The sequence below is a fragment of the Pseudomonas sp. NPDC088885 genome (genome assembly GCF_044750025.1).
In the GTDB taxonomy this organism is placed as follows: Bacteria; Pseudomonadota; Gammaproteobacteria; order Pseudomonadales; family Pseudomonadaceae; genus Aquipseudomonas; species Aquipseudomonas rustica.
The window spans coordinates 1-55,543 of record NZ_JBIVJB010000022.1; the positions used below are offsets into that span (position 1 = coordinate 1).

Genomic DNA, 55,543 nt, shown 5'->3' on the forward strand with positions numbered 1-55,543 from the left:
AGGAGTGGGCGTATTTCCCAGGGCCGTCCCGAGTGGGCGCGGCGTTGAAACGGGTTATGGAGGTCTGAATGGGCACGCACGTTATCAAGATGCCGGACATCGGCGAAGGCATCGCAGAAGTAGAACTGTCGCAGTGGCATGTCAAGGTCGGCGATCTGGTCGTTGAAGATCAGGTGCTGGCGGACGTGATGACTGACAAGGCGATGGTCGATATTCCGTCGCCGGTGCATGGCAAGGTGATTGCCCTCGGTGGTCAGCCGGGTGAAGTGATGGCGGTTGGCAGTGTGCTGATCAGCATCGAGGTTGAGGGTGCCGGCAATCTGAAAGAATCCGCCGCGCCTGCGCCTGTTAAAGAAGCACCCGTTGCGCCGAAAGTTGAGGCCGTTGTTGAGAGCAAACCTGCTCCAGCCGCCCCGCGTCCGGCTGCCGTTTGCCAAGGCCCGATGGTGGCTCGCGAAGCAGACGAACGTCCTCTCGCCTCCCCGGCCGTGCGCAAACATGCGCTGGATCTGGGCATTCAATTGCGTCTGGTGCGCGGTTCCGGCCCGGCCGGTCGGGTGTTGCACGAAGACCTTGAAGCCTACTTGGCGCAAGGTCAGTCGAACGCCTCGGCGCCGGTGGCCGCTGCTTACGCCCAGCGTAATGACGAAGAACAGATTCAAGTGATCGGCATGCGCCGCAAGATCGCCCAGCGCATGCAGGACGCCACTCAACGTGCCGCACACTTCAGTTATGTCGAAGAAATCGACGTCACCGCAATCGAAGAACTGCGTGCGCACCTGAATGAAAAACACGGTGCCAGCCGTGGCAAGTTGACCTTGCTGCCGTTCCTCGTCCGCGCCTTGGTCGTCGCCCTGCGCGACTTCCCGCAGATGAATGCCCGTTACGACGACGAAGCTCAGGTCATCACCCGCCTGGGCGCCGTGCATGTTGGCGTCGCCACGCAAAGCGATGTCGGCCTGATGGTGCCGGTGGTGCGTCACGCCGAAACGCGCAGCCTGTGGGACAGCGCCACGGAAATCTCGCGTTTGGCCAACGCCGCGCGCAATGGCAAGGCCAGTCGCGATGAGCTATCCGGTTCAACCATCACCCTCACCAGCCTCGGTGCGCTGGGCGGTATCGTCAGCACCCCGGTGTTAAACCTGCCGGAAGTGGCCATCGTCGGCGTCAACAAAATCGTCGAACGGCCAATGGTCGTCAAAGGCCAGGTGGTGATCCGCAAGATGATGAACCTCTCCAGCTCCTTCGATCACCGCGTGGTCGACGGCATGGACGCGGCACTCTTCATCCAGGCCATTCGCGGCTTGATCGAACAACCTGCCACTTTGTTTGTGGAGTAAGGCTCGCATGCAATCTCTGAACACTACGCTGCTGATCATCGGCGGCGGCCCTGGCGGCTATGTAACGGCGATTCGCGCCGGGCAACTGGGCATTGCGACGATTCTGGTCGAAGGCCAATCGCTGGGCGGCACTTGCCTGAACATCGGCTGCATACCGTCGAAAGCGCTGATCCATGTCGCTGAGCAGTTTCACCAGACCCGGCATCACAGTCAGCATTCGGCACTGGGCATCAGCGTTGCCGCGCCGACGCTCGACATCAGCAAAAGTGTCGAGTGGAAGGACGGCATCGTTGATCGCCTGACCACTGGCGTTGCGGCTCTGCTGAAGAAGAACAAGGTTCAAGTGATCAATGGCTGGGCCAAGGTCATCGACGGCAAGACTGTTGAAGTCGGCGACACGCGCATTCAATGCGAGCATCTGGTGCTGGCCACCGGTTCGACCAGCGTCAATCTGCCGATCCTGCCGATTGGCGGGCCGATCATCTCCTCCACCGAAGCGCTGGCGCCGACATCCGTGCCGAAACGTCTGGTGGTGGTGGGTGGGGGTTACATCGGTCTGGAATTGGGCATCGCTTATCGCAAGCTCGGCGCCGACGTCAGTGTGGTTGAGGCTCAGGATCGCATCCTGCCGGCCTACGACGCCGAACTGACGCAACCGGTGCATGACGCGCTGAAGCAACTCGGCGTGAAGCTGTTCTTGAAACACAGCGTGCTGGGTTTCGACGGCACGTTGCAGGTGCGCGACCCAGAGGGCGAGACGCTGAACCTGGAAACCGATCAGGTGCTGGTCGCCGTCGGTCGCAAACCGAATACCCAGGGCTGGAATCTGGAAGCGCTGAATCTCGACATGAACGGCTCGGCGATCAAGATCGACAGCCGCTGCCAGACCAGCATGCGCAATGTCTACGCGATTGGCGATTTGAGCGGCGAGCCGATGCTGGCCCACCGCGCGATGGCGCAGGGCGAAATGGTTGCCGAGTTAATCAGCGGCAAAACCCGCGAATTCAGCCCGACGGCGATTGCTGCGGTGTGCTTTACCGATCCGGAACTGGTGGTGGTCGGCAAGACGCCGGACGAGGCTAAAGCTGCGGGGCTGGACTGCATTGTGTCGAGTTTCCCGTTCGCAGCGAATGGCCGGGCGATGACGCTGGAGTCGAAAAGCGGCTTCGTGCGCGTGGTCGCTCGTCGGGACAATCATCTGATTGTCGGCTGGCAGGCGGTGGGCGTTGGCGTGTCCGAGTTGTCGACAGCGTTTGCGCAAAGCCTGGAAATGGGCGCACGGCTCGAGGACATCGGCGGCACCATCCATGCGCATCCGACCTTGGGAGAAGCGGTGCAGGAAGCGGCGTTGCGTGCCCTCGGGCATGCGTTGCACCTGTAGCTGCGTTGATCGTTCCCACGCTCTGCGTGGGAATGCAGCCGGGGACGCTCTGCGTCCCAAAAGCCGAACGCGGAGCGTCCGATGAGGCATTCCCACGCAGAGCGTAGGAACGATCAAGCGTGGGAACGATCAGTGGAGCGAATTCCGGGCTGCGAAACCGCTCAAGAATGAAGTATTGTTGTGCCCATCCAAAAAACGTCAGAAGCCTTGAACCGTTTCGACGGTTGTTCAGTGATAGAGGGTGTCATGGGTAACGAAAGCATCAATTGGGACAAGCTGGGTTTTGACTACATCAAGACCGACAAGCGCTATCTATCGTACTTTCGCGATGGCGAGTGGGACAAAGGCACCCTGACCGAAGACAACGTGCTGCACATCAGCGAAGGCTCGACGGCCCTTCACTATGGCCAGCAGTGCTTCGAAGGCATGAAGGCCTATCGTTGCAAGGACGGCTCGATCAACCTGTTCCGCCCGGATCAGAACGCCCTGCGTATGCAACGCAGCTGCGCGCGTCTGCTGATGCCGACCGTTGATACCGAGCAGTTCATCGAAGCCTGTAAGGAAGTGGTTCGTGCCAACGAGCGCTTCATTCCGCCTTATGGCACCGGCGGCGCGCTGTACCTGCGCCCGTTCGTGATCGGCGTGGGTGACAACATCGGCGTGCGCACTGCCCCCGAGTTCATCTTCTCAATCTTCTGCATCCCGGTCGGCGCCTACTTCAAGGGCGGCCTGACCCCGCATAACTTCCAGATTTCCAGCTACGACCGCGCCGCCCCACAAGGCACCGGCGCAGCCAAAGTCGGCGGCAACTACGCGGCCAGCCTGATGCCGGGCTCGAAAGCCAAGAAAGCCAACTTCGCTGACGCGATCTACCTGGATCCGATGACCCACACCAAGATCGAAGAAGTCGGTTCGGCCAACTTCTTCGGGATCACCCACGACAACAAGTTCATCACCCCGAACTCGCCGTCGGTTCTGCCAGGCATCACCCGCCTGTCGCTGATTGAACTGGCGAAATCGCGTCTGGGCCTGGAAGTGGTTGAAGGCGATGTGCTGATCGACAAACTGTCGGACTTCAAAGAAGCCGGCGCTTGCGGTACTGCGGCAGTGATCACGCCGATCGGTGGCATCAGCTACAACGATCATCTGCATGTGTTCCACAGCGAGACAGAAGTCGGCCCTGTGACCCAGAAGCTTTATAAAGAGCTGACCGGTGTACAGACCGGCGACATCGAAGCGCCAGCGGGTTGGATCGTTAAGGTTTGATTTGACGGCTCTGGATGTATAAAAGCCCCCCCACCGAGTGATTGGTGGGGGGCTTTTTTTGTGGTGATAAAGATCAAAAGATCGCAGCCTTCGGCAGCTCCTACATAGATCTCCTGTAGGAGCTGCCGAAGGCTCGGGCCGCGATCGGACGATCTTTTGATCTTCTATTTCAAGGCAATCCTTTTCCCGGCACGACTGGCGATCCCACTCGCCTGCCCGTTCTGCTGTTTCCCCATCCGCGCCTGCGTAATCAGTCCAGGAATCAACTCGCCCTCCGGCAGATTCTTCCAGAACCGCACCGGCAAATGTCCCTGCATGACCTTCGGATTCAACCGCGCCGGATTGAAGATGTGGCTGTAATACGTCAACCACAGATCACCATGCGGATCATCGACGTTCTGCGCCAGTTGCTGCCATTCCACGGGGCATTGACGCTGGTGAATCAGTTGCTCGCCATCGTAATAAACCCCGTCACGCGGCGTCGCGATCAGCCAGCGATGACGGCCCATGCGCCCGATGAAATGTTCGCTGGCACTGTGCAGGATGTCGTGGGCCGGTTCGTGCCACGCCACGTATTGCGGGCCAGCGCTGGCTGACGGGCGTTCGATGAAACGTACAAACGCGTGCAGGTGATGGGCTTCACGGCGCACCTGTTTGATACGTCGCTGCAACTCGCTGCCAAGCTTGTCTCCGGCGAGCATGGCCGTGCGATCGCCATGGCTGACCCGCCACAGCACTTCATACAAAAGGCTCCAGCGTTGATCGCCGCGGTATTGCGCCGCTTGTTCCAGCGTATCGAGCAATGCACGCGGGATCCTCGCCATAAACGGCCCCTGACCTTCTGGAACTGGAGCATCACTGGCGAACAGATCTCCCACCCCTTCCGACGCCCAACTCACCAGACTTGGATCGATTTCATGGCTCAGCAGCCAACGTGCTTGCTGACGCCACGTCTCGAACAGATCGTCGCAATCAAGATTGATCATCCCCACAACCCCATCTGTTGCGGCATCGGCCGGTCGCGCAATTGCTGATAGAGCAAATGGCTGGTGACTTCGGCCTGCTGTGGGTGGTAATCGCTGGTGATGATGAACGGCTTGGCCTTGGCCAGCACGCAGCGCATGCGCGCGACGTCTTCGTAGCGGATTCGGCGCTGACGACGCAGCTCGACCAAGCGTTCGGTGGTGCGCAGGCCGATGCCGGGGATGCGTGAGATCAGAGACGCTTCGGCACGGTTCAGATCCAGCGGGAACACTTCACGATTCTGCAGTGCCCACGCCAGTTTCGGGTCGATGTCCAAAGCCAGATTGCCCGGGCCCTTGAGCAGTTCGTCAGCGCTGTAACCGTAGCTGCGCAGGAGGAAATCGGCTTGGTACAAACGGTGTTCACGCATCAGTGGCGGCGCGGCGAGGGGCACGCTTTTCGGGCTGTCGGGGATCGGGCTGAATGCCGAATAATAAACCCGCCGCAAACGGAAGTTGCCGTACAGCGACTGCGCACTTTGCAAAATTGTGCTGTCGTCGGTGTCATCGGCGCCGACGATCATTTGCGTGCTCTGCCCAGCGGGCGCGAACTTCGCTGATCGGGGTTCATTGAGAACGGTTTGCACACCGGTGTAGATGGTGTTCATGGCCAGCTTGATCGAGCCGATATCCTTCTCCGGCGCCAACGTCTGCAGGCTGGCGTCGGTGGGCAGTTCGATATTGACGCTCAAACGATCGGCGTAACGCCCCGCTTCTTCGATCAGCGCAGGATCAGCTTCGGGGATGGTTTTAAGGTGGATGTAACCGCGAAATTCATGTTCTTCGCGCAGCAGCTTCGCGACGCGCACCAGTTGCTCCATGGTGTAGTCCGCCGAGCGGATGATTCCGGAGCTGAGGAACAAGCCGCTGACACAGTTGCGCCGGTAGAAATCCATGGTCAGCGCCACCACTTCTTCGGGCGTGAAACGTGCGCGGGGGACGTCACTGGAACGGCGATTGACGCAGTATTGGCAATCGTAGAGACAGAAATTGGTCAGCAAAATCTTCAACAACGACACGCAGCGCCCGTCCGGCGTGTAGCTGTGGCAAATGCCCATGCCATCGGTCGAGCCCAGACCACTCTTGCCCTCGGAGCTGCGTTTGGGCGCACCACTGCTCGCACAAGACGCGTCGTATTTGGCGGCGTCGGCGAGAATGCTCAGCTTGTCGATGATTTGCATGGCGCGGGCTCTTCACTGTTTGGATATACAGTATAGCGTCGCGAGCTTGCGCACAAGGTTGGGCACGACCCCTCGTCGGCTTGGAGCGAAGATGAAAAGATCGCAGCGTTCCGCAGCTCCTACATAGATTCGGGATCGGGATTCATCGGGTGTACACACGCTCTGTAGGAGCTGCCGAAGGCTGCGATCTTTTGATCTGGCCTTTATCAATCGCCACCTCAACACCAAATCGCACACTGATTTCCTTGCGCCCTACGGCCGTCAACGCCAACGCCCGACTGTCCAGATCCTGCGTCACCCACTTACGCCTCAACGCCGCTTGCAACAACGCAGCCCCTAACGATCCACCCAGATGCGGCCGACGCATGCTCCAGTCCAGACAAGGACAAGCAAACTTGCGGCGCAACGTGCTCAAATCCTGCACCTCGATACCCAGACCTTCAAACAGCGCCGCGCCACTGTCACTCAAGCGATACGCCTGCTCGCCAGTCTCCACCAGCCATCCGGCCTCGATAAAACGGTCATGCAGCCACACCGCCAGTGTCCCCGCCATATGGTCATAGCACGTTCGCGCGAATTGCAGACGATCCGGCGTGTGCGGTTTGAACGTCGGCGCGGCGCTTTGGCCAATCACCATCAAGGCTTCCAACGCCTGGGCGACGCGCTGATCGGCGAGGCTGTAATAACGATGACGGCCCTGCACATGCAGACGCACCAGCGCGAGATCCTTGAGTTTGGCCAAGTGCGCACTGGCCGTGGAGGCGCTGACCTCGGCGATGGCTGCCAGCTCCGTAGGGGTGCGGGCGTGTCCATCCATCAGCGAGCAGAGCATTTTCGTACGCGCAGGTTCCGCGATGGCGGCGGCCACTTGCGAAACGCCGATGTCTTGATGTTCTGCGTGCATATTTCGCTCCCGGACGAATCGTCGCCGCTGAGGACTGACGATACTCGCAACACTTTCCTGACGACAAGGCTGCGAACCATGGATCCGATCAACGCTGCGACTCATACCGATCCCTATCCTTATTACGCATCGCTGCGTGCTCAAGGAGGCTTGGTGTTTCATCAGGAACTGAAATTGTGGCTCGCCAGCAGCGCCCGTGCAGTGTGCGCGGTGTTGGCGCATGCCGATTGCCGCGTGCGTCCTGCACAGGAACCCGTGCCGAAAGCGATTGCCGGCGGCATGGCCGGCAAGGTGTTCGGCCAGTTGATGCGGATGAATGATGGCGAGCGTCAGCGTTGCCCGCGTTCGGCAATCGAGCCTGCGCTTGAGCTGATCAATAAAGCCGAGGTTCGCGCCTTGGTGGCTGCCCGGTTGATAAACGTGGACGCCGACGGCTTATATAAAGCCATGTTTCGCGGGCCTGTTTGCGTGGTCGCGGCGCTGCTTGGTTTTACCCCGGCGCAGGGCCGGGCGATCTGTGAGCTGACGGCGGATTTCATCGCCTGTCTCTCACCGTTGAGCAATGACCTTCAGTTGGCGGCGGCGCATGCGGCGGCTGAGCAGTTGCGCGGGTATTTCATCGAGTTGCTGGCTGAGGCGGACAGCGCTTTGCTGACGGAAATTCAGCGGCGGTTTGAAGGCGATGAAGATGCGCTGTTCGCCAATTTGATCGGGCTGTGTTCACAGACTTATGAAGCCACTGCCGGGTTGATTGGCAATGCTTTGGTGGCGCTAAAGAGTCGGCCCGATTTGCGTGAGGCGTCGATGGAAGCGGTGTTGGCGGAAGTGCAGCGTTTGGATCCGTCAGTGCAGAACACGCGACGGTTTGTAGCGCAGTCCTGCGAGATTGATGGGGTGCGCGTTGAGGCTGGGGATGTGATTCTGCTGTTGTTGGCCTCGGCCAATCGGGATCCGGCGTTGAACGAGCATCCTGAGCAGTTTTTGCCGGATCGCCCGAACCGGCGCAGTTTCAGTTTTGGCAGCGGTCGGCATCAGTGTCCCGGGCAAATACTGGCGATGGAAATTGCCAGTGCGACTGTCAGAGAAATCCTCGATCACGGTGTGAATCTGGAGCGACTGGCCTGGCATTACCGGCCTTCACTGAATGGGCGGATTCCAATGTTCAGTTTCTTCGGTGACTGATAGGCCGCCTTCGCGAGCAAGCTCGGCTCCTACAAGGATTTGCGCGTCGCCGATCAACTGTAGGAGCAAAGCTTGCTCGCGAAAGCCCCGGAAAAACGCAGCATCATTTCGGCATCATCCACAAGGCTACAGCGCCTTGCGCCTTTGCCTACAACTACGCCAGAATCCGCCGGCTTGTGCGGTTTTGGGGCTGCCGGTAACTTGGTTCGCGTCACTGAATGTTCAGTGATCGGGTTTAGTCGCTCGGTAATCCACTCAATCTGTACAACGTTCCAGACAGTAGATATTTCGATACCTCACTCAATGGTAGCTGTGCGCAGGGCGCCTTCGGGTGCGCCGGTTTGGGTGGGTTTTCCGGTCGACTAACCTGCGTATAGCTGCCACCTCTCGTTTAGTCGCGAGGTGGTGTCAGCATCACTTTGGAAACCTCCGCAATGTTCAAAGTAACGCCGAATCCACCAGAAACAGATGCCATACCCGAATCGGATCCAACCTCCCCCTACTCCGCCCCCAATTCCAGAAAACTCCACGAGGCCGCCGAACGCGCCCTCGACCATTACCTCAAACCGCACATCCCGTCCGAACGAAAACCCAGCACCATGTTCATCGTCGCGCCGGACATGGAAACCGAATCCCTGTTAGCCCACGCCTGCGAATCCATGGCCTCGGCCAGCATCATGCTCAGCGACTTCGCCGGCCTGCTCGAAACGCCCTACCGCAACACCCTGCTCGGCATCCAGCAAGTGGTCATGCTCGGCGAACTCGCCGTCAACCGCGCCCTCGACAACCTCGAACCGCCCACCCGAAACTAAGACTGAAAACTGTGGCGAGGGAGCTTGTCGAATCGTCGCACCGTCCCGCTCGGCTGCGAAACAGTCGCAAAACCGGTATCTGCGGTGTATCTGAAATACCCGGATTGAATGGTTTTAGGGTTGCTACGCAACCCAGCGGGAACAAGCTCCCTCGCCACAAAAAAGCAGGCCGTCTGAAACCAAGGAAACAGGCTATGAACCCATGAAGGATCATCCAGACCACAATCAATGCTTTTCAAGTATTTGGGATGCACTGGAAGACACCCCGCAGTACGCAGCCGATATGCGTCGGCGAGCCAAACTGATGCGTACGCTTTGCGAGACCATTGGCGCCTGGGAGCTTCCTCAGAAGGACGCAGCGAAACGGTTGGGCATCACTCAGCCACGCCTCAATGATGTACTCAACGGTAAAATCGACAAGTTCTCGCTGGATGCATTGGTCAATCTGTCCGCCGCTGCGAAATTAGAAGTAGATATCTGCTTTCCCTTGGCTCCGCCACTGCAATGGGCCTGATATCAGCTATCGCCTAAAGGCACTTCAACCCAACCACCGCTAGAAGTCCGCAAAGTTAGAATGCGCAGGCTTTTTGGATAACCTCAACATCATCCAGTGAGGGCAACGCTTCGCTGGATGATAGAGGCGCATTCCTTGTGTTCACGGCTCAAATAAAAACACCTAAGCCACCCACCTCAATCCTCCCGAGTTAAAACCTCCAGCAACTCAATCTCAAACACCAGATTCGAATTCGGCGGAATCTTGCCCATCGTCCGCTCGCCATAACCCAAATGCGCCGGCACCAGCAATTTACGCTTGCCGCCCACCTGCATCCCCATCAGCCCTTGATCCCAGCCCTTAATCACACGACCGGTGCCAATCACGCACTGAAAAGGTTTGCCACGGCTGTAGGAAGAATCGAACTCGCTGCCGTCTTCCAGCCAGCCTGTGTATTGGGTGGTGATCAGCGCGCCTTTGACTGCGGCTTTGCCCTCGCCTACCTGAAGATCGATTACCTGCAGTTCATCATTCATAACATTCGCTCTATTGTTCAGCAGGCCGCCGTTTTCCCAGAATTGCTGGCTGTTGGCAACCCGAACACGCAGATCAACGCTGTATCCGAATCGAGTGATGACGAATTAAGATAGCCAACCGCCACTACTTCACGGATCGATTCGCCATGCCGGCAGCGCCCCAATGACCCAGCTCTGGATCGGCCTCGCCGTTGGCGTGATTTTGCTGGCCGTGATTGCCGTGCTGTTCTGGCGCGAACGTGAATTGCGTCGGCAACTCGCCGATTACCGAGAGCTGCTGACCCGCGCAGCCGATGGCCAGAACATTCATCAAGACGGCGATGCCGAGCGCTTTAAACGTAGCCAATATTTCGCGCGCATTGGCACTTGGGATTGGGAGGTCGATACCGATCGGTTGTACTGGTCGGACGCCATCTACGGCATGTTCGGTTTCAAGATCGGTGACATCACCCCGTCCTACGCCCTCTTCTGCTCCTGCGTACACCCGGATGACCGCGTGCGGGTGCGCGACGGTGAGTTGCGTTGCCTGGAAACCGGGGAAAACCATGACGAGGAATACCGCGTGGTCTGGCCCGACGGCACGATTCGCTGGCTGCGCGAGACCGGCAACGTAGTGCGCAACGACCACGATGCGGTGATCAAAATGATGGGCGTGGTGCGCGACATCACTGAAGAAAAGGCCTCGGCCAGTTACCTCCAGCACCTCGCCCATTTCGATCCGCTGACCGGTTTGCCCAATCGTTTTGTGCTGGAGCAACGGCTGTCCGAAGCACTGGATCAGGCGCGACAAACCGAAACCCGCGTCGCGCTGGTGTTCGTCGACCTCAACGGTTTCAAAAACATCAACGACCACTACGGCCACGCTGCCGGCGACCGCGTTTTGATCACCACCGCCACCCGCCTGAAACGCATCCTGCGCAGCACCGACACCGTCGCGCGGATTGGCGGTGACGAATTTGTGGTCATCCTGCAGGGCCTGTCACCAAGCCTCAACCTGCAGGACGAAGCCCGCAGCATCTGTCAGAAAATTTTCATCGAACTGTCGCCACCGATCAGCATCGGCAACGACCAGCGCCACATCGGCACCAGCCTTGGGGTGGCAGTGTTTCCGGATCATGCGACGGCGATGGATCGGCTGCTGCACATTGCCGATCTGGCGATGTATGAGGCTAAGCGCAGTGGGAATAATCAGTATCGATTGGGCGGGGAAAGCCCTGCGCGAGTGCATGCGCAGGGCTTTTGAATCTCAACTTAACGCGGAACCGGTTTCATCTCGACAATCGTCCCGTTGGTAATCATCACCATGACGTACTGATCATTGATCTGCACCCATTGCGCCTGTTCAACCGGTTTTTTCAGGCCTTTGGCTTTCCAGTCGATGGCTTTTTCGCTGCGTTGATAGATATCCGGGGCGCGGTCGTTGACCTTCAATTCGCGGTCGCTGACCGGGGATTGAACGGAAGGATCGCTTGAGGTTTGCGCCGCTTGAACAAGTGGACTGATCCCGGCAATGCCGGCGACGAGGGCCAGGCTGGCGATTAGGGTTTTGCTGTTCATCGGTGAACCTCTATTGATGTGTGATACCTGAACTCCGACTGCGGGGCGCGGGAATCATTCCGTGTTTTTGCTATGGCTGGCCGGGAAATTATAGTCACCGGTCATGCCGCCTTCGCGAGCAAGCCAGGCTCCCACAGGATTTTCATGTGTCCGTAAATTTCGTGAACACAGCAAAACCTGTGGGAGCGGGCTTGCTCGCGAATGCGTTAGCCCAGGCAATATATCTAGCGACTGACACACCGCTTTCGCGAGCAAGCCCGCTCCCACAGGAGTGATGTTTTTGCGCTACCATGCCGCGCAATTTCCCGCCGAGTGAAAAGGACATCACCGTGAACACCTATCTCGTCGTCAATCTGGTTTTGCTGGCGCTGTGCGCCCTCTACGCCATGCGCGTGTTCAACTCGCTGGTGGCGCGGCGCAACGAAATCAAGAACGCCTTCGCGCAAGTCGAAGTGCAGCTCAAACGTCGTTATGACCTGATCCCCAATCTGGTGGCCATCGCCAAAGGTGCGATGGCCAACGAACGCGAAACCCTCGAAGCCGTGATCGTCGCGCGCAATGCCGCAGTGGCGGTGCTTGCAGCCGCACAGTCGCAACCGGGCAAGGCGCAAAACATCGAACAATTGGGTCAGGCCGACAGCGCGCTCAACGGCGCCGTGGATCGTTTGACTGTGACGCTCGAGGCTTATCCGGATCTGAAAGCCTCGCAGAACATGCTGCAACTGAGTGAAGAGTTGAGCAGCACCGAGAACAGAGTGAGTTTCGCGCGCCAGGCTTACAACGATGCGGTGATGGCTTACAACACGCTCAAACAGAGTTTTCCGGCGGTGCTGCTGGCGACCAGTTTTGGCCACGGCACCGATGCCGCTCCCCTTAAATTCGCTGACACATTGGCCATCAAGGTCGCTCCAAAAGTGTCGTTCTGATCCTCTTTGCCAACGGATGGCTTCATGAATTTTTTTGAACAACAGCGTCAGGCTCGACATCAGACTGCGCGGCTGATCTTGCTGATGGTCATGGCAGTTGCCTGCCTGATTCTGCTCACCAGCCTGCCCTTCGTCATCGGCGCCTTTGATCGCCGACACAACAGCGACATGGGCGCCGCCTGGCGTGCGTTGGCGTTCACCGCAACGTGGGTGTCGGGCATTGTGCTGGCGGGCAGTCTGTACAAATTCTTTCAACTGCGCGGTGGCGGCAAAGTCGTTGCGCAGACGCTTGGCGGGCGCTCTGTTAACGAAGACGTGCGCACGCTGGAAGAGCGCCAGTTAATGAACGTAGTCGAGGAAATGGCGCTGGCCTCTGGTGTCCCTGTACCGGCGGTTTACCTGCTGCCGGATGAGAGCATCAACGCTTTCGCCGCCGGATTCACGACCGAAGATGCAGCGATCGGTGTGACTCAGGGTGCAATAACACTGCTGACTCGCGACGAGTTGCAAGGCGTCATCGCCCATGAATTCAGCCATATCTACAACGGCGACATGCGCCTCAACACGCGGTTGGTGGCAGTGGTTCACGGAATACTGGTGCTGGGTTTGGCAGGCGCTTCCTTACTCGCAGGGCTAGCCAATACCGGCAAGGGTGAAAAGCGTGATGGCCGGTTGGTTTTCGTACTGGCTTGTCTCGGACTGATACTGTGCGCGGCCGGTTTTGCCGGTAGTTACTTTGGCAATCTGATCAAGGCAGCGGTCAGTCGCCAACGCGAGTTTTTGGCGGATGCCAGTGCCGTGCAATTTACGCGCAACCCCCAGGGCCTTGCCGGTGCGCTGAAAAAGATTGCCAGTCAGGGTTCGTCCTTGAGTTCACCACGAGCCCAGCAGTTCAGTCATCTGTACTTCAGCGACGGCTCAGCAAAGCCGTTGAAAAACCAGCTAGCCACTCACCCTGATATTGGCGAGCGTATTCGGCGGATTGATCCTCTTTGGGATGGCAGTTTTACCAATATCCCGGGATCAATCCAAGCGCGAACCGAGCCTCGAACCTTTCCGCATCTGTCTGACGTCTTCAGCATGGTTCCTGATTCAGCCATGGCTGTGCTTTACGAGATGAATGCGGATCAGGCTCCCATTTCTACCATCGGCGTCATCCCCCAAACTCTTAAAGATGCCGCTCACAGCACCGGTGGCGCACAGGCCATCGTCTATGGATTGCTAATTTCCCGCTCGCCTTCACTCTCGGCAATTCAACTCGATGCACTGCGAGATGATATCGACACCACAATATTCGACACCCTCAACCATCTACATGAACCGTTATTGACGCTCAATCCCGGACTGCGCGTACCGCTTCTGGATCTCGCTATCCCCAGCCTCAAGCACCTGGACAAGAAGCCCTTCGCGGCGATGAAGCAAACCATGAACCGGCTGATAAATGCCGACAACGAAACCGAGCTACTGGAGTGGACACTGCTGCGCATCGTCGAACGCAATGTCGAGGGCGCGCCTGCGGTTCAGTTCAAGTTCGGTTTGTTCCAATGCGCGGAACAATTGCTGGTTTTGCTCAACGCCATGGCCCGCGCCGGGCAGCAGAATCAACAGGCAGCCTTGCAGGCGCTGCATTTTGCCTGGGAAGGACTGACGTTCGAACCGCCGGAAGAACTGCCGATTGAACTGGAAGAACTGGCAGGACTGGAAGCGGCGATCAAGCGTCTGCGCCATCTTATGCCGGAAGAGCGGCCCGCCCTGCTCAACGCGATGACTCGTTGTGTGATGCATGACGGCGTAATCACCGTGGCTGAGGCGGAAATTTTCCGCGCGGTGGCTGATTTGCTCGATTGTCCGTTGCCACCGTTTCTGGTCGCAACTGCTGACGCGTAGACCGCCATCGCTGGCAAGCCAGACTCCCACAGGATTGCGGGGTGCTCGCAAAATCTGTGGTCACCCCGATCAACTGTGGGAGCGGGCTTGCTCGCGAATGCGGTAGCCCAGGCAATATATCTAGCAACTGACACATCGCTTTCGCGAGCAAGCCCGCTCCCACAGGGTTGTGCGATGTCGTTAAGGGTATTGATCCGCTTTACACATCAATGCATGCCAACAATGCAATTAACATATTGTTACACCTGCGCCACCATCCGCCCCAATAACATCCGTGCGCAGACTCTCCGTGGCGCACGTCATAAAAGCGGTGGAGTACTTTGCTATGACAGCCACAATCCCTCACGGCGGCTCGCGGGCCGGCGCCATTTTCCGGGTGACCTCGGGCAACTTCCTCGAACAGTTCGACTTCTTTCTGTTCGGCTTCTATGCCACACAAATCGCGTCGGTGTTCTTCCCGGCGAGCAGTGAATTCGCGTCCCTGATGATGACCTTCGCGGTGTTCGGCGCAGGCTTTTTGATGCGTCCGCTGGGGGCAATCGTGCTCGGTGCGTACATCGATGACGTCGGTCGCCGTAAGGGTTTGATCGTCACGTTGTCGATCATGGCCAGCGGCACGATATTGATTGTGTTGGTGCCCGGATACGAAACCATCGGCCTGTTTGCGCCGGCGCTGGTGCTGATCGGGCGTCTGTTACAAGGCTTCTCCGCCGGTGCGGAATTGGGCGGGGTTTCGGTGTATTTGTCCGAAATCGCTACGCCGGGCCGCAAGGGCTTTTTCACCGCGTGGCAGTCGGCCAGTCAGCAAGTAGCGATCATCGTTGCCGCTGCGTTGGGCTTCGCGCTGAACGCGTGGATGGCGCCGGACGTGATTGCCGATTGGGGCTGGCGGATTCCGTTTTTCGTCGGTTGCATGATCGTGCCGTTCATCTTTCTGTTGCGTCGTAATCTGGCGGAAACCGAAGAGTTTGCCGCGCGCAAACACCGTCCAAAGATGGGCGAAGTGTTCCGCACCCTTGGCCAGAACTGGGTGGTGGTGCTCGGCGGGATGTTGATGGTCGCCCTGACCACCACCGCGTTTTACCTGATCACCGTGTACGCGCCGACGTTCGGCAAAACCGTGCTGCACCTGAGCACCTCCGACGCGCTGCTGGTGACTTTGCTGGTCGGGGTGTCGAACTTCTTCTGGCTGCCGATCGGCGGCATGTTGTCGGATCGCATCGGCCGTCGTCCGGTGCTGATCGCGATGTCGCTGCTGGCACTGGCCACGACTTATCCGGCACTGTCCTATCTGGTGCAGGCGCCAAGCTTCAGCCACATGTTGCTGTCCCTGCTGTGGCTGTCGTTTATCTACGGCATGTACAACGGCGCGATGATTCCGGCGCTGACCGAGATCATGCCGGTCGAAGTGCGTGTGGCCGGTTTCTCTCTGGCGTATAGCCTGGCGACCGCGATTTTCGGCGGTTTCACCCCGGCCATGTCGACCTTCCTGATTCAGTACACCGGCGACAAAGCTGCGCCGGGTTACTGGATGAGCATCGGCGCGCTGTGCGCATTGTGCGCGACGCTGTACCTCTATCGCCGCGCGGGCGGCCGTCTGCAACCGGTTGCCGCATAAGGAATAATGACCATGAAAAAACTCTTCAACCTCACCGCCCTCGCCCTCTTCGCGCTCAGCGCTCTGGCACACGCCGAACAACTGAACGTGATGACGTCGGGGGGCTTCACCGCCGCCTACAAAATCCTCGGCCCGAAATTCGCTGCCGCCACCGGCAACACTCTCGACACCCAACTCGGCCCGTCGATGGGCAAGGCACCGGAAGCGATCCCCAATCGCCTCGCGCGCGGTGAACACGCCGACGTGGTGATCATGGTCGGCTATGCCCTCGATGACTTGATCAAACAAGGCAAGGTCGACCCGGCTTCCCGCGTTGAACTGGCAGACTCGCGGATCGGCCTGGTGGTGCGCAAAGGCGCGGCGAAACCGGACATCAGCAACGTCGACAACCTGAAGAAAACCCTGCTCGACGCACAGTCGGTGGCTTACTCCGACAGCGCCAGCGGCGTGTACATCGAGCAGCAGTTGTTCAAAAAACTCGGCATCGAAGATCAACTGAAACCGAAAGCGAAGATGATCCCGAAAGTCCCGGTGGGCTCGGTGGTTGCCACTGGCGACTATCAACTGGGCTTCCAGCAAGTCAGCGAATTGCTGCCGGTGCCGGGGGTGAGTTTTGTCGCGAAGATTCCAGAATCGGTGCAGTCGGTGACGCGTTTTGCTGCCGGTATTCCGGTGAACGCAGAACATCCGGCCGAGGCGAAAGCCTTGCTCGCTTATCTCGCCGCGCCCGCCGCCCAGGCTGACGTGCAAGCGACCGGGCTGGATTCGGTCAAGCGCTGACGGTCGGCGACACGACTTTCATTTCCACCACCAGCCGCTCCAGTTCCAATGCTGCCGGGGTCAACGTACGATCCCGGCGCTTGATGATGCCGACGCTGCGCATCACCTGCGGATCGGTCAGCGGCACTCGCGTCAGAATCGGATGATCCGGCCCCGGCATCGCCATCAACGGCACCGCCGCCACGCCCAACCCCGCCTCCACCAAACCAATCATCGTCGTCACATGCAGGGTTTCGCAGATACTTTGACGTTGCGGCACCACCCGGCTCAACGCTTGATCGAGCAAAAAGCGATTGCCCGAGGTCTTGTCCAGCGAGATGTAATCCTGCTGATAAAACTCGTCCCACGTCACGCTGCTGCGCCCGGCCAACGGGTGATCGCGGCGACAAGCGACCACGTAGCACTCCTGCACAAGCGGTTCGAAATCGACTTTGGCATCCTGCGTGCCCATAAAACTCAAACCGAAATCCGCCTCGCCGTTGACCACGGCGGTAAGGACATCGTGGGCGCTGGAGTCGAGGACTTTGACCTTGATTCGCGGAAATTGCTGGTGATAGCGGGCGACCACGCGCGGCATGAAGAAGTACGCGGCAGACGGCACGCAGGCGACGGTGACGTGGCCCAATCGGGTCGAGGCGACTTCGCTGATGCCGAGCAGCGCAACATCCAGATCATCCAGCAAACGCTCGACGCTGGGCAGAAACCCGCGTCCGGCCTGAGTCAGGCTGACTTTGCGCGTGGTGCGTTCGAACAGTTTTACGCCGAGCGCGTCTTCGAGCTTTTCGATGCGCCGGCTCAGGGCTGGTTGCGACAGACGCACGGTGTCGGCGGCCTTGCGGAAACTGCCCTGCTCGACCACCGCGCGAAAGGCTTGCAGGTCGTTGAGGTCGAAGTTGATGGCCATGGCGAACTCGCAGGGATTGATACGCAGGGGTTATAAATGTAACCAATTGATGCAAATTATTACAGACTCACCGCATAACCCTGTGGGAGCGGGCTTGCTCGCGAATGCGGTTGCAGCAGAGAAATATCCATCAACTGACACACCGCTTTCGCGAGCAAGCCCGCTCCCACATTGGATCTGTGGTGGATATGCAATCGTTTCAACCCTTATCCTTGCCGCATTCGCCGTACCGTTGTCAGGAGTAAACCCATGCCCCATGAAGGCAATTTGTTACAAGCCATCGTCGTCTTTCTATTGGCGGCGGTGCTTATCGTGCCTTTGGCCAAGCGTCTGCAATTGGGCGCTGTGCTCGGTTATCTGTTTGCCGGGGTGATCATCGGCCCGTCCGTACTGGGGCTGATCGGCAACCCGCAAAGCGTCAGCCATATTTCTGAATTGGGCGTGGTGTTGCTGCTGTTCATCATTGGCCTTGAGCTGTCGCCGCGACGGTTGTGGGTGATGCGTAAATCGGTGTTCGGCGTTGGCCTGGCGCAGGTGCTGCTGACGGCCTCGGTGATTGGTGTATTGGCGTTGTTCGCCTTCGGCCAACCGCTCAACAGCGCAATTGTGCTCGGCCTCGGTCTGGCCTTGTCGTCCACCGCTTTTGGCCTGCAAAGCCTGGCCGAGCGCAAAGAGCTGACCAGCCCTCACGGTCGGCTGGCGTTTGCGATTTTGCTGTTTCAGGACATTGCGGCGATCCCGTTGATTGCGCTGGTGCCAATGCTGGCCGGCGGCGATCACACCACCAGCGCCGCTCAAGACCTCAACCACGGTTTACAGGTGCTGGGCAGTATTGCCGTGGTCGTAGTCGGCGGCCGTTATCTGTTGCGCCCGGTGTTTCGTATTGTCGCGAAAACCGGACTGCCGGAAGTCTCGACCGCCACCGCGTTGCTGGTGGTGATCGGCACGGCGTGGCTGATGGATCTGGTCGGCGTGTCGATGGCACTGGGCGCGTTTCTCGCCGGCCTGCTGTTGGCGGATTCGGAATATCGCCATGAGCTGGAAGCGCAGATCGAACCGTTCAAAGGTTTGCTGCTCGGCCTGTTTTTCATCAGCGTCGGCATGGGCGCCAACCTCAGTTTGCTGCTCAGTGCGCCGATTACGGTGCTCGGGCTGACCTTGCTGTTGATTGGCCTGAAACTGCCGCTGCTGTTTGTCGTGGGACGCCTGGCTGGCGGGCTGAACAAGGTCAGTGCGATTCGTCTCGGTATCGTGTTGGCGGCCGGCGGTGAGTTTGCCTTTGTGGTGTTCAAGATCGGTCGCGACCAGAACCTGTTCGATCCGCGCCTGTACGATTTGCTGGTGCTGACCATCACCCTGTCGATGGCGGTGACGCCGCTGCTGTTGTTGATCTGCGCCAAAATGGTCAGCCCGAAAGTGCAGCCGGTGGAAGTCCCGGAGAAATTTCGCGAAATCGATACCGACAGCCCGCGCGTGGTGATCGCTGGCATGGGACGGATGGGTCAGATCGTCGCGCGGATTTTGCGTGCGCAGAACATCAAGTTTGTCGCCCTCGACACGTCGGTGGAAACCATCGAACTGTCGCGCAGCTTCGGCGGTGTGCCGGTGTTCTACGGCGACCCGATGCGCCCGGAGATTCTCAACGCGGCGAAGGTTGGCGAGGCGGAATATTTCGTGATTGCCACGGACGATCCGGAGACCAACATCAAGACCGCCGAAGTGGTGCGCAAGCTGTATCCGCACATGAAAATCATCGCTCGCGCGCGCAACCGTCAGCATGTTCACCGTTTGGTGGACGTCGGGGCTGAGGCGATTCGTGAAACGTACTACTCAAGTCTGGAAATGAGCCGGCGCACGTTGGTGGGGCTTGGGTTGACGCAAGCGCAGGCTGATGCGCGGATCAAACGCTTCAAGCACCACGATGAACAGGTGCTGGAAGCGCAACATGCGGTTTATGACGACATGGCCAAGGTGCTGCAAACCGCCCAGGAAGCCAGGGCCGAGCTGGCGCGGCTGTTTGAGTCGGATCAGCTGGAAGAGGAATCGCGCAAGGTTTAAACCTCTGCACAGATCCAAATGTGGGAGCGGGCTTGCTCGCGAATGCGGTGTGCCAGATGCAGATAGGTGCACTGACACTCCCTTTTCGCGAGCAAGCCCGCTCCCACATTTTGGATTGGTGTTGGCTTAAGCCAACTCCAGCTCCTGTACTTGCTTGACCGGCGCGGCTTCAAAGCGATCCGCCAGAAACGGCGTGATGTCCAGCGGCAACGGCTCATCGTTGACCAGTTTGTCCAGCAATACGCCGGTAATCGCCGAGGTCAGAATCCCGGTGCGGAAGTGTCCGCAGGCATTCAAATACCCTTGCACGCCGCGCATCGGCCCCAGAATCGGCAACTCATCCGGCGAACCCGGGCGCAATCCCGCCCATGTGCGTTTCAGGTTCACATCCTTGAGCTCTGGCAAACAGCGCACCGCGCCCTGCACCAGCCCGGCAATTTCCGGATAGGTGGTGGTGACGTCGAAGCCTTTGTCTTCGGTGGTGCTGCCGATCAGGATTTCGCCGTTGTCCTTTTGCGCCACGTAGCAATCACTGGTGGTCAGGCAGCCGTTGAGGATTTTCGGCATGCGTTCGGTCAGCAGAATCTGGCCCTTCACCGGTTTTACCGGAATACGGATGCCGGTCGCCCACTCGCTCAAATCTGCCGCCCAGGCACCGCCCGCGTTGATCAGGGTTTTGCAGTGGAACACGCCTTCTTCCGCGGTTTGCACGCCGGTCACCCGCGAACCGTGATGCAACACACCGGTCACGTTAGTGTTGACGTAGATATCGACGCCGTTCTGCCGCGCACCTTCGGTGTAGGCATCGGCGAGACGGAACGGGCTGACCTGATGGTCGCAAAGGAATTCCAGCGCCCCGCGTGCTTCGTGGCTGACACTCGGTTCAGCCGCGCGCAACTCGGCTTGATCAAGCCAGCGCACTTGATCGGCCAGATGCGGAATGCAGCCGACGATATGCTCGGCGTACAACCGATCCTCATCGTCATAGATAACGAATTTCAACCCGGTTTTTTCGAACTTGAAATCCATCCCGTGGTTGTCCTTCAACTCACGGTGCAGCGCCGGGTACAGCGCGTTGGATTGCAAGGCGAAGTCGAAGAATGACGGCGGCAAAATGTGCGGCGTGCTCGAGTCGACTGCAACAGCGGCGCCTTGGGTTTCGCGCTTGCGGTTGGCCGACATCATGCGAAAAAAGATCACCCCGCACCCTAGGCCCACCGACTCGCCGATCGCCCACAAACCGCCGGCCGAAGCACGCGTCGCGTTGCCCGGGCGCTTGGCGTCGATCAGGGCGACTTTAAGATTTTTGCGTTTTGATAATTGATAGGCGCAGGACGCGCCGATCACGCCACCACCGGCGATGATCACGTCGTAGAACTTACTCATGGGAAACGGCCTCCGTGCCGACGGACTGAAACGCGGAAAAGGGAATCGGATCAATCGGGAAACGCGGGCGCAGCCAGCCGACATCCTTACGTCCGGTGGCCTGGCGCAAACGGTCGCTGCAATAGCCGACGCACATGCGCCCCTGACAATCGCCCATGCTCACGCGGGTGCGCATTTTCAGACTGGCGATGTCTTGCACGCCTTGCTCTAGCGCCAGATCTATGTCGGCACGGGTGGCGTGTTCGCAGCGGCAGATCACCGTGTCGGCCGCGGGCAATGCCGTTTGGCCAACCCCGCGTTCGGTGTAGCGATCGACCGCCGCGCGAAACCGCACAATGGCTTTGAGTTTGCTCAGAAAGCGGTCGCGGCGAATCTGCGCCAGTTCCTCTTCGAAGACGCCGCGTTGCAGGAGGATCGACGTGGCGGCAATTTTGCCGGCGAGCATCGCCGCTTCACCGCCGCGAATCCCGCCCATGTCGCCGGCCAGATGCACGTGAGGCTGATTGCTTTGCTGCCAGATATTCGAGTGCGCGCGCAAATATCCATCGTCACTGAAGCCGTGATCCAGGCCCATTTGCTGACTGAGCTGAGTACGTGGAATAAAGCCGTAACCGACGGCCAGTGTCTGCGCTTCGAAACGCTCGACGCGGGCCATGTCCGGCTCCCAAGTGGCCGAGTACGGTGCGACGCTGACGCTTTTGAGCTCGCCCTCGCCGTGGGCTTCGACCACGCCCCAGCCGTAGTTCATCGGGATGCCGTGCAGTTTCAGGTAGGCCAGCATGCTCAAGCCATCGAGGAACAGCTGCGGCTTGTTCAGCAGCGCCAGACTCTCGCGGGCGATCTTGCCGAACGCACAGGCCTCGTAAACACCCGCGACTTTGACGCCGGATGCGTGCAGTTGCGTAGCCACCAAGGGCAGCAGCGGCCCGGTACCGGCGATGATCACCGGCCCTCGCGGTTTGACCACGCCGCTCTTGATTTGCAGCTGCAGACCGCCGAGCAGAATCACCCCCGGCAGGGTCCAGCCGGGAAACGGCACACTGCGTTCGTGACAACCGGCCGCCAACAACAACTGCGGGTATTCGATTTCGTGCAGTTGCTCGTCGCCATCAAGCACCACCAGCGCGCGAGTACCTTCGGCGCCGACCACCCGATGGTTGAGACGCACATCAATCAACTCGGCGTATTCCTGAAATTCACCGTGCAGTTTGCCCAGTGCCTCGGAATAGCGCGGGCCCAGGTAATCAAGCTGTACGCCGTCACGCAAGGGGCCACGATAGACCACGCCACCGAGGCGCGACGCCTCTTCCAGCACCGTGCAACGCACACCGTGGCGCGCCAGTTCAATCGCCGCTGCCATGCCCGCCGGGCCACCGCCAACAATCACCGGATGCAGGTTCATACGACCTCCTGCGCGTTGATGCGGTTGACCTGGGTTTCAATCTGCATGCCGTCGCGAACCACGGTCTGGCAGGCGCGGCGTTTGTGCCGGCCGTTGATTCTCACCAGACAGCACTGACACACGCCCATGCCGCAGTAGGCGCCGCTGATCTGGTTGTGATCGTTGCGTGCGATCTGGCGCATGCCGAGGGCTTGAATGACGCTGAGGACGGTTTCGCCGATGGCGGCGTGGACTGCTTGGCCGTTGATGTGGACGGTCATATCCGCCTGCGCCAAGGGCTGGATATCGAAGGATCTTTCTAGGCAGTGCATTGCGGTTCATCCGTGAAAAGTTCAGGGGAGTCTTGCGTCAGCTCCTTGCTGCACTACAGCGTGTCGACGTGTTCACTACGTTTGATTCGAGCGTCGTTTCGGCTACTTCGTCAGCGCAGTACATGCGCGTGAAGCACTGTAGCTCATGCACCAGCAAAGGCCTGGATCAAATACGTTAGTGAATATTCCAGAGGGAAATATTGATCCAGATCGCTTGCGCGGTGATTTATCCGGAAACGAAAAAGCCGCTTGCACCCGAAGGTGCAAGCGGCCGAGGCATAAGCCCCAATAGATCAGTGTACGAACAGGGCGATCAGGATGATGATCGGGATCGGGACGCCGAGGAAAAACAGCAGAAGTGAGCGCATGGTGATGCTCCTTGTTTAACGGACTGGAGTGGTCGTGGTGTAGGTATCGACTTCAACGTACTCGACCGCATCGCGACGACGACCGCCGAAGGTGGCCGCGAGGCTGGCGAAGAAGGCACCGGCCAGGAGCGCGATGAACATCCACAGCGAAGTCCAGGCAGCGACTTTGGCAGCGGTGTCGGCAGCTTGCTGGGCTTTGACTTTGGCATCAGCGATGGCTTTCTGAGTGCGGGCGTAGACTTCGTCTACACGGCGCTCGGCATCAGCCTGCGACAAGTTAGTACGTTGAGCGACCAGTTGCGCGAGGTAGGTACGATCCTCGGCACTCAACTGACCGTTGGCCAGGCTTTGCGCAAAGATGCGGGCCACGGCGCCATGGGCAGCGTCATCGCTGACCGAAGCCGGACGGTCATCGCGGAACAGGCTGTCGATGAAGTAGCCGTACTGGTTGCTGTCAGTGGTCGCGGCTGCAGTACCGGCCGCTTGGGTCATGGCACTGGCGGCACCGCCCGCAACGCTGGCACCGGCCTGTACACCGCCGCTGACAATACTGCTGACCGAGCCGACCACCAATGTTGCGGTGACCAACGTTGCCACACACCAGGCGAGGAAACCGTGCGCGGTGTCGCGGAAGTACACCTCGTCACCGTGCATGTTCGCCCACTTGACGCGCAGACGCCCGGCCACATAGCCGCCCATGCCGGAAGCGATAATTTGCGTCGCCGCCAGCCAGACAATCGTTGAAATACCCAGGCCCTTGGCACTTACGCCCTCCCCGGCCCACGGTGAAACAGCGGAGAAACCCAAACCGAAACCGAGCAGTACAAGGATCAACGACAATGCCGCAGCCGCCGCCGCGCCAGCGAAGATCGCGCCCCAGGACACCCCTGAGACGTTGCTCGAATCTCCTTCAAAGGCAGGATAAAACCCATCAGAGGATCTATTCATTGTTGTTCTGCTCCAGGCATGAAAAATGGTGTTACAACTCGTTCGAGAGAGGAATTGCAGCGACCGTGCCAGATACAGAGATTAAATAAATCGTTTATTTTCAATCAGTTATAAAGAATGAACTTCCTAAGACCATGCAAATTGCAACAAGCTGTGAATTACAGCGGGTTTTATGCATTAGTCTGCATTGACCCGCAGCAAGCGAATCTGCGTTTCTGACAGCCCTTACATGAAAGTTAATTTAAAGCGTCAGGCAAAAATCTTGGCAAAATGCTGCCATTCCGTTTCAACCGATCAGCAGGCCTGCCCATGACTCGCATTTTGACCATCGAAGACGACGCCGTGACCGCCCGGGAAATCGTTGCCGAACTGAGCAGCCATGGCCTGGACGTGGATTGGGTCGACAATGGCCGAGAAGGCCTGGACCGTGCCGTCAGCGGTAACTACGACCTGATCACCCTCGATCGCATGCTGCCCGAACTGGATGGTCTGGCCATCGTCACCACGCTGCGCACCATGGGCGTATCGACACCGATTCTGATGATCAGCGCCCTCTCCGATGTCGATGAACGCGTGCGCGGTTTGCGCGCCGGTGGTGATGACTACCTGACCAAACCGTTCGCCACCGATGAGATGGCCGCGCGGGTTGAAGTGCTGTTGCGCCGCCAGAGCAGCGCCGATACGCCACCGACCACGTTGCAAGTCGCCGACCTTGAGCTGGATTTGATCAGCCACGAAGCACGCCGCGCCGAACAAGTGCTGACGCTGCTGCCGACCGAATATAAATTGCTCGAGTTTCTGATGCGCAACAGCGGCCAGATCCTCTCGCGGATGATGATTTTCGAGGAAGTCTGGGGTTATCACTTCGACCCGGGCACCAACCTGATCGACGTGCACATCGGCCGCTTGCGCAAGAAAATCGACGCGGTGGGCAATGTTCCACTGATCCGCACGGTACGGGGCTCCGGTTATGTCATTGCCGAACCCGTCTGACGGTTGGCGCTCTTCCAGCAGCCGCTTGCTGGCGCTGTACAGTTCGTTGTTCGTGGCCTGGAGCGCGATCCTCATGGGGGTCATGTATTACGAGGTGTCCAGCTACCTCGATAACCTCGCCAAGCATTCGCTGATGCAACGTCAGCATCTGTTCTCGCACTTTCGCGGCGAACAATTGGAAGACGCCCTCGCCGCGAGCATGACCTTCGACATTCGTGGCATCGACGCTTATGGCCTGTTCGACGTCGAAGGCCGCTACCTTGGCGGCGCACTGCAACAAATCCCCGAAGGTCTGCCGCTGGACGGCAAGATTCACATGCTCGCCGACTGCGCCGGCTCCGATGATCCGACCCTGCCCAACGACAGTTGCGATGCCGTCGCCACGCAGACCCGCGACGGCCGCTGGCTGGTGCTGCTGCGCGATAACGGTTCGCTGTTCGCGGTGACGCGGATCATTCTGCATGCGTTGTTCTGGGGGGTGTCATTCACGATTCTGCCGGGGATCGCCGGTTGGCACTTGCTGCGACGCCGACCTTTGCGGCGGATCAGAGCGATTCAGGACAGCGCTCAGGCGATCGTCGCGGGCGACTTGACCCATCGCCTGCCACTGTCCAATCGCCGCGATGAACTGGACATGCTCGCCGCCATCGTCAACGCCATGCTTGAACGCATCGAGCGGCTGATGAATGAGGTCAAAGGGGTTTGCGACAACATCGCCCATGACTTGCGCACACCGTTGACCCGCTTGCGCGCGCAGTTGTATCGCATGCAGCAACAGGCGGGTGAAGGCTCGCAGGAAGCAGCGCAACTGGATCTGGTGTTGGCTGAGGCGGACACGCTGATGGCGCGGTTTCGTGGTTTGTTGCGGATTTCCGAACTGGAAGATCGCCAGCGCCGCTCCGGTTTTGTCGAGCTGGATCCGGTGCAACTGCTGCAGGAATTGCATGAGTTTTATCTGCCGCTGGCTGAAGAAGATGAGCTGCGTTTCGAGCTGAACATGCCAGAAACCTTGCCTGCATTGAACGGTGATCGGGCGCTGTTATTTGAGGCGCTGGCGAACCTGTTGAGCAACTCGATCAAGTTCACGCCGGCGGGCGGAACTGTGGTTTTGCGCGGTGTGAATGACGCAGGGCATACGCGCATCGAAGTGCACGATTCGGGGCCGGGGATTGCCGAGTCAGAGCGTGAGGCGGTGTTCCAGCGCTTCTATCGCACCGAGGGTGGGCAGCCGCAGAGCGGGTTCGGATTGGGGCTGTCGATCGTCGCGGCGATTGTCAGCTTGCATGGCTTCAACCTTGAAGTCGGCACCAGCGACCTCGGCGGCGCGAAACTGGTGCTCGACTGCCGGCAGAGCCTGATCACTAATTCCTGACGTCCATTTGGAATGCAATCAATGTGGGAGTGAGCCTGCTCGCGAAAGCGGTGTGTCAGGCAACAAATGTATCGTCTGATCCACCGCTATCGCGAGCAAGCTCGGCTCCTACAGGGTTCTTAGTCGCACAAAAAATCCCGTGCACACCACAAATCAATGTAGGAGCTGAGCTTGCTCGCGAAAGCGGTGTGTCAGGCAACAAATGTATCGACTGACCCACCGCTTTCGCGAGCAAGCTCGGCTCCTACAGGGATCTCGGCTGTACACATAATCCGGGGCACACCTGCGATCCATGTGGGAGCGGGCTTGCTCGCGAAAGCGCTGTGTCAGGCAATAAATGTATCGTCTGACCCTCCGCATTCGCGAGCAGGCTCGACTCCTACAGGGTTCTCGGCTGTACACAAAATCCCGGGCACACCACAAATCAGTGTAGGAGCTGAGCTTGCTCGCGAAAGCGGTGTGTCAGGCAACAAATGTATCGTTTGATCCTCCGCTATCGCGAGCAAGCTCGGCTCCTACAGGGATTTTGGGGAGGGTTAAGTTGGGTAGTTGGCCCGGAGGGCTTCGAGGCCGCCCTGGTAGATGCCGGTGAACAGCGCCACCACTTCGTCATCGCTCACGCCTTTGGCGGTGAAGCGCCCTGACCACGTCACCCGTGCGCCCTGCCCCTGGGCTTCAACCTTGATCGTTGCCAGATAATCGGTTGCCGGAAACGGTGCCTGCTCGATCGAGTAACTGTAGGTCTTGGCGGCGTTATCGAACGCTTGCAGGCGTTCGATAACCACGGCGCCGTCAGCGGTTTGCAAGGTGCGAACACGGCCGCCGTCGCTCAGTTCACTTTTGGGAATGAACGGCAGCCAGTCCGGCAGCGTGTTGAAGCCGCCGATCAATTGCCAGACCTGATCGGCCGAGGCCGGGATGTCGATATGTGCAGATGCAGATGCCATGGATAAACGTCTCTCTCAAGAATTCAAATAGTCAGGCTGTCGACCACGCCGCCATCGACGCGCAACGCAGCGCCCGTGGTAGCCGAGGACAGGGGCGAAGCAATGTAAGTCACCAGGTGCGCGACCTCTTCCACATCGGCAACACGCTGGATGATCGAGGTCGGGCGGGCCTTGAGCACAAAGGCGTCGGCCTCATCGCGCAAGTTGCGGCCAGACTCGGCGGCGGCATCCTTGAGCATGTCTTGCAGGCCATCGGTGAACGTCGGCCCCGGCAAAATCGCGTTCACCGTCACACCAGTGCCCGCCAAGCGCTTGGCCAAACCGTGGGACACCGCGAGGTTGGCGCTTTTCGTCACGCCATAATTGATCATGTCGGCCGGCGTCGCCACCCCGGATTCCGAGGACAGAAAGATCACCCGCCCCCAGCCCTGCTCGACCATCGCTGGCACGTAATACCGCGCCAGGCGTACGCCGGAAATCACGTTGACCTCATAGAAACGCGTCCACTCGCTGTCCGGCGCTTCGAAAAAATCCACGGCGTCGAAGATGCCAAGGTTATTCACCAGAATGTCCGCGCGCGGTTCGGCGGCGAACAGTGTCTGCGCGCCCTCCGCCGTGCCGAGGTCGGCCGCCAGACCGCGCAATTGCGCGCCCGGCACTTTTTCTCGAATGCTCGCCAACGCCTGCTCGACCTTGCCGCTGTCGCGGCCGATCACCACCACGGTGGCGCCGGCTTCCGCCAGCGACTGGCTGATGCCCAGACCGATCCCAGCGGTGCTGCCGCTGACGATGGCCAGTTTTCCACTCAGATCAATCTTCATGCTTTCACCTCATCGATGGGTAATGGTGCACGTTCAGAAACCAGTTTTGCCTCACGCATGGCCTGCCAGAATCCGGCAGGAATCACCGCCGACAACGCCGCGACATCTTCAGCGATGCGGCCGGGTTTGCTCGCGCCGGGAATCACCGCAGCAACGGCGGGGTTGGCCAGCGAAAATTGCAGCGCGGCGGCTTTTACATCAACGTTGTAAGCGGCGGCGATGCGTTTGATCTGTTCAACTTTGGCGATCACATCCGGGCTGGCCTTCTGGTATTCGAAGTGCGAACCACCGGCCAGAATGCCCGAGCTGTAAGGGCCGCCGACGACGATTTCGACGTTCTGCGCCAGCGCCGAGTCCATCAAGCGTTGCAACGGACGTTCGTGATCAAGCAGCGTGTAACGCCCGGCCAACAGAAAGCCATCAGGCTGCGCTTCGGTCAGATCGAGGGTCAACTCGCACGGTTCGACTTTGTTCACGCCCAGGCCCCAGCCATTGATCACGCCTTCTTCGCGCAAACGGGTCAGCACTTTGAACGCGCCAGTACGGGCCTGATTGAAGTATTCCAGCCATTGATCGCCGTAAAAGTCCTGAGCGATGTCGTGCACCCAGACGATGTCGAGGCGATCGGTTTGCAGGCGTTTGAGGCTGTCTTCAATCGAGCGCAGGGTCGCGTCGGCGCTGTAGTCGTTAACGATTTTGTTCGGGCGACCGTGTTCGAACACGCCGCTTTTTTCGCCGAGATCGCGGGCTGCAGCGTCTTCGACTTCATCAAGAATCACCCGGCCAACCTTGCTGCTCAGCACATAGTCGTCGCGCTTGTATTGCTTCAAGGCTTCGCCGAGGCGAATTTCCGACAGGCCCGAGCCGTAAAACGGTGCGGTGTCGAAGTAACGCACGCCGGCATCCCATGCGGCGTGCACAGTGGCCTGCGCTTCTGCTTCGGGAATGGCGCGGAACATGTTGCCCAGTGGTGCGGTGCCGAAGCCCAGTTGGCCGGGCAGTTTGTCTTTCAAGCTCATCGGATTGTCCTCATTCGTTGGTGGTCTGCGTGACCGTTGAGCAGATCCTAGATTGCGACACCGAGACCGTCCAAGACATAATGAGCAGCACTTGAGTCCCTATAGGTCTTACATGATCGACATCCGCCAATTGCGCTACTTCGTCGCCGTCGCCGAGGAAGAACACGTCGGCCGCGCCGCCGAACGGCTGCACATTTCCCAATCGCCGCTGAGCCGGCAGATCGCTCAGCTTGAAGAGCGCCTCGGCTTGACGCTGTTCGAACGCAGCCAGCAGCGCATACGGCTGACCCGCGATGGCCAGACCTTTCTCGCCGAAACACGCGCACTGCTTACGCACGCCAATCGCCTCGAATCCCTCGGTAAACGCTTGGGTCGTGGCGAAGAAGGCGGTTTGTGCATCGGCTATATCGAGAACGCCATGCACGCCGGGGTTTTGCCCAATGCCCTGCGTGTGTTGCGGGTCGATCGGCCGAATGTCCACGTCGCGCTGTACAACCTGAGTTCCGCCGAGCAACTCGAAGGCCTGCGTCAGCGTAGTCTCGATATCGCATTGGTGAGTGAGCCGCCGACCGATGACGACCCGGATCTGCTGGGTTTTCAGGTGCTGGATGACCCGATGCTGCTGGCGCTGCCGGAACAGCATCCGCTGACGCAGCAGGCGGTGTTGAGTCCGCAGGATCTGGCGGATCAGGAATGGATCGGCGTGCAGCCACGTCAGGATGCGAGTGATGAATTCGTTAGCGCGTGCATCCGAGCGGGTTTTACGCCGGATGTGCGCATGCAGGCGACTGAGCCGTTCACCGCGCTGGGGCTGGTGGCATCGGGGCTGGGGATTGCGATGATTCAGAAAGGCCTGAGCCATAACGCGCCTCCCGGGGTCGTGCTGCGTGAGGTGCCTTGGCTGGCGTTTACCACACCGTTGTGGGCGGCGTGGCACCGGATCAATTTGCGGCCGTTGGTGGAAACCTTCCGCAAAGTCCTCACCGCCGCACAACCTGTCCCTTGTGGGAGCGAGCCTGCTCGCGAAAGCGGTCTGCCAGTTACCGGCAATATTGACTGAACCACCGCATTCGCGAGCAGGCTCGCTCCCACAGGGGTTGGTGGCGTACGCAAATTCTGTGTGCACCGCAAATCCCTGTAGGAGCTGCCGAAGGCTGCGATCTTTTGATCTTGTTTTTAAAAGAACAGGATCAAAAGATCGCAGCCTTCGGCAGCTCCTACGGGGATCTACACTGCAAGAGTGTGTATGCCGCCGTGAGAACGCCATGAGAATGTCAGCGCAAATGACCGTAGTCGCCGTGCTCGCCACCCTCGCCTATCTGGGCCTGGCGGTGTGGGGCATTGGTGGCGTGGGGATGTTCTTTTCCCACGGCTCGCTGGTGGTGGTGGCGCTGGCCACTGTGGCGATGGTGATCGCGTCGATGTTTACCGAGGTCAACCTGAGCTCCGGCGAACGCGAGGATCGCGCCAATCGCTGGGTGCTTCCGGCGTTTGGCGTGATTGGTTTGCTCAGCGGTTTTCTACCCGCGTACTGCGATCGGCTGAATTTCTGGACGTTTGGCGGCGAAGGTGTGCGCTGGCTTGGCGCGTTGTTGTTCATCATTGGCGGGGCGCTGCGCTTGTGGCCGGTGTTTGTCTTGGGCCACCGATTCAGCGGGTTGGTGGCGATTCAGCCGGGGCATCGGTTGGTCACGGATGGGATTTATCAGCACCTGCGCAACCCGAGTTATCTGGGGTTGGTGGTGAATGCGCTGGGATGGGCGCTGGCGTTTCGCTCGAGTGTCGGGTTGTTGCTGGCGGCGCTGACGTTGATCCCGTTGATTGCGCGTATTCATTCAGAAGAGGCGCTGCTGCGCGGGCAGTTTGGCGCCGAGTACGATGCTTATTGCACGCGCAGCTGGCGCCTACTGCCGGGTGTCTACTGACCCAAGAACAACGATTAACCCCTGTGGGAGCGGGCTTGCTCGCGAAAGCGGAGTATCAGTCGATATTTTCATATCTGATGTACCGCATTCGCGAGCAAGCCCGCTCCCACAGGGGATTTGTAGGGTGTCAGGAGTTTTTTAGGTGTAGCTGGCCGTTGTCGACTTTGACGGTGATCGCATCGTAACTGGCCAGCGTCGCGTGCTCGGTTTCAAGCGGATGTTGATGCGTCGTGGTGATGATCATCAACGACGCGCCCGCCGCTTCAGCGGCTTGAATCCCAACGGCAGCGTCTTCGAAAATCAGACAATCCACCGGTTGAAGGCCCAAGCGTTGAGCCGCCAGCAAGTAACCCGCCGGATCCGGCTTGCCCGCCTTCACATCCTCAGCCGTAATCATCACCGCAGGCTCGGGAATCCCCGCCGCCGCCATCCGCCGCAATGCCAGATCGCGCGGAGCCGACGTCACCATGGCCCAACGATCCTTTGGCAATTGATTGAGAAACGCCGCCGCCCCGGGAATCTCGACAATGCCTTCAACATCATCAATCTCTGCTGCGGTAATAAACGCCGCTTGTGCCTCCGCGTCCACGCCCGGCAGGTTCAGGCGATTGATCGTGTCGATCGCCCGCGCGCCATGAATGGTCGGCAGAAACGCCTCGACATCGACGCCATGGCGCACGGCCCAGGCAGACCAGATCCGCTCGGCGGCGGCGATGGAGTTGAGGACGGTGCCGTCCATGTCGAACAGGAACGCGCCGAACGCGCGATCGAAAAGATCATTGTGAGCAGACAAAGGGTCGCATCCTCTGGCAAGGGGCCGGGCAAATTTGCCCGGCAATGTAGCACTTGTCAGTGCAGACGCGGAGCCTTGGACTTGAAGGCACTCTCGACGCAATCGAGCAACTGGCCGATCGCCCAGGGTTTCTTGATGAACGCGACCGAGTGCTTGACCCCAGACGTCTCCGGCGTTTCATAACCGGACATGACCATCACCGGTTTGTCCGGCCAGCGATCGCCGACCAGGTTGGCCAGATCGGCGCCGTTGAGGGTGCCGGGCATGGTGATGTCGGTCAGCAATAGATTCACTTCCGGCGCGTGCTCGTCCAGATATAACTTGGCTGCGTCGGCGCTGCTATGCGGCTCGACCTTGAAACCTTCCTCCTGAAGAATTTCGCAAAGAAACTCCAGAATCAACGGATCATCCTCAACTACCAGAATCAACCCGCCAGGAAGGTGCGCGTCCGCCGTTGGTGATGGGCACATGAAACTGCACTCCCTGAATAGCATTAACGATTTAGCGGCTTGAATCCGCTGCTTATCTGGTATGAGCAGCGCGTTCTGTAGAAATTCATTTTTGATACAGGAGTTTTCCAAATGGTCGGATTGGCAATCCTGAGACAAACGTTCGAAGTGGCGTAATTGTGGTTAAAATGCCGGCCCATTTGCTTGCCGACCGTGACCGATGAACCCTGAAGCCCTCGCCACCCTCCACGCCCATTTGCTGCCGGCACTCGCCAGCGCACCGGGCGAAACCCGTCGCTTGTTTCATGGGCGCGGGCGTTGCTGGCCGGGTCTGGAACAGGTCACGGTGGACTGGCTGCAAGGCGTGGTGCTGGTGTCGCTGTTCAAGGAGCCGGCGCCGGAGCAACTGGAAGATCTCAAGCGTGTGTTGCTCGACATCACCGCTTCGGCCGAATGGCAGCAGTCCAAAGCGCACACGTTGCTGATCCAGCACCGTTATCTGCCGCAGAGCACCGCCGAATGGCTGTTGGGCGATGAGATCGATGAAATGACCATCGTCGAAGGCGGCCTGCAATACCGCGTCGACCTGGGCCGCAAGCAGAACGCCGGGCTGTTTCTCGACATGCGTTACGGGCGCAACTGGGTGCGCGAACAGTCCGACGGCAAGCGCGTGCTGAACCTGTTCGCCTACACCTGCGGTTTCTCCGTGGCGGCCATTGAGGGTGGCGCCAGCCATGTGGTCAATCTGGACATGTCCCGCGCCGCGCTCAGCCGTGGTCGCGACAATCACCGTTTGAATGGCCATGACACCGGCAAAGTCAGCTTCCTCGGCCACGACCTGTTCAAGTCCTGGGGCAAGGTGATCAACAGCGGCCCTTACGATCTGGTGATCATCGACCCGCCGTCGTTTCAGAAAGGCAGTTTTTTGCTGACCAAGGATTATCAGCGCGTGTTGCGGCGTCTGCCGGAGTTGCTGACGGCGGACGGCACGGTGCTGGCCTGCATGAATGACCCGGCGTTTGGTTCGGACTTTTTGATTGATGGCGTGACGCAGGAGGCGCCGAGTTTGCGCTTTGAACAGCGGCTGCAGAACCCGCCGGAATTTCCCGACATCGATCCCGAAAGCGGCCTGAAAGCCCTGGTCTTCAAACGCACTTCCTGACACACCACACATCCCCTGTGGGAGCGGGCTTGCTCGCGAAAGCGGTGGGTCAGCCAACATCTAATTAACTGACACACCGCTTTCGCGAGCAAGCCCGCTCCCACAGGGGGAATTGTGGGGTCAAAGAGTTGGTGGGCGCAGCACCAGTGCGAACAACTCACCATGTCCGGTGACATTGAGCTTTTGATAGAGATTGCGCCGATGCACTTTCACCGTTTCCGGCGAAATCCCCATCTGCTGGGCGATCGCCTTACTCGAGAAACCCTGCAAGATCAGCCGCGCCGTGTCGTTTTCGCGCACCGTCAGCCGCGCATCGAAGCGATCCAGCAACGTCGCCAGATCGCCGACCAGCACTTCAGCAACCGCCCCTTGCGGCGGCAATAGCTGCACATGCCGGCGCATCGCTGCCAGCACCCAGTCGCGCACACACAGCAGCCGGCCCTGCTCGGCCATTTCGAACGGCGTCGAACGGCCCATCGATAAGCCCAACACGCTGCCATCGACGTTGATCATGAATTGCAACTCATCCGCGCCCACCACCGAGCGGAAGTAGCTCTGGTAGTACTCGCTCTGCAAAAACTGGTCAGGCGCCACCGACGCCAGGCTGTGCAAGCCATCAACAAGTCCCGCCGAAGCGGCCTGATAAAACGGATCCAGCAAGTACATGCCGGCGGTGTAATCGGCGAGGTTTTCCTGTTCTTCGACAGCGCCCTTGCTGTCGATATCAATCAGCAATTGCGGCGCTTGGCCCGCCTTCATCATCGCGACCAAGGCGTTATCCATCGGCACCAGCAGGCGCAAGGTATCGACCAGCGCCCGCCAGAATCCGTCCTGCCCGACACAGGTGAAGACCCGCGCCAGACTTTGATGCACAGGCAATTCCTGCAACAACGCGTCCACGCTCTACCCCTTTTGTGTAACCCATGATGGGAATGGGTCAGGCGCGATCGGATCGATAGGCTGACCGCACTTGATCAACACCGGCCGCATTGGCCAGAAGTGCCGAATCATGCGGGGTCATCGGAGGGATATCAACCGGTGATCCAGAAAGTGAAACACCGCAAATCCCTGTGGGAGCGGGCTTGCTCGCGAAGGCGTCGTGTCAGGTGACACCTGCGTTGGCTGAGCGGACGCTTTCGCGAGCAAGCCCGCTCCCACAGGGTTTGGTGATCGGCTCAATATTTTTATGGAGAGACAGAAATCAATGAAACCTCGTGCCCGTGACCTCAACATCCGCATTGGCCAGATGCTGCCCGGCCCGCTCAATGCGATCACCGACGTGCCCGGTGTGCGTGTCGGCCACAGCAACGTGCGCGGTAAAAGCACGGCCGGTCGTGACATTTTCACTGGCGTCACCCTGATCGAACCGCGTCAGGGTTCGACCAACCAGCAACCGTGTTTCGCTGGCGTGCATGTGCTCAATGGCAACGGTGACGCCAGCGGTCTTGAGTGGATTCGCGAGGCGGGCTTGTTGACCAGTCCAATCGCCTTCACCAATACCCACAGCCTCGGCGTGGTGCGCGATGCGCTGATTGTGCTGGATCGTCAGCAGCAACCGGACGATGGCCGTCTCTACTGGAACATGCCGGTGGTGCTGGAGACTTACGACGGGTTGCTCAATGACATCAACGGCTTCCACGTCAAACCTGAACATGTCGCCGAAGCCCTGCACAACGCGGTCGACGGCCCGGTTGTGGAAGGCGCGGTCGGCGGTGGCAGCGGCATGATCTGCCATGAATTCAAGGGCGGCATCGGCACTTCGTCGCGGCGATTGAGTGCTGCGCAAGGCGGCTGGACGGTGGGCGCGATCGTCCAGGCCAACCACGGCATTCGCAACGAATTGCGGGTCGACGGTTACCCGGTTGGGCGCTTTATGGAACAGAAAGACTCACCGTTTTTGCGCGCCGCATTGCCGCATCCTGGTATGGGTTCGATCGTGGTTTGCCTGGCCACCGATGCGCCGCTGTTGCCGCATCAATGCACGCGTTTGGCGCAACGGGCGAGCCTCGGTCTGGCGCGCACCGGTGGCGGCAATGAGGATCACAGTGGCGACATCTTTATCGCTTTCGCCACAGGTAACGATCACGTGCCGCCGGCGGCTTATGAAGGCAAAGGTGCGGCGACGTGTGATGGCTTGCGGATGGTCAATAACGATCACATCAGCGAGCTGTTTCTGGCCGCCACCGAGGCGGTTGAGGAAGCGATCATTAATGCCTTGCTGGCCAGCGAGAGCACTGAAGGCAATGGCCATTCGGTTCAGGGGCTGGACGCACAAACCTTGCTCGCGGCCCTCGAAAAGGCAGGCTGGCCCGGCTCGCGATAACCCCACAAATCCCTGTAGGAGCTGCCGAAGGCTGCGATCTTTTGATGTTGTTTTTCAAGATCAAAAGATCGCAGCCTTCGGCAGCTCCTAGAGGGGTTATGTGAACATTTTTGTGCCGAGTTCGCGGGCTATTTGCAGTTGCACCTGCGGCTCGCGCAATTCTGACTCCGGCAGCAACGTCGAGCTCAGCACCGTCGCCCCGCTGTAATCGAAAATCCCGTGTTCAATCTGCGACTTCATCGCCGCACCGTAACCGTGGCGTTCATAGGTGCGTTCGTCCGCCCCGGCGAGTTGTACAAGGTGCACGCGCAAACGCTGCAGCAACTTCCCATGCTTCAAGTCACCCGCAAAATCGAACGCCCAGCCATTGCTGAATACCCGATCAATCCAGCCCTTGAGCAGTGCCGGCATCGACCACCAATACACCGGATAGACCAGCACCAACGCATCGGCGCGATCAATGCGTGCCTGTTCCGCCAGCACATCCCCCGGCGGCGAGGCCTCGCGATGATGCACGGCAAAATCCGCTGCGCCGAAACGCGGTTCGAAACCTTCAGCGTAAAGATCAGCGATCTCGAAGGTGTTGGCCGGATCGGCCTCGGTCAGGCCGGCAGCAATTTGTGTGGCAACGCTGTGGGTCAGTGAGCGCGGATCGTGATGAGCAACAACAATCAATGCGTGCATGGCAATTCTCCGGGTGGTGGGGCTGACCAAGGCCTATATACTCTTGGTAAGTTACGAAGCCTAAGTTACCTTTGGTATATAAACCATGTCAACTGATCAACTGACCGAACAGAATTCCCCCGCGCAACCGCGCAAACGCCTTTCCCGTGAGGATCGCCTGCGCCAGTTGCTCGATGTCGCCTGGCAGATCATCCGCGCCGAGGGCACCGATGCGCTGACCCTCGGCTATCTCGCCGAAAAGGCCGGCGTGACCAAACCCGTGGTCTACGACCATTTCGTCACCCGCGCCGGTTTGCTTGCGGCGTTGTACCGCGATTTCGATGCACGCCAGACCGTGGTGATGGACGCCGCGATCGCCGAATGCGAGCCGACACTCGTCGGCACCGCCTCAGTGATTGCCAAGGCGTATGTCGATTGTGTGATGTTTCAGGGAACGGAGATTCCGGGGATCATCGCCGCGCTGGCGAGCACTCCGGAACTGGAGAAAATCAAGCGGGAGTACGAGGCGATCTTCCTCGAAAAGTGCCGCCGCGACCTGGCGCCCTACGCTAATGGTGGACTGATTACCGCAGCCGCTTTGCGTGCAATGCTCGGCGCCGCCGAAGCGCTGTCGCACGCTGCCGCCAACGGTGAAATCAGCGCCGAGGACGCGATCAACGAGTTGTTCGCAACCATCATCGCAATGGTCGAACGCGCCGCTGTCAGGCTCTAGTGCAGGGTCAGTCGCTGACGGACAAATTCTTCCGTGTGGCGAGTGGTTTGATCCAGATGGCGATCGCGCTGCTTCTCGGCATCGAGCATCGCGCGCTTGCTGTTTTTCTGTAGCAGATACGTGTGAATCTGCTGCACTTCCAGTGAGCGGTAAATCGGCGTGGTGTCGATGAAACCGCGCAAGCCGTTGCTGCGGTAATGCCGGGTGCTCATCAGCACTTGAGTTTCACGCGAGCCGATCACCTCAAAGCCCAGCGCTTCGAAATACGGGACTTTGCCGACGGTGCAGCCCAGCTCCGCATGCGGATAACGGCCGAGCATTTCGCCGATCATCGCCCGCGCCACGCCTTGCCGCCGGTGCCCTTCGCGCACCGCCATGTAGGCGACGCTGCACGCTTCCCAGTCGCCCTGCACCGGCAGGTACAAAAGGAAACCGATCACCTGTTCCGGATCTTCATCGGCGGTCGCCACCAGCAACTCGACTTCGGTGCCCTTGTCGCCATTCAACGCTTCCAGATACAAATGCACCTCGTAGCCCACCGCGTACTGATACACGTTGTACAGCAGGTTGCTCGGGCCCAGGCCAACCGCGCTGATGTCGGTCAGGTAGTCGACGACCATTTGCAGAATCTGGCTGTTGACGCCTTCGGGGCATGGGGATTTGTAGTGGGTGATGCGAGGCATGGCAGCTGAACTCCGGCAGAAAACCGCGACATCATACCTTGTCCCTGCGCCAACCCCTGTAGGAGCTGCCGAAGGCTGCGATCTTTTGATCTTGTCTTTTAAAAACAGGATCAAAAGATCGCAGCCTTCGGCAGCTCCTACATTGGGAAAATCGGGGTATTACTGCTGCGGCGCCACCACTTTGATTTTGATCGCGATGTCCTTCGACACCACCGTGTCCGCCCACTCCCCCGCGCCGAGCCCAAACTCGTCGCGCTTGAGCAGCAGCTCACCGTCAAAAATGCCGATGGCGTTCTCCGGCTTCAATTCAACCGGCACCTGCACGTCGCGGGTAATGCCTTTGAGGGTGAGCTGGCCGGCAATCAGATAGCGGTTTTCGGCCACCTGGGTGAAATGGCTCGATTCGAACACAGCGACGGGGAATTTTTCCGTGTCGAACCACGCCGGTTTCACCAGTTCGGTATTGGCGTCTTCGCTGCCGGCATCGATGCTGGTGAGGTCGATGTGCAGCGTGGCATGGGCATTGGCGAGATTGTCGGAATCAAAGCTCAGCGTCGCCTCGAACTTGCCGAACGTGCCGTACATCCGCGAGCCCATCTGGTTATAGGTGAAGCTGATCTGACTGGCGGTCGTGTTGACCCGGTTGTATTCAACCGCCTGCGCAATCGGCACGGCGCACAGGCAAAGCGCGGCAGCGAGCAGCAATCGGATCGACATGGGATTCTCCGGGCAGCGCTTACCGTCGAGGGCCTCGATTGACTTAAGCAAACATCCGCCGGTTATGCCACCTCAGGTGCTTTCGATTGCGCCGCTGCCCTGCGAGGGCGCCGCCGTAGTTTTCAAACCCGCGCGTAGCTTGTGACGCAGTGCCAATATCGGTTTTTCGACGAAGTAATACGACACGCCGCTCAAGCCGAACGCGAGAACCAGAACCACTGTAACCATCTGCGCGTCATACGCCACCGGCCAGAACCCGCGCAGCAAGTACATCACCACAAAATGGTTGAGAAACACGCCATAGCTGATATTGCCGAGCAATTCGTCGACGCGGTGATACTTGAATCGCGTGAGCACCAACACCGCCGGAATCCCCAGCGCGATGCCCAGTGTGACCTCAGCATTGAACGGATGGCGCGTAATCACGCCGGTCATGATCGCCACAAACAACACGCTGGCCGCCACGGTGGTCAGCCCGGCGACGAGCAACCCTTTGGCCTGCGGGCGATACAAATAGCTGCCGCACAGAAAGATGAACATGACCCCCGGCAGCAGGCGATAGCCGTAGACATCGGTGTTGATGTAACCGAAACACGCCACCAGGAAAACACCGACCGACAGTACAAACGCCACACCGCGCAGCTTGAAAATCAGCAGAAACGGGAACACCAGGTAGAAGCACAGCTCAAGTCCCAGCGACCATCCGGCCGGGAGAATCCAGCTGCTGCCGAAGCCGAACATATAGAAGCCTAGCGGCAGCATCATCAGGCTGGTGAGAATGTTTTCAATCGTCAACTCGGCCGCCTGCGGCGTGCCGGGCAGCAGCCAGTCAATCACTGCACAGGAAGCGAGGAAATACAGCAGAAATTGCGGATAAAGCCTGAGCGCCCGGTCCAGATAAAACCGCCCGACGCTGGCCGTGGTTTTATAGTTGCGCTCGATCAGCGAAGTCATCACGAAGCCGCTGATGATCAGAAAGGAAATCACGGCGACCACACCGGGGTTGAGCCCCGCGAACGTCTTGCCCATATGTGAAACGGCTACCAGAACAGCCAACAGCAGTCGAAAAGCTCCCACTTACACCCTCGAACGTCCTTATATTTATGGCGCGTAAGCTACGATGCTTTCCCTGACATTGCCAGTAACAAAAAGGCTGACCCCACAGGACAACCCTTGCTCTCGTTCATCTCTCCACCCTGTGGGAGCGAGCTTGCTCGCGAAAGCGGTATATCTGCGGCAATGATGTTGAATGTGACCACGCCTTCGCGGGCAAGCCCGGCTCCCACAGGTTGCCATGCCCTGCACAGAATCTCGGACAAAACCAAAATCCCTGTGGGAGCGGGCTTGCTCGCGAAGGCGCGAGACCCGTCAACCGAGCATCAGGATCAAACCATCCGCTCGATCTTCTGATGCTTCCACACCAGTTTGTAATACAGCGTCTGCAACACCAGCATCCCCAGATACGCCACCGGAAACGCCATCCACACACCCTGCAAACCGTACTGGCCATCAAGCCAGTACGCCGCTGGCAACTGCACGCCGACCACACAAATAATCGCAATGATTACCGGCACCAGCACTGTGCCACTGGCGCGCATGATCCCGCCGATGATCGCCTGGAAGCCAAACACCAGCAGGCTCCAGAGCATGATGTGCAGCAGATGCTCGGCCATCGCCCGGGTCGAGTCTTCGGTCAGGAACAAGCCAAGCAACCAGTGCGACAGCAGGTAACCCAGCACAATCAAACCACCGGTCAGGCACACGTTGATCAGCAGACCCGTGCGCAGAATCGGCGCCATGCGCTCCAGACGCCCGGCACCAATCGCCTGTGCGCCCAGAATCGACGCAGTGATCGCAATCGACAACGCCGGAAACTGCACGTAGTTGACGATCTGCGTCACCGCGCCATATGCCGCCGTCGCCTGCGAACCGTGCTGGTTCACCAGCGCCAGAATCACCAGTTCCGACAACGACAGAACAATCATCTGCACGCCGGTCGGCAGGCCGATGCGCAGCACCTTGCCGAGGATTGCACCGTTGAGCCGCAGCGCCGCAAAAAACTCCCGATCCGGCGCCAGCGGATGGCCCTTGCGGATCAAGCGCCACGCCAGCCACGCCATCGCCGCGAGGTTACCGGCGAGGCCCGCGTACGCCGCACTTTGAATGCCCAGTTGCGGCAGGCCAAACCAGCCGCGAATCAACGCCGGGGTCAGCGCCAGACCCACACTGGTCGAGACGATCAGCGCCAGCAGCGGCGACAACGTGTCACTCACCCCACGTAGCAACTGGGTGAACAGCACAAACACCAACATCGACGGCAGAATCCACATCATCACGTGCGCGTAGGCCACCGCATCGTCCAGCACATCCGCCGGCGTGCCCAATCCGGTCAACGCCTGCCGCGCGAACACACTGCCGAGCACCGCCGCGATCAAACCAATCAGCACACCCAGCAACAACGTTGCGCCGGCGATGGCTTTAACCATGTGCGGCTCGCGCGCGCCCCACGCCTGACCGATCAACACGCCCGCGCCCGCACCAAGGCCGATGACCAGCGCGATAAAGAAGAAGATGATCGGAAACATCCCCGACACCGCCGCCAGCGCCTGGGTGCCGAGCATCTGGCCGATGTAAATGCTGTTCACCGTGCCCGACATCGACTGCAGAAAATTCGACAACACCATCGGGGCGAGGAACAACAAATACGTTTGCCAGAGGGGTTTGGTGACGGCTGGGGTTTGCATGGGGCAGGAGGTCCATCTCGACGGCAGGAAGGCTTAAGGAGGATAGCTTCGATGAGTTGTCGGCGGGGCGCAATTAACATTTAAGCTTCGTGTTTAATTTCGCCCTGAAGCGATGCCGGAGTCTGTGGTAAACAACACTCCACCCATTGTTCGTGATTGAGATTTTGCTCATGCCGCACGTTCCAAATCTGCTGACCAGCGCCCTCCTCGTTCTTCTCGCCGGCAGCGCTTGCGCCGCCACGCCCAGCGCTGCTCCCGAAGCCTTGAAGCCGTTGTTGATGACGTTGAACGAGCGCCTGAACATCGGCGATCTGGTAGCGCTGACCAAGTGGGACAGCGGCAAGCCGATTCAGGACAGCGCGCGTGAAGCGCAGGTGATTGCCAATGCGCGCACGCTGGCCGCCGAGCGCAAACTCGATGCTGAAGACGTGGCGCAATTGATTGCTGCGCAAATGGAGGCCAATAAACTGGTGCAGTACGGTTTGCTCGCACAATGGCAAGCGGCGGGTGTGGCGCCGGACACTGCACGCCCGGATCTGGGCAAGCAGATTCGGCCGCGACTGGATGAGCTGCAGAGCCGATTGTTGCACCAGTACGCTGATTTCGCGCCTTACCGTCGGGATCCGAATTGTTCGAGCTGGCTGGCGGAGGCGCGCAAGGGGTTGGCGCAGGATGCGCTGCATGAGTTGGCGTTGATGCGGAGCACCGGTGAATTGTGTGTGCGGGCGGCGAGGTAATAAAGTCAAAAGATCGCAACCTGCGGCAGCTCCTACAAGGGTCAGCGACGGGTCTGACAAATCCTGGCGCAAGTGACGACTGGCGGTCGGTCGATCATTGCGCATACCATCCGGCCACAACTTCAAAACAGAATCCGCTCGCCCATGCTCAAAGCCAGTCTGCGTAGCCATCTCACTCTTTGGTTTGCCGGTTTATCCCTGCTGACGCTGCTGAGCGTGGGTTTCTACGTCGGTCATATCGCCACCGAGCAGATGAAACAGGCCAGCGGCAATGCGCTGCTGAGCACCGCGCGCTCGGCGGCGGCATTGCTCGGCGAACAGTTGCGCGAGCGGCAACTTGAGGTTTATTTGCTCAGTCGAGCGCCGCATCTGGAGCGCGGCGATCTGGACAACCCGGCGATTCTCAAGTCGATGCAGTTGCGCACCCAGGCCCGTGCCGAATACGCGTGGATGGGCGTGGCCGATGCCGAGGGCCTCGTGCATCAGGCCGTCAATGGGTTGCTCGTCGGTCAATCGGTGCAGCAACGGCCGTGGTTCCAGGCTGGTCTGCGCAATGAGTACACCGGTGATCCGCACGAAGCCGTGTTACTCGCCAAATTGCTGCCGGGATTGCCGAATGGCGAACCGTTGCGCTTCATTGACTTCGCCGCGCCGATTCACAACGCCGAGGGCCAAGTGATTGGTGTGCTGGGGGCTCACGCACACTGGAGCTGGGTGACGCGGATTGTCGAATCGGCAGCGGTGTCGCACAAGGATTCGGCGCCGGATCTCGAAGCGCTGATCATCGATCATGACGGTAAAGTGCTGTACCCGGAGGCGTTGATGGGCCAACAGGTCGCGGCCAACGATCCGAACTCGCCGGGCTGGACGGTCGGCGATGGTTATCTGACCAGCCGTGTGACCGTACCGACACCGTCGAGCACTGCATTGTCGTGGTCGATTGCTGTGCGCCAACCGCTGGACACGGCCCTGCAACCGGCGCGCCTGCTGCTCTACAAACTGTTGCTGTTGGGCGTGTTCGCGGCAATCGGTTGTGGCTTGGTGGCGTACTACTTGGCGCTGTACCTCAGCCGCCCGATTGAACAACTCGCTCGCTCGGCCAAACGCGTACAGAACAATCAGCCCGGCGCACACTTCCCGCTGCAACATCCGGTGCAGGAGATTGCCCAGCTCGGCCAGTCGATCGATGCGATGACGCAATCACTGCTCGGCAAAGAACGTCAGTTGCAGGAGGCCAATGCCTCGCTGGAAGCCACCGTCGCGCAGCGCACGGCGGCCCTCACCCAAGCCAACGCCGAATTGCTCAGTCTGGCGACCCACGATTCCCTGACCGGCGTTTTCAACCGTCGTCGCTTCGACGAAAAGCTTACCGAGTACAACCTGCTGTTCCGCCGTACCGGCCGCCCGTTTGCCTTGCTGCTGATCGACGCCGATCATTTCAAACGGATCAACGACACCTACGGCCACGCCATCGGCGATGACGTGCTGGTGCAACTGGCGCAACTGATTCGCGAGAGCACCCGCAGCACCGATTTCGTGGCGCGCTACGGTGGTGAAGAGTTTGCGGTGTTGTTGCCGGAAGTCGCGCAACCGGATACCCCGGAAGTGGTCGCCGAGAAAATCCGCACAGCCATCGCCAACGCGCATTTCCCTCATGTCGGCAACATGACCGTCAGCATCGGCATCGGCCTGGCGGATCCGGCGGACAACAGCCAGACCCTGCTGATCAAACGCGCTGACCAACAGCTGTACCGGGCAAAAGCCGCCGGGCGTAACCAGATTGCCTGATCAGCCCTGCTTCACTTCGCAGATCCCGTTGGCCTTGTTCTTCCCGGTGTACGACACCCCCGGTGAACCATCGGGATTGATGCTCAGCGAAATGGTCACGCCCGCGCCTTTGGCCTCGAAATAGTTGTCGTTGAATTTCTTCAACTTGGCTTCCTTGCCATTGATGTAGATCGGCCCGCCCTCATCCGCGTGAACTTCGATCTTGCCCGGGCAAGTGGCATTGAACATCGGGATGCCAGCGTGGGCCACTGATGCGATGAGCAACAAAGGTGCTGCCAGCAACAAAGATTTCATGGAAAGCTCCTTGGTTTCGGCGACATGCCGAGCTGTCAGCAATAACCCAAAATCGTCCATCCCACCAGTGTCACCGTTGTCGCGGGGTGTCAGGTATTGGTCTTCAACTTCGTCCACAACCGCGTCGTCAGCCGCGCAATCGCTGCCGGCAGTTCTTCGACGGTGAACAATTTGTCCATCACTTCTTTTGGCGGATAAATCGCCGGATCGCCGATCACGTCCTGATTGAGAAACTCATTGGCCGCCGCATTCGGATTGGCGTAATGGATGCTGTTGCTGATGTTGGCAATCACCTTCGGTTCGAGCAGGTAGTTCATGTAGGCGTAGCCGTTCTTTTCATGCGGCGCGCTTTTCGGCATGACCATCATGTCGAACCATAATGTCGTGCCTTCGGTCGGGATCGAATAGGCGATGTCGATGCCGTTTTTGGCTTCCTTGGCGCTCGCCGCTGCTTGAACAATGTCACCGTTGAAACCGATCACCGCGCAGACGTTGCCGTTGGCCAGGTCGCTGATGTATTTCGAGGCGTGGAAATACTGAATGTACGGGCGGATTTTCAGCAAGGCCTGCTCGGCTTGTTTGTAGTCGGCTGCTTCGTGGCTGTGCGGCGGCAAGCCGAGGTAGTTGAGGGTGATCGGCAGCACCTGTGTCGGGTTGTCGATGATCGCCACACCGCACTGGCTCAGTTTCTTGATGTTCTCTTCGTCGAAAAACATCTTCCACGAGCGGGTGATGTCGGTGTTGCCGAAGATCGCTTTGATTTTTTCGACGTTGTAGCCGATGCCGGCCGTGCCCCACATGTACGGGTAGCCGTACTGATTACCTGGATCGTTGACTTCGAGTTTCTTCATCAACACCGGGTCGAGGTTTTTCCAGTTCGGCAGTTGCGACTTGTCGAGTTTCTGGATCGCCCCGGCCTTGATAAGTCGCGAGAGAAAGTGGTTCGACGGGCTGACCACGTCATAACCGGTGTTGCCGGTCATCAACTTCGACTCCAGCACTTCGTTGCTGTCGTGGATGTCGTAAGTGGTCTTGATGCCGCTGGTCTGGGTGAAATTGGCCAGCGTGTCCGGGGCGATGTAGCTGTTCCAGTTGGAAATATTGACGGTTTCGTCGGCACAAGCGGCCGCCGACGTTGCAGCGAGGGCGATCGCCAGGGTGAGCGTATTGATGCGCATGTTCTATCACCTGAAAGGAAGTGGCTTTTGTTCTTCTGCGGTACGCGGATTTTCAGATTTCTGTTCTGGCCCTGACCGCCTCCACGCGCATGCGAAGCATGGCACCGATGTCGAAGAAAGGACGCGGCGGCAACCAGCCGGGTTCGGCGCGCTGCATCACTGATTGCAACAGTGGCGAGTCAACGCCCGAGGCCAGTTCTGCCAGCAGTCGGCCCCACAAGGTTCCGCGCGCAACGCCGGAACCGTTGCAGCCCGCCACGGCGTACACGCCCTCTTCCACCCGGTCGAAATACGCCTGACCGCTGCGGGTAGCGCTCAAATGACCGGTCCAGGTGAATTGAATGTCGCGCTCGTCGAGGAAGGGAAAACGCCGCTGCAATCCAAGTACATGATGCTGGCGACGTTGCGCTAGTGCGCCGTTGGACAGGTCGCGCGTGCGGTATTCGGCGGTGTTGCGGATCATCACGCGGCGATCCGGGGTCAGGCGCACGGTGGCGCCGAGCGGCCGGGTCGAGAGCACGCCCCACGGCTCGACCGCGCCAATCGCCTGAAACTCGTGATCGGTCAGCGGCCGCGTCAGACTGGCGCTGAGCTCCATCGGGAATGTGCCGCTGTCGTTGATGCCGACCCGAGGAATAAACGCGTTCAGGCACACCAGCACTTTCTTCGCTTCAACGCTGCCGTTAGCCGCGTTGGCGCGCAGCCCGCCCTGACTCAGACGCTCGACACTGGCGATGTCGGTGTCCTCATACACGGTGATGTTGCCCGGCAGTGCGTTGAGCAAACCTTTCACATACTTGGCCGGTTGCAGCAGCGCATTGCCGTGGCCACACCAGATCGCGGCGGCGTAGTGACGGGTACCGAGCTTTTGCGCCAACTGTTCGCCCTGCAGAAATTCGGCCCGGGCACCGAGCGCGCGCAACGTCGCCAGTTTGGCCTCGACATGATCAAGCTTGGCCGCGTCGTTGACCGCAAAGTAATAACCGCTGTCGCGAAAGTCGCACTCGATGGCGTGCTGGCCGATGCGCTGACGGACTTCTTCGCTGGCCGCCCGGGAAATCATCGTGTCGGTTTCAAATCCGGCAAACCCGGCGGTGCCGATCAATTCACTGTGCGCCGGGTGTTCATGAGCAACGACGAACCCCGAGTTACGCGCCGACGCGCCTTGCGCCGCGCGCTGCCGGTCGACCACCACGATGCGCGCCTGCGGGTGCATGTCGGCGAGCGTGTGTGCGGCACTGAGGCCGGTAATGCCGGCGCCAATCACCAGCCAATCGGCCTTTTGCTCGCCACTCAGGCGACCGCGCTCCGGCGAATGGCCAGCCTGCGCGATCCAGCCGCATATGTTTTCCATGCATCACCTCATAGGACTGTCGTTCAACGGCTTGCTTGTGCGTAAAGTGCATGCGTGAATCGCATGGACACCTTGAGAAGATCGCCGCCAGAGCTAGAATCTATAAGGTCTTCGTCAGACCGACCAACGTTATAAAATCATCGAGCCATTCTGAAATCGCATGGATAAAATTCGCTACGTACCGTCCCTTCAGGCCATGCAGGCACTGGTCGAAGTCGCCGATTGCGGCAGCTTCACCTTGGCGGCGCAGAAGCTGTGCCTGACCCAAAGCGCAGTCAGTCGGCAAGTTCAGCAATTGGAGGGTCACTTCAATGTCGCGCTGTTTATCCGCACCAGCCGCAGCCTGCGCCTCACCGCAGAAGGCGAGCAGGTGCTGGCCAGCGCGCGCAGCATTCTTGAACAACTGAAAAATCTCGAAGAGCGCCTCGCCCCACAGGAGCGGCCATTCCGCATCCGCATGCACGTGTCACTGGCGGTGCGCTGGCTGCTGCCCAAACTCAGCGACTTTTACCTCAGCCATCCCGAGGTTTCCTTGGCGATTGAAACGGTCGCCACCGAAGTGGTTGAGCCGGCCAGCGACAGCGACGCGTACATTTTGTATCTGCCGCAAGCGACCAGCGACCCGGCGTATCTGACGCTGTTTGAAGAAACGCTGGTGCCGGTGTGCGCGCCCAATCTGCCGGGCGCACCGCGATCAGTGGACGAGTTGCAGCGTTTTGCCTTGCTGCATCGCTCGGCTGATCGTCAGGCGTGGTTCGAATGGCTGGCGGCGAATAATGGAAAACCGCTGGAGGATTACCGGCACATCCCGTTCAACCTCGATGAGTTGGCACTGGATGCGGCGGCGCGCGGGTTGGGCGTGGCGGTCACTGACATGACGCTGGCGGCGGAGTCGCTGGAGCGTGGCGTGTTGGTGGTGCCGTTCGGCCCACCGCTGAAAACCGGCGGCATTTATTCGCTGTGCTTGCAGCCGTCAGCGGCGACGCATCCGGCGTGTGCATCAGTGATGCAATGGTTCACCAAACAAACCCTCAACCCACAATCCCCGTAGGAGCTGCCGAAGGCTGCGATCTTTTGATCTTGCCCTTAAAAAACCAGATCAACAGATCGCAGCCTTCGGCAGCTCCTACAGATGTTCCGAGAAGGTCTGCAGGTAGGCGAGCAAGTTGTAGAGTTTCTCTTCATCGCTCAGGCCCCAGAAAATCATCCGCGTGCCTGGCACCACGCCTTTCGGGTCTTTGAGATACGCCCTCAACGTGTCGGCATCCCAGGTCACGCCGGAGTTTTTCATCGCGTCGGAATAGACGTAATTGGCTGAAGTACCGGCAGGCCGACCGACGATGCCGTTGAGTTCCGGGCCAAAACCGGGGCGGGCCGACTCACCGACCTGATGGCAACCACCGCACAAACGCGGGAAGATTTTTGCCCCCGCTTCAGGGTCGCCGGCGGCTTGGGCAGTTGAACAGGTGGCGATCAGGCTCAAGGCCAGGGACAGTAAGGCAGTGGTTTTCATCGAACGATCCAGAGCAGGCGCAACACAATTGCGGCAAGCCTAACATTTTGTGCAAGGCAGTTTTTTACAGGTAAGCGCCGATGATCTTTCTGACGGTGATCAATGCCTGACGCAAAACGGCCATGTCCACCGAGCCCAGCGCCAGCCGAATCGCATGCGGCACATGGGCGGACACCGCAAACGGTTCGGCCGTGGTGACGGAGATCTGATGCTGCTGCAGTTCCACGACGATCTGATCGGCGCGCACATCTTCCGGCATTGGCAGCCATAAAAAGTATGAAGACGGATGGCCAATGCACGACAACCCCTTGAGCAACTCGGTGGCCAAGGTTTGCCGTGCTTTGGCGTCATTGCGCTTCTGTTCCTCAAGCTCAATGACGGTGCCATCGTCGAGCCAGCCGCAGGCAATCGCAGTCATCACGCCGGGCGTGTTCCAGGTGGTGGCGCGAATGACGCGTTCCAGCGCCGGCACCATCCCCACGGGCGCGGCGATAAATCCGACGCGCAAACCGGTGGCGATGTTTTTCGACAGTCCGGACACGTACACAGTGCGCTCGGGCGCCAGATCAATCAGCGGGCGCGGTGGGTTTTCCACCAGAAAGGCGTAGGCCGCGTCCTCGATGATTGTCAGATCATGCCGTCGGGCGATCGCCCCCAGTTGCTCGCGCTGCTCATGCGGCATCACCCAACCCAGCGGATTGTGCAACGTCGGCATGCTGTAAACGGCGCGCACCGCACGCTGCCGGCAGAGCTTGTCCAGCGCAGGCAGATCCGGGCCGTGTTCGGTCGTGGGGATCGCCACCACTTCCAGATGCAGCGCTTCGGCCAGCACTTTGAACCCGGAATAGGTCAACGCGTCAGCGGCAATCACATCACCCGGTTTGAGCAACGCCATCAGCGTCACCGCCAGCCCTTGCTGCGCACCGTTGACGATCAGCACTTGCTCGGCCTCGACCTGCACGCCACGGCTTAGCAGATGTTGCGCAACCGACGCGCGCTCATGAGCGCGACCGGCGTGCGGCTGATAGCGCAGCAACGCTTCGAGATCGCCCGACAACGCCAACTGCCGCAGCGCCGTGCGCAACAGATCCGCCTGACCGGGCAACGACGGGTAGTTGAAATTGAGGTCGATCATGCCGACCGCGACGTCCTTCTGATCGATGCCCTGCCCCGGTAGCAACGAGGTTTCCCGCACAAAAGTGCCGCGCCCGGCCTCGCCACTGACCAGGCCCATCGCCTCCAGTTCGGCATAAACCCGTGAAGCGGTGACCAGCGCCAGCCCTTCGCTCGCCGCCAGTTGCCGGTGCGTCGGCAGGCGCGTGCCCGGCGACAGGCGACCCGAGCGAATGTCATCGGCGTAGGTATCAACCAGTGTCTTGTATCGGGAGCGCGGCATGTCGGCTGTATCCATGACAATTCTTTGATTGTCCTGATTCTCAGCCATAGGATTCAAATGACGCAACCCCACTTTTGAGCGCGCCCCGATATGGAACGAACCTCGAATCTGACAAACCCGGCACTGGAAAAAACCAGCGGCTGGATCAACGGCTTTATTGGCGTGGTGATTTTCAGCGGTTCACTGCCGGCCACGCGATTGGCAGTGCTGGAATTCGACCCGGTGTTTCTCACGGTATTGCGTGCCGCCATCGCTGGGGTATTGGCCGTGGCACTGCTGTGGCTGTTTCGCGAACGGCGCCCCACACGCGATCAGTGGCTGTCGTTGTTCATCGTGGCGATGGGCGTGGTGCTCGGATTTCCGCTGCTGACTGCGTTGGCTTTGCAACACGTGACGTCAGCACATTCGATTGTCTTTGTAGGATTGCTGCCACTGGCGACAGCGATTTTCGGCGTATTGCGCGGCGGTGAACGGCCGCGTCCGGTGTTCTGGATTTTCTCGGTACTCGGCAGTGCGCTGGTGGTGGGGTTTGCGATCTCTCAAGGCCTGACCGCTTCGCCAACCGGCGACTTGCTGATGTTGGCCGCCATCGTCGCCTGCGGTCTGGGCTACGCCGAAGGGGCGAAACTGTCGCGCAGCCTCGGCGGCTGGCAGGTGATTTGCTGGGCGCTGGTGCTGTCGCTGCCGCTGATGGCTGTACTCAGTCTGTGGCTGGCGCCCGCCTCGTTCAGCACCATCAGCCTGTCGGCGTGGTTGTGCCTGGGCTATGTGTCGCTGTTCAGCATGTTGATCGGTTTTGTGTTCTGGTATCGCGGCCTGGCGCAGGGCGGGATTGCGGCGGTGGGTCAGTTGCAGTTGTTGCAGCCGTTTTTTGGCCTGGCGCTGGCGGCGACGCTGCTGCATGAACATGTCAGCGTCGGCATGCTCGCGGTGACGTTGGGCGTCATTCTGTGTGTCGCCGGGGCGAAGAAGTTCGCCAAATAATCCCTAAGCGCCAGCCTTCCACTCGCGGGGGCTGAGCCCGGTCTTGCGGCGAAACGCGCGAGCCAGCGCCGAAGGGCTTTCGTAACCGACCTCCTCGGCGATCAGCGCAATCGGTTTGCCCTCGCGCAAACGTTTCTGCGCCAGGCTGACCCGCCAGCTCAGCAGATAATCGGCCGGCGTCTGCCCGACCACGCGGCGAAACTGCTCGGCAAAACTGGCGCGCGAGAGGTTGGCGACGCTGGCCAGCTCGGCCACGCTCCACGGTTTATGCGGCTGCTCGTGCATCTGGATCAAGGCCCGCGACAAACGCGGATCGGCGAGTCCGGCCATCATCCCCGGTTGTTGATCGCGACTGCTGATGAGGTGGCGCAACAGCAGAATCACCAGCAGTTCAAACAACCGATCCATTACCGCAACCCGCCCGCAATGTCCTTCGAAGGCTTCCTTGAACAACCATTCCAGCGTGCTGCCGAGTTCGGGAATGTCGCTGAGTTTCAGCACCAGATAATCCGGCAACGCGGTGGCGAGTGCATTTCCCGAACCGCCGTCGAACGTCAGCGTGGCGCAGACCACGCGGGTGTCCATGGACTCGTCGGCAGACATTCGATGGGGAAACGGTCGCGGAAAGAAAATCAGCGAGGGTTCACTCAGCCTGAACTCGCGTTCGTTACCCGGCCTGAGCAGCAACTCGCCCGCCTGCAACAGATGCACATGCCCGCACGGCTCGCCTTCATGCACGCTGATGCCGCAAAACGCGCCGCTGTGAAAGGTGCCGGCATTCACACCGAAGTGGCTGAGCAAAGTAGAAAGGCGATCCATTGGGCGACTCCTGCAGGCGAATCTGGACGATCTGCCGCATATCGTCGACGATTTGCCGCCAAAGCACCAGTTGCGCTCACTAACATTCATTCCATCGCCGACGCAGTTCGCGCCGGACTTTCGGAGAATCACCATGAGCCGCATCAACGCCATCAGCCTCGAAACCGCCACCGACGCCACCCGCCCCGTGCTGGAAGGTGTGAAGAAGAAAATCGGTTTCCTGCCGAACCTGTTCGCCACACTGGCCAAGGCGCCGGTCGCGCTCGACACCTACGTGCAAGCGTCAGCGACACTGGTCAAATCGTCGCTTAGCGCCAAGGAAAAAGAAGCGGTGTACCTGGCGACCTCGCAGGTTAACGGCTGCGATTATTGCCTGGCGGCGCACACCTTTTTCGGCAGCAAGGCCGGGTTGTCGGCCGAGGACATCGTCGCGGCGCGCCAAGGTGAACTGAACGCCTATGCCGCCCTCGCCTATCAATTGACGGAAAGCCGTGGCCACTTGAGTGACGAGCAAATCGCCGCAGCTCGCGCCGCCGGGATTGATGACAGCAAGATCATCGAAGTGATTGCCGTGGTCGCGGTGCAGACCCTGACCAACTACCTGAACAACGTGGCGCTGACCGAGATCGACTTCCCGGCCATTAACTAAACACACAATCCCATGTGGGAGCGGCGGTGCGACGATTCGACTTGCTCGCGAATGCGGAGTATCAGTCGACATCTTTGTTGTCTGACACACTGCTTTCGCGAGCAAGCCCGCTCCCACATTTAGTCCGCGTTCATCACTGCGTCAGTCGTGATCGACGCCGGCGCGCTTGAGCAGTTTTTTGCAGCGCTCGGACAAGTGGAATACCTGCAGATCCTTGCCTGCCTTGGCGTAACGCTCACGCAAGGTTTTCAGCGCGGCAATCGCCGAGTAATCGACAAAGCTCAGATGCCGGCAATTGAGGGTGACTTTTTGTGGATCGGTCGCCGGGTCGAACTGGTTGAGGAACGGCGTGGTCGAGGCGAAAAACAGCGTGCCGTGCAGGCGATAGAGTTTGCTGCCATCCGCTTCCAAATGCTCATCGGCGTACAACTCGCGCGCCTGCTGCCAGGCGAAATTCAGCGCAGCGATGATGATGCCGCACAGCACAGCGGTGGCCAGATCGGTGAACACGGTGATGGTGGTCACGGCGATGATCACCAGCACATCGTTGAGCGGGACTTTGTTGATGACGCGCAACGACGCCCAGGCGAAAGTCTGTTGCGAGACCACGAACATCACCCCGACCAGCGCCGCCAGTGGGATACGCTCGATCAGCGGCGATAGAAACAGAATGAACAACAAAATCAGCACGCCCGCGACCACACCGGACAAACGTCCGCGCCCGCCGGAGCTGAGATTGATCACGGTCTGGCCGATCATCGCGCAACCGCCCATGCCGCCGAATGCGCCCGAGACCATGTTCGCCGCGCCCAACGCCACGCATTCACGATCCGGGTAGCCACGGGTTTCGGTGATTTCGTCGGTGAGGTTCAGCGTCAGCAGGGTTTCCAGCAGCCCGACCAGTGCCATCAGAATCGCGTAGGGGGCGATGATGCGCAGGGTTTCGAGAGTCCACGGGATGTCCGGCAAGGCGAAAGTCGGCAGACCACCGGCGATGTGCGCCATGTCGCCGAGGGTGCGGGTCGGCAGGCCGAACAGATAGACCAGCAGGCCGACGCCAAGAATCGCCACCAGCGCCGGCGGCACCGCTTTGGTCAGGCGCGGCAGGATGTAGACGATCGCCATGGTTAGCGCCACCAGCCCTGCCATCAGGTACAACGGCGTGCCGCTGAGCCATTCCTCACCGTTCTTGAAATGTTCCAGTTGCGCCAGGGCAATGATGATCGCCAGACCGTTAACGAAGCCGAGCATCACCGGGTGCGGCACCATGCGCACCAATTTGCCCAAGCGCAGCAAACCGAACGCCATCATGATCAAACCGCCGAGCAGCACGGTCGCCAGCAGGTATTGCACGCCGTGTTGCACCACCAGCGCAACAATCACCACCGCCATCGAACCCGCCGCCCCGGAGACCATACCGGGCCGACCGCCGAACAACGCAGTCAGCGTACAAATGATGAAAGCGCCGTACAGGCCCATCAGCGGATTGAGGTGTGCCACCAGCGCGAAGGCGATGCATTCGGGCAACAGGGCAAACGAGGTGGTGAGTCCGGCCAGGACATCGGCGCGCAGACGAATCGGTTTCATGGCTTACCTGACTGAGCGGCCAACGTCGGTGACCGCAGGTGTTCGGGGAAAAGTGGGTTGCGGATGTTACGGAATTGTCCCCGCAGCGGCCAGTGATCGCTGACAGTTATTGACCTGCGCTTTATGCTGGTGCGCTCAGTCTTCATCGAGTTCGAACATGTCTGCATTTTTAACCGCTCGCGAAGTTTGTCAGCGTTTGCGTGACGCGGCGCTTGAGGTGCTCGTTTTTAAAGTATGCGAGGCGCCTTCCGCGTCCGGGCTGGTTGCCGTCGATATCGAAGGCTGGCGCTTGCTGCTGGATTTTGACGGCGGCCGGTTGCATCACTGTGAATACGCGCGCGATACCGATGGACGCGAAGGCGCGCTCGAGGGTTGGCAGCGTTATGGCACTGATCCGGTGAGTTTGCTCAGCACTTGGGAATTGGCGCAGATCGAACGATTGCTCGCAGCAGCAACGAACACGGTTGCTCGATGATGGCACTCTGCCCATAATCCGCATCCCTACATTCCCACGCAAGGAACTGCCGTGAAGAAGTCGCTGTTGTTGATCCCGCTGTTGGCGTTGTTGCTACAAGGTTGTGGCATGACCATGACCCGCTACGAGCCGAGCTACGAGAACGTGCAGAAGCTCAAGCAAACGCCGCCGCTGCATGCGATCAGCAATCCTCAGGTAACCGCCGAATCCGGTGAGGGTTCGTTGTCGGTACGCGCCAACCCGATTCGCTCGCCGTCGGGCAGCATCCCGGCACACATCCAGGATGCCATCACTGAAGAGCTGCGCAAGGCCGGTCTGCTTGATCCGCAAGCCCAGCGTCAGTTGAAAGTATTGGTGGTAAAAAACGAAATGTCCGCCGGCATGGGCACGGGTAACGGCAAACTGGCCGCGCGCTTCACGCTGCTTAACGGCAATGACGTGGTCTACGACGCGACCAAGGCTGTCAGCAGCCAATGGAGCAGCAGCTTCTTTGGTTTCATCGCGATCCCGAACGCGGTCAATGCTTACAACCCGATGTTGCGTGATCTGCTGAAGGATCTGTACAGCGATCCACAGTTCATTCAAGCGCTGAAGTAACAGACAAAAAAAGAGCCGCAATCGCGGCTCTTTTTTTTCGCCTCACGCCCGTGGAATGCGGGTTTCGAGTGCGGAGTATTTCAGGCTGTTGCTTTCGACCATCTGCTTGAGCAGCGCGTTGACCTGACGGGTGAACGTGTCACTCATCGCGTCTGCCGGCGTATTCGCCATCAACGGGATGAACCAGATCCCCAACCAGGTGCCAATCGCATCGTGGTTGCTCGCGGCGGTCAGGGGTTGACCTTGCGGATCGAGATTTTCCAGGCTCATGCTGTACTGATCGGTAGCATAAGCCGGAATGATGGTCATGCTGAACCCACTGATGAACGCCAGCACCATTTGCCCACCGTTAGGCGGATGGTTGTACACCTTCAAACGCAGATTGTAATCGCCCGGCTGCTTCTGGAACTCGTCCAGCGTGACACGACCGAACAGACCGGAATCGCTGAGGATTTTCTGCAACTGCGGCTTGAGGTGATCGCGCGCCTGCGGCACTTCAACGGCGGAAGCGCTTTTCGGCTCGCCCTGATAGAAGTCGAAATCCACGTAGACGTTTGGCTTGTTGG

The 55,543-nt window shown here is 59.4% G+C and carries 55 protein-coding genes (1 of these 55 cut by a window edge); 26 read left to right on the plus strand and 29 right to left on the minus strand.

Annotated features, from left to right (window positions below; genetic code table 11):
* The first annotated feature begins 68 nt into the window (after positions 1-68).
* From ACIP1X_RS12095 to ACIP1X_RS12105, 3 genes are all read left to right on the plus strand, one after another.
* Positions 69-1,340, plus strand: coding sequence for a dihydrolipoamide acetyltransferase family protein (locus ACIP1X_RS12095; protein WP_122598630.1), 1,272 nt, complete (start codon positions 69-71; stop codon positions 1,338-1,340).
* Between the two features lie 7 nt (positions 1,341-1,347).
* Entirely contained in the window at positions 1,348-2,721 is a 1,374-nt protein-coding gene (lpdA, locus tag ACIP1X_RS12100; RefSeq protein WP_400752292.1) for a dihydrolipoyl dehydrogenase, read from the plus strand.
* A gap of 246 nt (positions 2,722-2,967) precedes the next feature.
* Positions 2,968-3,987: a branched-chain amino acid aminotransferase gene (locus ACIP1X_RS12105; protein WP_053121443.1), complete on the plus strand. Its 1,020-nt coding sequence runs from the start codon at positions 2,968-2,970 to the stop codon at positions 3,985-3,987.
* A gap of 164 nt (positions 3,988-4,151) precedes the next feature.
* Here the strand turns inward: ACIP1X_RS12105 and ACIP1X_RS12110 are convergent, their stop codons facing one another.
* The 3 genes from ACIP1X_RS12110 to ACIP1X_RS12120 form a co-directional block, all read right to left on the minus strand.
* Entirely contained in the window at positions 4,152-4,973 is an 822-nt protein-coding gene (locus tag ACIP1X_RS12110; protein WP_053121444.1) for a TIGR03915 family putative DNA repair protein, read from the minus strand.
* Entirely contained in the window at positions 4,970-6,190 is a 1,221-nt protein-coding gene (locus tag ACIP1X_RS12115) for a putative DNA modification/repair radical SAM protein (RefSeq protein WP_400752295.1), read from the minus strand. The genes ACIP1X_RS12110 and ACIP1X_RS12115 overlap by 4 nt, the downstream gene beginning before the upstream one ends.
* A gap of 142 nt (positions 6,191-6,332) precedes the next feature.
* Positions 6,333-7,094, minus strand: coding sequence for an ArsR/SmtB family transcription factor (locus ACIP1X_RS12120; protein ID WP_400752298.1), 762 nt, complete (start codon positions 7,092-7,094; stop codon positions 6,333-6,335).
* A gap of 78 nt (positions 7,095-7,172) precedes the next feature.
* Between ACIP1X_RS12120 and ACIP1X_RS12125 the strand changes: the two genes are divergently transcribed.
* The 3 genes from ACIP1X_RS12125 to ACIP1X_RS12135 all read left to right on the plus strand — a co-directional run bounded on the left by ACIP1X_RS12125 (position 7,173) and on the right by ACIP1X_RS12135 (position 9,602).
* On the plus strand, positions 7,173-8,276 hold the full coding sequence (locus ACIP1X_RS12125; protein WP_400752300.1) for a cytochrome P450: 1,104 nt from the start codon (positions 7,173-7,175) through the stop codon (positions 8,274-8,276).
* A 434-nt stretch (positions 8,277-8,710) separates the two neighbouring features.
* Positions 8,711-9,088, plus strand: coding sequence for a DUF6124 family protein (locus ACIP1X_RS12130; protein WP_282356558.1), 378 nt, complete (start codon positions 8,711-8,713; stop codon positions 9,086-9,088).
* Positions 9,089-9,290: 202 nt separating this feature from the next.
* Positions 9,291-9,602: a helix-turn-helix domain-containing protein gene (locus ACIP1X_RS12135; RefSeq protein ID WP_400752302.1), complete on the plus strand. Its 312-nt coding sequence runs from the start codon at positions 9,291-9,293 to the stop codon at positions 9,600-9,602.
* A gap of 176 nt (positions 9,603-9,778) precedes the next feature.
* Here ACIP1X_RS12135 and ACIP1X_RS12140 read toward each other — a convergent pair whose 3' ends face one another.
* The gene (locus tag ACIP1X_RS12140) at positions 9,779-10,117 is read right to left on the minus strand and encodes an FKBP-type peptidyl-prolyl cis-trans isomerase (protein ID WP_053121462.1); all 339 of its coding nucleotides are present in this window, start codon (positions 10,115-10,117) and stop codon (positions 9,779-9,781) included.
* Positions 10,118-10,280: 163 nt separating this feature from the next.
* On the opposite strand from ACIP1X_RS12140, the gene ACIP1X_RS12145 reads away from it, so the two are divergent.
* Positions 10,281-11,360 carry a diguanylate cyclase domain-containing protein gene (locus ACIP1X_RS12145; RefSeq protein WP_400752305.1) on the plus strand — a complete coding sequence of 360 codons (1,080 nt, stop codon included), beginning with the start codon at positions 10,281-10,283 and terminating at the stop codon, positions 11,358-11,360.
* 8 nt (positions 11,361-11,368) lie between these two features.
* Here ACIP1X_RS12145 and ACIP1X_RS12150 read toward each other — a convergent pair whose 3' ends face one another.
* Positions 11,369-11,674: an RcnB family protein gene (locus tag ACIP1X_RS12150; protein WP_053121466.1), complete on the minus strand. Its 306-nt coding sequence runs from the start codon at positions 11,672-11,674 to the stop codon at positions 11,369-11,371.
* 323 nt (positions 11,675-11,997) lie between these two features.
* On the opposite strand from ACIP1X_RS12150, the gene ACIP1X_RS12155 reads away from it, so the two are divergent.
* From ACIP1X_RS12155 to ACIP1X_RS12170, 4 genes are all read left to right on the plus strand, one after another.
* Positions 11,998-12,600, plus strand: a complete 603-nt coding sequence (locus tag ACIP1X_RS12155; RefSeq protein WP_338109592.1) for a LemA family protein — start codon at positions 11,998-12,000, stop codon at positions 12,598-12,600.
* An 84-nt stretch (positions 12,601-12,684) separates the two neighbouring features.
* Positions 12,685-14,487, plus strand: a complete 1,803-nt coding sequence (locus ACIP1X_RS12160; RefSeq protein WP_400752407.1) for a M48 family metallopeptidase — start codon at positions 12,685-12,687, stop codon at positions 14,485-14,487.
* Positions 14,488-14,812: 325 nt separating this feature from the next.
* The gene (locus ACIP1X_RS12165; protein ID WP_053121470.1) at positions 14,813-16,105 is read left to right on the plus strand and encodes an MFS transporter; all 1,293 of its coding nucleotides are present in this window, start codon (positions 14,813-14,815) and stop codon (positions 16,103-16,105) included.
* 12 nt (positions 16,106-16,117) lie between these two features.
* Positions 16,118-16,885: a substrate-binding domain-containing protein gene (locus ACIP1X_RS12170; protein WP_400752308.1), complete on the plus strand. Its 768-nt coding sequence runs from the start codon at positions 16,118-16,120 to the stop codon at positions 16,883-16,885.
* Here the strand turns inward: ACIP1X_RS12170 and ACIP1X_RS12175 are convergent.
* Entirely contained in the window at positions 16,875-17,789 is a 915-nt protein-coding gene (locus tag ACIP1X_RS12175; protein ID WP_212544650.1) for a LysR family transcriptional regulator, read from the minus strand. The genes ACIP1X_RS12170 and ACIP1X_RS12175 overlap by 11 nt on opposite strands.
* 249 nt (positions 17,790-18,038) lie before the next feature.
* Here ACIP1X_RS12175 and ACIP1X_RS12180 point away from each other — a divergent pair, with 249 nt between their 5' ends.
* Entirely contained in the window at positions 18,039-19,847 is a 1,809-nt protein-coding gene (locus ACIP1X_RS12180; RefSeq protein ID WP_400752311.1) for a monovalent cation:proton antiporter-2 (CPA2) family protein, read from the plus strand.
* A gap of 126 nt (positions 19,848-19,973) precedes the next feature.
* On the opposite strand, the gene hcnC is transcribed toward ACIP1X_RS12180, so the two are convergent.
* The 4 genes from hcnC to ACIP1X_RS12200 all read right to left on the minus strand — a co-directional run bounded on the left by hcnC (position 19,974) and on the right by ACIP1X_RS12200 (position 24,262).
* The gene (gene hcnC, locus ACIP1X_RS12185; RefSeq protein WP_400752313.1) at positions 19,974-21,233 is read right to left on the minus strand and encodes a cyanide-forming glycine dehydrogenase subunit HcnC; all 1,260 of its coding nucleotides are present in this window, start codon (positions 21,231-21,233) and stop codon (positions 19,974-19,976) included.
* Positions 21,226-22,635: a cyanide-forming glycine dehydrogenase subunit HcnB gene (gene hcnB / locus ACIP1X_RS12190; protein ID WP_400752316.1), complete on the minus strand. Its 1,410-nt coding sequence runs from the start codon at positions 22,633-22,635 to the stop codon at positions 21,226-21,228. Before hcnB ends, hcnC begins: the two co-directional genes overlap by 8 nt.
* Positions 22,632-22,946, minus strand: coding sequence for a (2Fe-2S)-binding protein (locus ACIP1X_RS12195; protein ID WP_400752317.1), 315 nt, complete (start codon positions 22,944-22,946; stop codon positions 22,632-22,634). The genes hcnB and ACIP1X_RS12195 overlap by 4 nt, the downstream gene beginning before the upstream one ends.
* A gap of 383 nt (positions 22,947-23,329) precedes the next feature.
* Positions 23,330-24,262: a hypothetical protein gene (locus tag ACIP1X_RS12200; RefSeq protein WP_400752320.1), complete on the minus strand. Its 933-nt coding sequence runs from the start codon at positions 24,260-24,262 to the stop codon at positions 23,330-23,332.
* Positions 24,263-24,571: 309 nt separating this feature from the next.
* Between ACIP1X_RS12200 and ACIP1X_RS12205 the strand changes: the two genes are divergently transcribed.
* Both ACIP1X_RS12205 and ACIP1X_RS12210 read left to right on the plus strand, forming a co-directional pair.
* Positions 24,572-25,255, plus strand: a complete 684-nt coding sequence (locus ACIP1X_RS12205) for a response regulator transcription factor (RefSeq protein WP_212544654.1) — start codon at positions 24,572-24,574, stop codon at positions 25,253-25,255.
* Positions 25,233-26,627 (plus strand): sensor histidine kinase, encoded by a 1,395-nt coding sequence (locus ACIP1X_RS12210; protein WP_400752323.1) that lies wholly within the window; start codon positions 25,233-25,235, stop codon positions 26,625-26,627. Before ACIP1X_RS12205 ends, ACIP1X_RS12210 begins: the two co-directional genes overlap by 23 nt.
* 536 nt (positions 26,628-27,163) lie before the next feature.
* On the opposite strand, the gene ACIP1X_RS12215 is transcribed toward ACIP1X_RS12210, so the two are convergent.
* Genes ACIP1X_RS12215 through ACIP1X_RS12225 form a run of 3 tightly spaced genes read right to left on the minus strand, consistent with a single transcriptional unit; the run spans position 27,164 to position 29,414 of the window.
* On the minus strand, positions 27,164-27,574 hold the full coding sequence (locus tag ACIP1X_RS12215; RefSeq protein WP_400752325.1) for an SRPBCC family protein: 411 nt from the start codon (positions 27,572-27,574) through the stop codon (positions 27,164-27,166).
* Between the two features lie 23 nt (positions 27,575-27,597).
* Positions 27,598-28,395, minus strand: coding sequence for an SDR family NAD(P)-dependent oxidoreductase (locus ACIP1X_RS12220; RefSeq protein ID WP_400752327.1), 798 nt, complete (start codon positions 28,393-28,395; stop codon positions 27,598-27,600).
* Positions 28,392-29,414, minus strand: a complete 1,023-nt coding sequence (locus tag ACIP1X_RS12225) for an aldo/keto reductase (RefSeq protein WP_400752330.1) — start codon at positions 29,412-29,414, stop codon at positions 28,392-28,394. The genes ACIP1X_RS12220 and ACIP1X_RS12225 overlap by 4 nt, the downstream gene beginning before the upstream one ends.
* A gap of 112 nt (positions 29,415-29,526) precedes the next feature.
* On the opposite strand from ACIP1X_RS12225, the gene ACIP1X_RS12230 reads away from it, so the two are divergent.
* Positions 29,527-30,474 carry a LysR substrate-binding domain-containing protein gene (locus ACIP1X_RS12230; protein WP_400752410.1) on the plus strand — a complete coding sequence of 316 codons (948 nt, stop codon included), beginning with the start codon at positions 29,527-29,529 and terminating at the stop codon, positions 30,472-30,474.
* A gap of 205 nt (positions 30,475-30,679) precedes the next feature.
* The gene (locus ACIP1X_RS12235; RefSeq protein WP_282359347.1) at positions 30,680-31,339 is read left to right on the plus strand and encodes an isoprenylcysteine carboxylmethyltransferase family protein; all 660 of its coding nucleotides are present in this window, start codon (positions 30,680-30,682) and stop codon (positions 31,337-31,339) included.
* A gap of 127 nt (positions 31,340-31,466) precedes the next feature.
* On the opposite strand, the gene ACIP1X_RS12240 is transcribed toward ACIP1X_RS12235, so the two are convergent.
* Both ACIP1X_RS12240 and ACIP1X_RS12245 read right to left on the minus strand, forming a co-directional pair.
* Positions 31,467-32,132: an HAD family hydrolase gene (locus tag ACIP1X_RS12240; protein WP_400752332.1), complete on the minus strand. Its 666-nt coding sequence runs from the start codon at positions 32,130-32,132 to the stop codon at positions 31,467-31,469.
* A gap of 56 nt (positions 32,133-32,188) precedes the next feature.
* Positions 32,189-32,602, minus strand: coding sequence for a response regulator (locus tag ACIP1X_RS12245; RefSeq protein ID WP_053121513.1), 414 nt, complete (start codon positions 32,600-32,602; stop codon positions 32,189-32,191).
* A 199-nt stretch (positions 32,603-32,801) separates the two neighbouring features.
* Between ACIP1X_RS12245 and ACIP1X_RS12250 the strand changes: the two genes are divergently transcribed.
* Complete coding sequence (locus tag ACIP1X_RS12250) at positions 32,802-33,743, plus strand: class I SAM-dependent methyltransferase (protein ID WP_400752335.1); 942 nt, start codon at positions 32,802-32,804, stop codon at positions 33,741-33,743.
* A gap of 120 nt (positions 33,744-33,863) precedes the next feature.
* Here ACIP1X_RS12250 and ACIP1X_RS12255 read toward each other — a convergent pair whose 3' ends face one another.
* Positions 33,864-34,643 carry a LuxR C-terminal-related transcriptional regulator gene (locus ACIP1X_RS12255; RefSeq protein WP_400752337.1) on the minus strand — a complete coding sequence of 260 codons (780 nt, stop codon included), beginning with the start codon at positions 34,641-34,643 and terminating at the stop codon, positions 33,864-33,866.
* 304 nt (positions 34,644-34,947) lie between these two features.
* Between ACIP1X_RS12255 and ACIP1X_RS12260 the strand changes: the two genes are divergently transcribed.
* A complete protein-coding gene (locus ACIP1X_RS12260) occupies positions 34,948-36,066 on the plus strand; it encodes a P1 family peptidase (protein WP_400752339.1) in 1,119 nt (372 codons plus the stop codon).
* A 96-nt stretch (positions 36,067-36,162) separates the two neighbouring features.
* Here ACIP1X_RS12260 and ACIP1X_RS12265 read toward each other — a convergent pair whose 3' ends face one another.
* Positions 36,163-36,750, minus strand: coding sequence for an NAD(P)H-dependent oxidoreductase (locus ACIP1X_RS12265; RefSeq protein WP_400752342.1), 588 nt, complete (start codon positions 36,748-36,750; stop codon positions 36,163-36,165).
* A gap of 85 nt (positions 36,751-36,835) precedes the next feature.
* On the opposite strand from ACIP1X_RS12265, the gene ACIP1X_RS12270 reads away from it, so the two are divergent.
* Positions 36,836-37,462 (plus strand): TetR/AcrR family transcriptional regulator, encoded by a 627-nt coding sequence (locus ACIP1X_RS12270; protein ID WP_400752345.1) that lies wholly within the window; start codon positions 36,836-36,838, stop codon positions 37,460-37,462.
* Here ACIP1X_RS12270 and ACIP1X_RS12275 read toward each other — a convergent pair.
* The 4 genes from ACIP1X_RS12275 to ACIP1X_RS12290 form a co-directional block, all read right to left on the minus strand.
* Positions 37,459-38,145, minus strand: coding sequence for a GNAT family N-acetyltransferase (locus tag ACIP1X_RS12275; protein WP_053121525.1), 687 nt, complete (start codon positions 38,143-38,145; stop codon positions 37,459-37,461). The two genes, ACIP1X_RS12270 and ACIP1X_RS12275, sit on opposite strands and share 4 nt — an antisense overlap.
* A gap of 159 nt (positions 38,146-38,304) precedes the next feature.
* On the minus strand, positions 38,305-38,862 hold the full coding sequence (locus ACIP1X_RS12280) for a YceI family protein (protein WP_400752347.1): 558 nt from the start codon (positions 38,860-38,862) through the stop codon (positions 38,305-38,307).
* A gap of 72 nt (positions 38,863-38,934) precedes the next feature.
* Entirely contained in the window at positions 38,935-39,939 is a 1,005-nt protein-coding gene (locus ACIP1X_RS12285; protein ID WP_400752349.1) for an acyltransferase family protein, read from the minus strand.
* A gap of 308 nt (positions 39,940-40,247) precedes the next feature.
* Positions 40,248-41,606 carry an MATE family efflux transporter gene (locus ACIP1X_RS12290; RefSeq protein WP_053121529.1) on the minus strand — a complete coding sequence of 453 codons (1,359 nt, stop codon included), beginning with the start codon at positions 41,604-41,606 and terminating at the stop codon, positions 40,248-40,250.
* 170 nt (positions 41,607-41,776) lie between these two features.
* Here ACIP1X_RS12290 and ACIP1X_RS12295 point away from each other — a divergent pair, with 170 nt between their 5' ends.
* Positions 41,777-42,343, plus strand: coding sequence for a chorismate mutase (locus ACIP1X_RS12295; RefSeq protein ID WP_400752352.1), 567 nt, complete (start codon positions 41,777-41,779; stop codon positions 42,341-42,343).
* Positions 42,344-42,487: 144 nt separating this feature from the next.
* Positions 42,488-44,131, plus strand: a complete 1,644-nt coding sequence (locus ACIP1X_RS12300) for a diguanylate cyclase (protein WP_400752355.1) — start codon at positions 42,488-42,490, stop codon at positions 44,129-44,131.
* On the opposite strand, the gene ACIP1X_RS12305 is transcribed toward ACIP1X_RS12300, so the two are convergent.
* From ACIP1X_RS12305 to ACIP1X_RS12315, 3 genes are all read right to left on the minus strand, one after another.
* Positions 44,132-44,425, minus strand: a complete 294-nt coding sequence (locus ACIP1X_RS12305) for a hypothetical protein (RefSeq protein ID WP_400752358.1) — start codon at positions 44,423-44,425, stop codon at positions 44,132-44,134.
* A gap of 89 nt (positions 44,426-44,514) precedes the next feature.
* A complete protein-coding gene (locus ACIP1X_RS12310) occupies positions 44,515-45,603 on the minus strand; it encodes a polyamine ABC transporter substrate-binding protein (protein ID WP_282358069.1) in 1,089 nt (362 codons plus the stop codon).
* 52 nt (positions 45,604-45,655) lie between these two features.
* Positions 45,656-46,957: an NAD(P)/FAD-dependent oxidoreductase gene (locus ACIP1X_RS12315; protein WP_400752361.1), complete on the minus strand. Its 1,302-nt coding sequence runs from the start codon at positions 46,955-46,957 to the stop codon at positions 45,656-45,658.
* Positions 46,958-47,117: 160 nt separating this feature from the next.
* Here ACIP1X_RS12315 and ACIP1X_RS12320 point away from each other — a divergent pair, with 160 nt between their 5' ends.
* Positions 47,118-48,008 carry a LysR family transcriptional regulator gene (locus ACIP1X_RS12320; RefSeq protein ID WP_400752364.1) on the plus strand — a complete coding sequence of 297 codons (891 nt, stop codon included), beginning with the start codon at positions 47,118-47,120 and terminating at the stop codon, positions 48,006-48,008.
* Between the two features lie 75 nt (positions 48,009-48,083).
* Here the strand turns inward: ACIP1X_RS12320 and ACIP1X_RS12325 are convergent, their stop codons facing one another.
* Both ACIP1X_RS12325 and ACIP1X_RS12330 read right to left on the minus strand, forming a co-directional pair.
* A complete protein-coding gene (locus ACIP1X_RS12325) occupies positions 48,084-48,470 on the minus strand; it encodes a c-type cytochrome (RefSeq protein ID WP_400752365.1) in 387 nt (128 codons plus the stop codon).
* A gap of 64 nt (positions 48,471-48,534) precedes the next feature.
* On the minus strand, positions 48,535-49,866 hold the full coding sequence (locus ACIP1X_RS12330) for a PLP-dependent aminotransferase family protein (protein ID WP_400752367.1): 1,332 nt from the start codon (positions 49,864-49,866) through the stop codon (positions 48,535-48,537).
* A gap of 90 nt (positions 49,867-49,956) precedes the next feature.
* Between ACIP1X_RS12330 and ACIP1X_RS12335 the strand changes: the two genes are divergently transcribed.
* A complete protein-coding gene (locus ACIP1X_RS12335) occupies positions 49,957-50,850 on the plus strand; it encodes a DMT family transporter (RefSeq protein ID WP_400752370.1) in 894 nt (297 codons plus the stop codon).
* A gap of 3 nt (positions 50,851-50,853) precedes the next feature.
* Here ACIP1X_RS12335 and ACIP1X_RS12340 read toward each other — a convergent pair whose 3' ends face one another.
* Positions 50,854-51,669 carry a cupin domain-containing protein gene (locus ACIP1X_RS12340; protein WP_400752372.1) on the minus strand — a complete coding sequence of 272 codons (816 nt, stop codon included), beginning with the start codon at positions 51,667-51,669 and terminating at the stop codon, positions 50,854-50,856.
* Between the two features lie 133 nt (positions 51,670-51,802).
* Here ACIP1X_RS12340 and ACIP1X_RS12345 point away from each other — a divergent pair, with 133 nt between their 5' ends.
* Positions 51,803-52,318, plus strand: coding sequence for a carboxymuconolactone decarboxylase family protein (locus ACIP1X_RS12345; RefSeq protein WP_400752374.1), 516 nt, complete (start codon positions 51,803-51,805; stop codon positions 52,316-52,318).
* Positions 52,319-52,459: 141 nt separating this feature from the next.
* Here the strand turns inward: ACIP1X_RS12345 and ACIP1X_RS12350 are convergent, their stop codons facing one another.
* A complete protein-coding gene (locus ACIP1X_RS12350) occupies positions 52,460-53,905 on the minus strand; it encodes a SulP family inorganic anion transporter (RefSeq protein WP_400752376.1) in 1,446 nt (481 codons plus the stop codon).
* A 157-nt stretch (positions 53,906-54,062) separates the two neighbouring features.
* Between ACIP1X_RS12350 and ACIP1X_RS12355 the strand changes: the two genes are divergently transcribed.
* Both ACIP1X_RS12355 and ACIP1X_RS12360 read left to right on the plus strand, forming a co-directional pair.
* Positions 54,063-54,380, plus strand: coding sequence for a hypothetical protein (locus tag ACIP1X_RS12355; protein ID WP_212544678.1), 318 nt, complete (start codon positions 54,063-54,065; stop codon positions 54,378-54,380).
* A 51-nt stretch (positions 54,381-54,431) separates the two neighbouring features.
* Positions 54,432-54,977: a hypothetical protein gene (locus ACIP1X_RS12360; RefSeq protein WP_159815208.1), complete on the plus strand. Its 546-nt coding sequence runs from the start codon at positions 54,432-54,434 to the stop codon at positions 54,975-54,977.
* Between the two features lie 42 nt (positions 54,978-55,019).
* Here the strand turns inward: ACIP1X_RS12360 and ACIP1X_RS12365 are convergent, their stop codons facing one another.
* Positions 55,020-55,543 carry the 3' portion of a hypothetical protein gene (locus tag ACIP1X_RS12365; RefSeq protein ID WP_159815207.1) on the minus strand. It continues 112 nt past the right edge of the window, so only the last 524 of its 636 coding nucleotides appear in the window; its start codon lies off the right edge, out of view; its stop codon occupies positions 55,020-55,022.

Coding starts and splice junctions, on each gene's coding strand:
- ACIP1X_RS12270 (WP_400752345.1), top strand. CDS start 36,836: ATGTCAACTGATCAACTGACCGAACAGAATTCCCCCGCGCAACCGCGC.
- ACIP1X_RS12180 (WP_400752311.1), top strand. CDS start 18,039: ATGCCCCATGAAGGCAATTTGTTACAAGCCATCGTCGTCTTTCTATTG.
- ACIP1X_RS12345 (WP_400752374.1), top strand. CDS start 51,803: ATGAGCCGCATCAACGCCATCAGCCTCGAAACCGCCACCGACGCCACC.
- ACIP1X_RS12165 (WP_053121470.1), top strand. CDS start 14,813: ATGACAGCCACAATCCCTCACGGCGGCTCGCGGGCCGGCGCCATTTTC.
- ACIP1X_RS12230 (WP_400752410.1), top strand. CDS start 29,527: ATGATCGACATCCGCCAATTGCGCTACTTCGTCGCCGTCGCCGAGGAA.
- ACIP1X_RS12135 (WP_400752302.1), top strand. CDS start 9,291: ATGAAGGATCATCCAGACCACAATCAATGCTTTTCAAGTATTTGGGAT.
- ACIP1X_RS12235 (WP_282359347.1), top strand. CDS start 30,680: ATGAGAATGTCAGCGCAAATGACCGTAGTCGCCGTGCTCGCCACCCTC.
- ACIP1X_RS12340 (WP_400752372.1), bottom strand. CDS start 51,669: ATGGATCGCCTTTCTACTTTGCTCAGCCACTTCGGTGTGAATGCCGGC.
- ACIP1X_RS12275 (WP_053121525.1), bottom strand. CDS start 38,145: ATGCCTCGCATCACCCACTACAAATCCCCATGCCCCGAAGGCGTCAAC.
- ACIP1X_RS12250 (WP_400752335.1), top strand. CDS start 32,802: ATGAACCCTGAAGCCCTCGCCACCCTCCACGCCCATTTGCTGCCGGCA.
- hcnC (WP_400752313.1), bottom strand. CDS start 21,233: ATGAGTAAGTTCTACGACGTGATCATCGCCGGTGGTGGCGTGATCGGC.
- ACIP1X_RS12315 (WP_400752361.1), bottom strand. CDS start 46,957: ATGGAAAACATATGCGGCTGGATCGCGCAGGCTGGCCATTCGCCGGAG.
- ACIP1X_RS12220 (WP_400752327.1), bottom strand. CDS start 28,395: ATGAAGATTGATCTGAGTGGAAAACTGGCCATCGTCAGCGGCAGCACC.
- ACIP1X_RS12140 (WP_053121462.1), bottom strand. CDS start 10,117: ATGAATGATGAACTGCAGGTAATCGATCTTCAGGTAGGCGAGGGCAAA.
- ACIP1X_RS12210 (WP_400752323.1), top strand. CDS start 25,233: ATGTCATTGCCGAACCCGTCTGACGGTTGGCGCTCTTCCAGCAGCCGC.
- ACIP1X_RS12130 (WP_282356558.1), top strand. CDS start 8,711: ATGTTCAAAGTAACGCCGAATCCACCAGAAACAGATGCCATACCCGAA.
- ACIP1X_RS12170 (WP_400752308.1), top strand. CDS start 16,118: ATGAAAAAACTCTTCAACCTCACCGCCCTCGCCCTCTTCGCGCTCAGC.
- ACIP1X_RS12225 (WP_400752330.1), bottom strand. CDS start 29,414: ATGAGCTTGAAAGACAAACTGCCCGGCCAACTGGGCTTCGGCACCGCA.
- hcnB (WP_400752316.1), bottom strand. CDS start 22,635: ATGAACCTGCATCCGGTGATTGTTGGCGGTGGCCCGGCGGGCATGGCA.
- ACIP1X_RS12160 (WP_400752407.1), top strand. CDS start 12,685: ATGGTCATGGCAGTTGCCTGCCTGATTCTGCTCACCAGCCTGCCCTTC.
- ACIP1X_RS12150 (WP_053121466.1), bottom strand. CDS start 11,674: ATGAACAGCAAAACCCTAATCGCCAGCCTGGCCCTCGTCGCCGGCATT.
- ACIP1X_RS12325 (WP_400752365.1), bottom strand. CDS start 48,470: ATGAAAACCACTGCCTTACTGTCCCTGGCCTTGAGCCTGATCGCCACC.
- ACIP1X_RS12120 (WP_400752298.1), bottom strand. CDS start 7,094: ATGCACGCAGAACATCAAGACATCGGCGTTTCGCAAGTGGCCGCCGCC.
- ACIP1X_RS12290 (WP_053121529.1), bottom strand. CDS start 41,606: ATGCAAACCCCAGCCGTCACCAAACCCCTCTGGCAAACGTATTTGTTG.
- ACIP1X_RS12195 (WP_400752317.1), bottom strand. CDS start 22,946: ATGCACTGCCTAGAAAGATCCTTCGATATCCAGCCCTTGGCGCAGGCG.
- ACIP1X_RS12200 (WP_400752320.1), bottom strand. CDS start 24,262: ATGAATAGATCCTCTGATGGGTTTTATCCTGCCTTTGAAGGAGATTCG.
- ACIP1X_RS12280 (WP_400752347.1), bottom strand. CDS start 38,862: ATGTCGATCCGATTGCTGCTCGCTGCCGCGCTTTGCCTGTGCGCCGTG.
- ACIP1X_RS12105 (WP_053121443.1), top strand. CDS start 2,968: ATGGGTAACGAAAGCATCAATTGGGACAAGCTGGGTTTTGACTACATC.
- ACIP1X_RS12355 (WP_212544678.1), top strand. CDS start 54,063: ATGTCTGCATTTTTAACCGCTCGCGAAGTTTGTCAGCGTTTGCGTGAC.
- ACIP1X_RS12330 (WP_400752367.1), bottom strand. CDS start 49,866: ATGCCGCGCTCCCGATACAAGACACTGGTTGATACCTACGCCGATGAC.
- ACIP1X_RS12300 (WP_400752355.1), top strand. CDS start 42,488: ATGCTCAAAGCCAGTCTGCGTAGCCATCTCACTCTTTGGTTTGCCGGT.
- ACIP1X_RS12260 (WP_400752339.1), top strand. CDS start 34,948: ATGAAACCTCGTGCCCGTGACCTCAACATCCGCATTGGCCAGATGCTG.
- ACIP1X_RS12175 (WP_212544650.1), bottom strand. CDS start 17,789: ATGGCCATCAACTTCGACCTCAACGACCTGCAAGCCTTTCGCGCGGTG.
- ACIP1X_RS12320 (WP_400752364.1), top strand. CDS start 47,118: ATGGATAAAATTCGCTACGTACCGTCCCTTCAGGCCATGCAGGCACTG.
- ACIP1X_RS12305 (WP_400752358.1), bottom strand. CDS start 44,425: ATGAAATCTTTGTTGCTGGCAGCACCTTTGTTGCTCATCGCATCAGTG.
- ACIP1X_RS12110 (WP_053121444.1), bottom strand. CDS start 4,973: ATGATCAATCTTGATTGCGACGATCTGTTCGAGACGTGGCGTCAGCAA.
- ACIP1X_RS12125 (WP_400752300.1), top strand. CDS start 7,173: ATGGATCCGATCAACGCTGCGACTCATACCGATCCCTATCCTTATTAC.
- ACIP1X_RS12310 (WP_282358069.1), bottom strand. CDS start 45,603: ATGCGCATCAATACGCTCACCCTGGCGATCGCCCTCGCTGCAACGTCG.
- ACIP1X_RS12095 (WP_122598630.1), top strand. CDS start 69: ATGGGCACGCACGTTATCAAGATGCCGGACATCGGCGAAGGCATCGCA.
- ACIP1X_RS12115 (WP_400752295.1), bottom strand. CDS start 6,190: ATGCAAATCATCGACAAGCTGAGCATTCTCGCCGACGCCGCCAAATAC.
- ACIP1X_RS12350 (WP_400752376.1), bottom strand. CDS start 53,905: ATGAAACCGATTCGTCTGCGCGCCGATGTCCTGGCCGGACTCACCACC.
- lpdA (WP_400752292.1), top strand. CDS start 1,348: ATGCAATCTCTGAACACTACGCTGCTGATCATCGGCGGCGGCCCTGGC.
- ACIP1X_RS12335 (WP_400752370.1), top strand. CDS start 49,957: ATGGAACGAACCTCGAATCTGACAAACCCGGCACTGGAAAAAACCAGC.
- ACIP1X_RS12295 (WP_400752352.1), top strand. CDS start 41,777: ATGCCGCACGTTCCAAATCTGCTGACCAGCGCCCTCCTCGTTCTTCTC.
- ACIP1X_RS12265 (WP_400752342.1), bottom strand. CDS start 36,750: ATGCACGCATTGATTGTTGTTGCTCATCACGATCCGCGCTCACTGACC.
- ACIP1X_RS12205 (WP_212544654.1), top strand. CDS start 24,572: ATGACTCGCATTTTGACCATCGAAGACGACGCCGTGACCGCCCGGGAA.
- ACIP1X_RS12145 (WP_400752305.1), top strand. CDS start 10,281: ATGACCCAGCTCTGGATCGGCCTCGCCGTTGGCGTGATTTTGCTGGCC.
- ACIP1X_RS12215 (WP_400752325.1), bottom strand. CDS start 27,574: ATGGCATCTGCATCTGCACATATCGACATCCCGGCCTCGGCCGATCAG.
- ACIP1X_RS12245 (WP_053121513.1), bottom strand. CDS start 32,602: ATGTGCCCATCACCAACGGCGGACGCGCACCTTCCTGGCGGGTTGATT.